The following is a 57,671-nucleotide window of genomic DNA, read 5'->3' on the forward strand; positions in this document are numbered from 1 at the left end:
TTTCCAAACATGTTTCAATGGTTCCCACCTCTCAGCAACGCTGTTTCAATCATAGGAACCATTATAACCCTAAAATATTTCCTGTTTTTCCATCAATCTCTATAATCCAATATCCATACGAATTCTTTCGCTCTTTTATTTGTTCTTCATTCTTACATTCCGAAACTTTTTTCATTCCCTTAATAGGCTGCCAGTATGTAAATCCAGACTCACCTGCATCAGGCTGTTCTTCATTTAAAAATCTGCCAGGTATGCCAAAATAATAATTCGTTACATCTCCTTTTTCATTAGCCTTTGCACCAAAAATAAAATGCCTGTATTGTGTGGAAAAATAATGGGCTCCTGGCGATACTATTGGTAATGATGCCACATTAACTATTTTTTTCCAAACTGCACCTGTTTTATCATAATCGAAAGGGCTGATATCTTCATAAAACTCTGCTACTCTACATGTATGTGCGCATGCATTCAATACAAATCTATTATAAAAATTATTATAATTGTTACTGTGAACATTTTTATTTTCCGTGTTATCTTTTATATTTTCATTTTTTGTTTGTAAGTTTTTTAAATCTTGGTTACTATCTTTTTTTTCTTGGCTGTTGTCTACCTTTTTACTTTCTTCTCCGTTTATATCCTTTTCTGTATTGTTATTAGCTTTTTCTTTGTCCTCATTTAACTTTACCCCTTCTTCCTGTTCTTCATCTTCATTTAATGCTGCTGCTGCTATGTCCTTTTGATCATATTTAAAGGGTTCAGCATCGCTTAATATGGTTCCACGAAGCACAGGGTGCAATGACTCTTTATCATCTACAGTTGAAACTGCTGCTACTATTGCCGCTGAATAATCATGTAATTGATTTCCTTTACCATCAATATTCAATGGCTGAAAACGAAAATAAGTTTCTCCGTTCCCCTGCCGATTTACTAATAATGTGCCTATTACGGTATGTATTGTTCTTTCATTTTTTGTTCCGAAAAAAATCAGTTTATATATATATTCACCTTTATTGTAATATCTTAGATTTTGAACAACACATCTTAAGGCTCCTTTATTATTACCTGTTTCTATTTTTAAATGTCCTTTTACAGGTACTGATTTAGCCGAAAATTCACTGGCTTGCTCTTCTAACATAATAAGAGATCGATTATATTTTACATAGTTCATAACCTATTTTTCCCCCCATCTCCTCTGTACTTTTATTATATTGCACAGTTATATTGATATTTTGTCTATAAATTGGTAATATAGATATATGATTTAGAAAGGAAAAGTATTCTGCTATGTATTTAGATATTATAATTTGTGTAATAATTATATTCACCATGGTTCAAGGTTACCGTCATGGATTTGTTTATACATTTCTTCGTATGGCTGGCTGGCTAATTTCTGTAATCTTAGGATTTATATGCTATCCTAAAGTTACGGAGTTTTTAAAAACCAAAACAAAACTTTACTCAGTAGTGCATGAAAAAATTTCAGATAATTTTTTAGAAAATACTTCATCGGCTGCACCAGATTCCTCTTCAACTGCCATACATAATTTAGAGGATCTACCGTCGGCTATTCATAATATTGTCAACTCCATTACAAATTCTATCACATCGTCTATAAGCGATGGGCTTGCCACTATTATATTTAACATCCTATGCTTTATAATTATAGTAATCGTTATTAAAGCAATTTTATTTTTCATTACCAGCTTATTCTCGAAAAAATCCAACGATGGTATTATGGGAGGTATAGACGGGATTCTTGGTTTAGTCATGGGAGGTATAAAGGGGCTTATAATAGTATTTGTTTTTCTTGCTCTGTTAGTTCCTATTACCAGCCTTTGGGGAAACACAGTCCTTTTGGATTCTCTTGATACTTCTATAATTGCAGATCAATTATATGATAACAACTTAATCTTTGTTATTATGAAGGATTTCTTGTAACTTGTAATAAATAATCAACTAAAGAATTTACTTATTATAAGCAGAAAGGAAACTAGTTTTGTCGAAAAAAAACAACGTTACATTAATAGGTGCCATAGGAATAGGAATTGGCGGAATGGTAGGCGGCGGCATTTTTGCAGTTTTAGGTTTATCCATATCTCTGTCAAAAGGAGGTGCACCCTTAGCTTTTGCCATCGCAGGATTTATCGCACTTATCACTTCATATAGCTATGCTAAGCTATCAGTAGCTTATCCAAGCAGCGGAGGTACAGTAACCTTTATGAATAAAGGCTTCGGAAGAGGTATATTCAGTGGTGGAACAAATAATCTTCTTTGGGTAAGTTATATTATTATGCTTTCACTTTATGCAAGTGCATTTGGTACTTATGCCTATACGCTTTATTCTATAACTGGAAAACATACTTTAGATCAACACATTTATGCGTCAGCTATAATTATTTTGGCTACAATAATAAATTACTACAATGTAAAAATAGTGAGTAAAGTTGAAACTTTGGCAGTCAGTATAAAAATGATAATTCTTCTTATCTTTGTTGCTGCCGGTGTATATGGATTGTTTTTTTCAAATAATCTAAATCAACTTAGTACTGAAAATTGGCCCGATTTTTGGCATTTATGTATTGGAGGAATGGTAATATTCGTTGCGTATGAAGGAATGGAGCTTATTGCTAACGTCTCACCCAATATTGTAAATCCAAAGAAAAATATAATGAGAGCATATATTATTTCAACTGCAATTGTGGTGATTTTATATGTTGTTATTGTAATTGTAACTGTAGGAAGTTTAACTTTTTCAAACATAAAAAATGCCCAAGACTATGTTCTTGCAGAAGCTGCCAAACCTGTTTTAGGTCTCATAGGATTTAAGGTTATAGCAATAGCAGCTTTAATATCTACGTTTTCAGCTATCAATGCCACCATATATGGTGGTTCAAAGGTCAATTACCAGATAGCAGAAGATGATGAACTCCCTCATGAATTTACTAAGATATTTTTAAATCAGCCCATCGGTTTATTTGTAACATCGATTCTTACTTTAATCATAACTAATACGTTGGACTTATCCAGTATTTCAACTTCCGGTAGTGCAGGATTTTTATTGATTTTTATGTTAGTTAACACCGTAGCCTACTTAAAAAGAAAAGAGATTAATAATGTAACTTTTTTATCCGTGATTGGTATTATTTTCTGCGGAATTGCTTTTTTAGGGTTACTCTTTCAACAGTGGTATGCAAATCGCATTGGTGCTATTTTCGCCATATCTATGATAGCAGTAAGTTATATTTGTGAATTTATATTTAAATTAAAAGAAAAAAATAAGAATATAACAAATTAAAATAATTAATTTCATAATAGATATCTTGAAAAAAGTAAGGTACTGTGTTATGATGAAAAGCGATTTGTTCCTGTAGCTCAGCGGATAGAGCGTCGGTTTCCTAAACCGTGCGTCGGAGGTTCGATTCCTCTCAGGAACGCCAAATTATAAGCTGCATTTTTGCTGGTATAATCCAATAAAAATGTGGCTTTTTTTATATCTTTGAATTTATTCTTGTGAATGACATATAATAATGGTACAATAATCACGTAATTATACCATGAAAGGAGCTGAAAATTATGCCTAAAATTATTCCAATTCGAGAACTAAAAAACACTAGTGGAATTTCTCAAATGTGTCAGGAAGCTACAGAGCCTATATACATTACTAAAAACGGTTACGGAGACATGGTTATTATGAGTCAAAAAATGTATGAAGAAAGATTATTTATGCTTGATGTATATAAAAGGTTAAATACAGCTAAAACTCAAATAGAAGAGGGCAATGTGCTGGATGCAGATAGTTCATTAAAAAGTATAAGAGAAAAATATAATGTATAAACTGATAGTTACAAAATCTGCTCATGAAGATTTAGATAATATTATTTCTTATATTGCTCTTCAACTTTCAAATCCAGCGGCAGCTACTAACTTTGTCAATGAAATTGAGAAATGTTATGATAACTTGAAAAGAAATCCGTTAATGTATGAATTATGCTACAACATGTTTTTGGAAAACCAAGGTTATCGTAAAGCTACTATTAAAAATTATGTATTAATTTATAAAGCAGATGAATCATCTAAAGAAGTTATTATTTATCGTTTTTTCTATGGAGGCAGAGATTATTTAAAACTAATATAAATCATTGTTTTTAATTGTAAAAATTACTATGCATTTATTTTGTACTAATTACACAATAATTTTAACGTTTATGAATAGTCTATAAAATACTAAAAAAGGATTTTGGCTACCAAATGGCTACTAAAGACAAAAAAGAGGATTTTGATCCTCTTTTTATTTTCTAAGTATTCATACAGTATAGTCAGCCGTTTTTACTTTCATTAACTATAAATAATTTTTATTCATTATTTCCCAAGCAAAATATTGGAGGCGTAATTAAAGTGCTATTTCCAAGTGAACCGGTTAACTGAGATACTTGATTAGCCCTATTTAATGTTTCATCAGAATACTCTTTCAAAGCCCTTTCTACATATTGATTTAGTGAGATGTTTTCTTTTGCTTCAAATGTTACCAAGTCATTAATTCCATGAATAGTTCCAAAGAATACTCTGTCTTCTGCACTAATATTTATAATACCTACATAGCCTTTGTACTCCAAATAATTTTTCATGATACTTCCCCATTTCTTTTTAAACTATCAATTAAAAGTTTAACCACATACGATTATTATCAATACCTAAAGATTTTACTAATGTTAAATTTTTCTTTTCATTCTATTTTTTCTTTATGTAAAAAATATAGTATTTTTTCTGCATCTTCTTTTTTTATCTTCCATTTTGTAGTATCAGTACGTTGAACAAAACTATAAGATGGTTTTTCTTCTAGAATATAAATATGAATAAAATTATAATTACCTTTTAACGCAATTACAAAATTTCCACTTTTACCATGCTCAAATGGAATATATGGAGCACCTCTATATATTTTTATGTTTTTTAGAATTTTTATTAATTCTTGTTCCTGCTTGTTGTTAATTTTAATTTCTTGTTCACTACCCTCTATAGTAATATTTACTTCATCTTCGTTAACAATATCTAAAGATGCTGGAATAAAAGTATATGCAGACCAAGTTATAAAACCTATGAGCATAATAAAAAAAAGAATCTTGTTTTTTAGAATTTTATAAAATTTCATATTTTTAATTAAAAAGAATTATTTGTATTGTATATTTTTCCTTTTACAAATTCACACTTCATTACGCTAATTAAAATCGCATAAGGTCCAGGATTAGCAGAATGTGGTGTTTTATAAATTTTATTATTATCTTGTTTTACATTAACTATATTGGACTTCTTATTTATAATATTTTTTGATTCGGCATAAACTCCTACTACACTACTCATGTCATATAGTCAATGTTAATAGTATACATAATATTCTTTTCATTTTTCTCCCTTACATAATAGTCTCTCGGAATCTCTAAACCTTGAATTCTTTGATCTTAGATTCCTTTTTTATTAAAATTCCCCACTTTTTTTAAAAAAAAGAATTAATTTTTCGATTTGGAGGAGATTTTTTATGTTATATTACTATTTATTAAATAAGCTTCTACGGGGTCCCTCATTTTATCAGTAATTGTAATCTTTGTTATTCTTTTTTAGGCCGTAGTTATTTTTTATAATTTAAGTTGATAATTTGTATTATATCATGACACAAGCTACCAAGCATGATTCAATGATTTCCACCTTGCAGCAACGCTGTTTCAATCATAGGAATCATTATATCTTAATTTTTATAAAAAAAATGTCTAAATTTGAATTTTTAATAAAGTTATTGTATTTTAGAATTATAATTCTAATTAAAAGTATGTGAGAATGAAATCGGAGAAGAATATTCTAATAGTAAAATTAGGGATAAAAGGGAAGTATTCATCAATAAAAGATTTGAAGTTAAAGTATTAAAAGTAACAAAAAGAAAAATAAATGATTTATCAGATATAACAATGGATTATAAAAAACTTGCCTTAGGAGAATCTAAAGGAAAAGGAAGAAATCCAATTACGCAATAGAATTTTCTTTTAAAATGAAAAATGAGCAACAAGAATATGAACTTTTAAAAGACGAACAAATAAAAGAGCTTCAATTTAGTATTTTCCCTGAAAAATCATGTTATAATTATAAATAAAAAAGTGCATGTACTGTGATGAAATTATAATGAGAATTAATCTATTAAAATAGTTATCGTTTAAATAAGTAAAATAATTACTAAGGAAGAATCAACATCATGAAAACCATTAAAAAATTTATCAGCTATTATAAACCATATCGTTTTTTATTCTACATGGATATGTTCTGTGCTACTGTGGTATCAGCAATCGATCTTGCTTTTCCCTTGATATTCAGCTATCTCACCAAGAATTTTTTTATAAAAAATTCTATCACAGTTATGCAATATATCTGGTTCATTGGATTTGCTTTATTGGGGATTTACGTTATCAAATACTTCTGTCAGCGTTTCATTACATCCTGGGGACATATTATGGGAGCAAGAATGGAAAGCGATATGCGACGTGACCTCTTTTACCATCTTCAGCGCCTATCATTTTCATATTATGATAAAAACAACACAGGTGAAATGATGTCTAAGATAGTTTCTGATCTCTTTGATATTTCTGAGCTTGCACATCACGGCCCTGAAAATATTTTTATTTCTCTTTTAAAAATTATAGGTTCATTTATCATACTATTTACAATCAACCAATCTATGACGTTAATCCTTCTTTGCGTTACATTGTTAATTGTTGTGTTTTCAGTTTTACAAAATCTAAAAATGCGTGCAATATTCTATGATAATCGTGTAAAAATTGCAGGTGTCAACTCAAGTGTACAAAATAACCTATCCGGTATTCGTACTGTTAAATCTTTTGCAAATGAAGAAATGGAAAAGGAAAAATTCGACAAAAGCAATGTGGAATTTCTTAAATCAAAAGTATCAAGCTACAGTATTATGGGAAAATTTATGGCAGGTAATGCTTTCTTTGAAGGACTTTTATATATTGTTGTTCTAGTTGCAGGTGGTATATTTATAAGCAACGGTAAAATCACTGCAACTGATCTTGCGGTTTATGCTCTCTACATCAATATCTATATCAATCCAATAGAAATACTGGTTAACTTTACAGAACAGTTTCAGAAAGGTTATGCAGGCTTTAAGCGTTTTATGAAGGTAATAGAAACACAGCCTGAAATCATTGATCGCCCAAATGCACAACCGATAAAAGATGTCGAAGGTAACATACAATATAAAAATGTCAGCTTCAGTTATGAAGATGACATCAATATACTTCGTAACATAAATATTAATATTCCCGCAGGCAAGACAATCGCCCTTGTGGGCCCTTCCGGCAGTGGCAAAACAACAATTTGTTCTTTGCTGCCACGTTTTTACGATGTCTGCGATGGTCAAATCACAATTGACGGCAAAGATATCAGAGATATTAAACTCGAATCTCTAAGAAACGCCATTGGTGTTGTTCAACAAGATGTATATATGTTTTCGGGCAGTATTAAAGAAAATATAGCATACGGTAAACCTGATGCCACCGATGAAGAAATTATAGAAGCTGCAAAAAGTGCCAATGTTCACGAATTTATCCTTTCACTTGAGAACGGATACGATACTTTTGTGGGTGAACGCGGTGTTCGTCTCTCGGGAGGACAGAAGCAGCGCATATCAATTGCTAGAGTCTTTCTAAAAAATCCTCCTATCCTAATCATGGATGAAGCAACTTCTGCCTTGGATAATGAAAGTGAGCGTTATATTCAAAATTCCCTTGAAAAGCTCTCAAAAAATCGTACTACTATAGTTATTGCACACCGAATCAGTACTATAAGAAATTCTGATGAGATAATCGTATTGACAGATGATGGTATTAAGGAACGAGGTACTCATCAAGCCCTTATTAAAAAAGACGGTATTTATGCACGTTATTATAACATGCAGTTCGAAAATTTAAATTAAACAAATATTTCTGCTACAAAATATATGTAAAAATCATCTTTATATCTTGCATATGATTTTCTGTATGCAAAAAAGTCTGCAATTTTAATTTGCAGACTTTTTTATGTAAATTAGAATTTTTAATTAATATTATATTATCAAACTAACAAAAACGTAAATAATTTGCACATTTTTATATAAACTTGCCATCTTATGCAGTTATATGCCATTTTAGTTATAATTAGAATTTTCTAATTAGTTGTTATTAATAAAAAATCCACTGCTTAAATTTAATAAATCGGCAATGAATTTTTATTTAATCTCTTGTTCAAGGTTATTAAAAAGGTCACTTGCAAAGAAATCTTTTAACGAAATTTCCAAACCATCACAGATTTTTTTAATAGTGACTACCCCCGGGTTTTTACTTTTCGTATTCAGTATACTATATATAGTGGATGGTGAAATACCGGAGATATTTGCTAATCCATTAATTGCAATGTCTTTTTTCTCACATAATTCCACAATTCTATTTGCCACAGCTTCTTTCGCATTCATTTATTTTATTCCTCTCTTTAGTAATATATTCCATATAATTGTATAAATATATGCGATATATCGTGTAGGATATATCGTACATTTGTTGTTTGTATGCTATAATTGGGATATATCCCAAATTCAAAGAAAAGAGGTAATAGAAAATGAGTAGTTTAAAGAGTAAATTAGCAATAAAAAAATTAGCATTACAAAACGGCACCAGCGTTGAAGAAATCATAGATGAGATTAATTTTGCAATTGAAGTTGGTATGAATAACCCTGATAATTCCATACAGCAATATTGGAGAAAAATCCCGCGCAAAGGTACTAAACCAACCCCTGAAGAGTTAATATCATATCTTGCAAAACAAGTTGGAAAATAACTATTATAAAAATGAGGATTTATTCTTTACTTTTCTTGAATTTTTCCTCATTAACAAAGTTTTTTATATAACATATAAAATATACTTCAAAAACAATTATCGTGTCTACTTATATTTTAAAAAATATATATTATATTTACGATTTACAGGTATCTTAAAAAAATAACGTTTTCACAAATATAGAAAACGTTAATATTTAAAATTTATTACTATTATTATATGATTCTTCAGCATCGTTTAATTTTACAAATAAAATCAATAAAATTGCACCCTGAAAAGTTAAATCCTTACATAACTTTGGGGTGCGATTCACGAGCTAAATTATTTTATTTACAAGAAATTAATCCCTTTCTCTTTTACTCTATATTGTATATTTTTTAAAACCACGCCTCGTGTAATAATTTAACAGCCTCTGCAATTTCCTTTTCATTCATTGTTGCATAACCGATTAATATAGTCGGTATCTTTTTAATCTTACTTTTATCAACATAATACTTAGAGATTCCATATACTTTAATTCCCTTTTTTAAAGCAGATTCCACAAGCTCTTCTTCTGTCATACCATTTGATATATTTAACAGTAAATGCAAACCTGCATCTGCTCCCATTATTTTTATTTCACATTTTTGGCTCATTATAGTTTTTATTAGAAACTCTCTTTTTTTCTTATATATGGTTCTCATCTTGTTTAAATGTCGTTCAAAATATCCTTCTTGAATAAATGTGGAAAGTACTTTTTGATCTACTATTGGAACAGGACAAATAATAAATGATAGATATTCTTTGAATCTTTTCAATAAATGTTTAGGTAATACCATATAACTTACTCTTATAGAAGGTGAAAGGGACTTAGAAAACGCACTCATATAGATTACTTTCTCTTGCAAATCCAACCCCTGTAATGACGGTATAGGTTTTCCACTGTATTTAAATTCACTGTCATAGTCATCTTCTATTATATATCTATTGCCTGCTTCATTTGCCCAATTAAGAATTTGAATTCTTCTGTTTATAGACATAATTTCCCCAGACGGAAATTGGTGTGATGGTGTTATACATAAGATATTCGCATTACTCTTTCTTATTTCTTCCGTCATCATTCCCTCTTTATCAATATTTATTTCCTTAAAATTTGCATGGTTACTGCGGAATAATAAATTAAGTTTTTCATATCCTGGATTTTCAATACCAAAAATATTGTCTTTGTCAAATAACTGGATCAATATCTGAATAAGAAATTCTGTACCAGAACTTATTATAATTTGACTTTCTAAGCAATTTACACCTCTGGATTGATGAAGATATTTAGCAATACTTTTTCTTAAATCAATATGCCCTTGTATGTCTCCGGGCAGTATTATCTCTTTATCATATTCATTAATAACTTCTTTAGTAAGTTTTCTCCAGTTACTAAAAGGGAAGGTTTGTAAATCAACCCCATCATAAGAGAAATCATATTTAAGGTTACTCTTATCATCTTTATTTTCTATTTTTCCGATTTCTTTTGGTACATTTAATTTTATAATATTATCAATTTTAGAAACATAAAAGCCTTTTCTTTCTATTGATACAACGTACCCCTCTTCAATTAACTGATCATATGCAGTTTGAATTGTATTTAAACTCAATTTTAAATATGATGATAGCTTTCTTTTTGAAGGTAACTTTGTATTAAAAGGTATTTTCCCTGATTGAATTTCACTTTTTATAAATGAATACAGCTGTTGATAAACGGGGGTTTTACAGTCAGTATCAATGGTAAAAGTAAGCATATCCATAATTTATCTCCTTTTAATCTGGTACCATTAACTTTATATTTTCTGATACTTATTATGATATCAATGCTATATTATAATAACTTTTACAGGGACCTGTCAATAAATAACTTACAAGGAGAAACAAAATGAATACTCAATATGAATTAAATAAAAATTTAGCTCAAATGCTTAAGGGTGGTGTTATTATGGATGTAACAACTCCCAAGCAAGCTCAAATTGCAGAAAAAGCAGGAGCATGTGCGGTAATGGCTTTGGAACGAATTCCTGCTGACATTCGTGCAGCTGGCGGAGTGTCCAGAATGAGTGATCCTAAAATGATAAAAAGCATACAACAGGCAGTATCAATCCCTGTAATGGCAAAAGTACGTATAGGCCATTTTGCCGAAGCACAAATATTACAAGCTATAGAAATTGACTATATTGATGAAAGTGAAGTTTTATCTCCTGCTGATGATACATTTCATATAGATAAGACTAAATTTAAAGTACCTTTTGTATGTGGTGCAAAAGACTTAGGAGAAGCTTTAAGAAGAATAAGCGAAGGTGCATCTATGATTCGAACAAAGGGAGAGCCCGGTACAGGAGATGTTATTCAAGCAGTACGTCATATGAGACTTATTAATCAACAAATAAAACATATTCAAAATTTAAGAGAAGATGAGCTTTTTCAAGCTGCAAAAGATCTTCAAGTCAGCTATGAATTAGCTCAATATGTATATGAAAATGGTAAACTTCCAGTAGTAAACTTTGCTGCCGGTGGAATTGCAACACCTGCTGATGCAGCTTTAATGATGCAGCTTGGCGCTGATGGAGTCTTTGTAGGTTCAGGTATTTTTAAATCGGGTAATCCTGAAAAGAGAGCTCAGTCAATTGTAAAAGCTGTAACAGGCTATACAGATGCTTCTATTTTAGCTCAATTATCAGAAGATTTGGGAGAAGCAATGTTAGGTATTAATGAACAGGAAATTGAATTGTTAATGGCTCAAAGAGGTATATAGGAAGGTGTATACAATGAAAAAAAACATTGGTGTTTTAGCAGTGCAAGGAGCTTTTGCCGAACATATTAATACATTAAAAAAACTAGATATAAATACCATTGAAATAAGGAAAAAATCTGACTTAACTGAGAATCACATAGATGGCATAATTTTACCCGGTGGAGAAAGTACCGTAATGGGCAAATTAATTAATGAGCTTGGAATGTTAAATTCTTTAAAGAAATTTATTCAAGATGGATTACCTGTATTTGGAACTTGTGCCGGATTAATTTTACTTGCTAAAAAAATTACAAATGATGATAATGTTTACATAGGTACAATGGATATTGAAGTAAAAAGAAATGCCTATGGTCGCCAACTTGGAAGTTTTCATACTAATGGACAATTTGCTAAATTAGGTCAAGTACCAATGACTTTTATCAGAGCTCCATATATTGAAAATGTATCAAAAAATGTTGATATACTGGCACAAATTGATAATCATATCGTAGCAGCAAAGCAAAATAATATGATAGTAACCTCTTTTCATCCTGAATTAACATCAGATCTTAATATACATAAATATTTTCTGGATTTGATTTAACTTATTAAAAGCAAGCTTTGTTTTAAGAAAATTGATGTGACACCGATAAGTTAGACTTTGACTTTATAGCGTAGTAGCTTTTTAGCTGCTACGCTGTTTCTTTATGTAGCCAAGAGGTTGAATTTGTAATTTACTCTTTATCTTATACAATTTTATTTATATTTTAATCAATCTATATTTCCTTGGAAATCAAATATTTTTAAGGTTTAGAATTGTATTATTGTATTGTTTAGCATATATATAATATTCTTATGATCTATTCACAATACCCTTTCTCTAAATAATATTTTGCTTTCTTTTTTAATAAATCTTATTTTCATACCAAGTACCCTTCCAAAAAATCTTTAAACAAAAGCCTTTTTCTAATTTTATTATTAATATTTCTTTATTAAGTTTTTCAGTTTTACTATTATTTAGTCCATTTGATATATTACAACTTCTATTTTTAGAATATAGATTCTTATTAAGAAAATGCTTGTATATAATCCAAAGTAAGAATTTATTCAGATACTTCATTGAATTAATATGCTGATTATGTTAACTATTACTGTATTTTTTTCTTTTAGCATAAATCATCAATGTAATTGATTATATAAAGATAAGTTAATCTGAAACTGTAAGATAATATAGAAATGCATATTAAAGGTATACTTGGTTATATTAAAATGTATCCTTGGTTATATTATTTATAATAATGTAGTTTGTGTCTTGTCAGCTGCATTGACATGATATATGCTTTGTGCTATATTTACATTTAAGAATAAGGAGATAAACAAATGAAAGATATAATTGAAAGCATTAAAGAACTTAAAAATAAACGAGATGCAGTAATACTTGCACATTATTATGTAAACGATTCTGTACAAGCAATAGCAGATTATGTTGGTGATTCCTATTATTTAAGTAAATTAGCTGTAGAAACCCCACATGAAACAGTCTTACTTTGTGGAGTTAGGTTTATGGGCGAAAGCGTTAAAATATTAAATCCAAATAAAACTGTAATAATGCCTGATTTATCTGCTGATTGTCCTATGGCTCACATGGTTAATGAAGAAAAGATAAAACAGGTTAAAAACAAATTTGAAGATTTAGCAGTTGTTTGCTATATAAATTCCACTGCTAAAATAAAAGCCCTTTCCAATGTTTGCGTAACTTCTTCTAATGCATTACAAATAGTCAAATCATTACCACAAAAAAATATATTTTTTATTCCGGATAATAATTTAGGAAGATATATTGCTCATTTATTACCCGAAAAGAACTTCATTTTTAATGAAGGATTTTGTCATGTTCATACTAAAATGAATAAAGATAACGTTGGGAAATTAAAAAAATTACATCCTGAAGCAAAAGTTTTAGTTCATCCAGAATGTACAATGGATGTAATTGAACTTGCAGATTACGTAGGAAGCACTTCAGGGATAATTAATTATGCTAAAAAAAATTCCGATAATTCTTTTATTGTCTGTACAGAACATGGAATCAACTATGAATTAAAAAAGGAAAATCCTGAAAAACAATTTTATTTTACAGAAGAAATTCCAACTTGCATTGATATGAAAAAGATTACACTGAAAAACATAGAAGAAGCACTGAAAACTATGGAAAATAAAATTGAATTGGATGAAGATTTAAGAATTAAGGCTGAAAAAGCTTTGAAAAAAATGCATGAACTTGCTGAATAATGAAAGAGAAAAAAAGATGGATAAAACAGATGTAATTATTGTAGGTACCGGAGCTGCTGGTTTATTTTGTGCTCTGAATTTACCTGAAAACTTAACTGTTCGTATGATTACAAAAGATGAAATTGAAAACAGTGATTCTTACTTAGCTCAAGGCGGAATAGCAGCATTAAGAAACTCTGATGATTATGATAACTATTTTGAAGATACTTTAAAAGCCGGACACTATAAAAATAATAAAGTTTCCGTTGAAGTAATGATTAAATCATCGCCTGAAATTATAAACGAATTAATTGAATATGGTGTTGACTTTGACCATACCCAGGATGGTTTATCTTATACTAGAGAAGGTGGTCATTCTCAATATCGAATTCTTCATCATAAGGATATTACAGGTAAAGAAATTACCAGCACATTATTAGAAAGAGTACGAGAAAAAGAAAATGTAAAAATAAGTGAATATACAAAAATGGTGGATATTATTGAGGAAGATAATATTTGCAAAGGTATAATTGTCAAAAATCAACATAAAGAATTAGAAGCTCTTTATGCTAAAATAGTGGTCTTTGCAACAGGCGGTATCGGCGGATTATTTAAACATTCCACAAATTTCAAACATATATCAGGTGATTCTCTAGCCATATCAATTATTCATAATATAAAACTACAAGATATAAATTACATTCAAATTCACCCTACTTCTTTATATTCAAAAGAAATGGGAAGAAGATTTTTAATTTCAGAAGCAGTACGTGGTGAAGGTGCAGTTCTACTTAATGACAAGGGTGAACGTTTTGTAGATGAACTTCAGCCAAGGGATATTGTAGCTTCTGCCATTAAAGAAGAAATGAAAAAAGATAATACAGAATTTGTAAATTTATCTATGAAGCATCTAGATATGCAAACTATAAAAAAAAGATTTCCCAATATTTATAAGCATTGTCTGGAAGTAGGCTATGATCTTACAAAGGAAAGTATTCCCGTTACTCCTGCACAGCATTATTTTATGGGAGGAATAAAGGTAGATTTAGACAGTAAAACTTCTATGGAAAATTTATTTGCTGTAGGTGAAACAAGCTGTAATGGTGTACATGGGCAAAACAGACTTGGCAGCAATTCATTATTGGAAAGTCTTGTATTTTCAAAAAGGGCAGCAAAATATATCAGTAATAATATAAAATCAATAGATTATCCTCAAGTAAAAATTGATTTATCTAAATACGACTATGATAATTTAAAGTCTAAATACAAACAGCTTATTTTAAATGAAATAAAAAGGAAGGATAAGAAATTCTATGAACAATGGTGTAACAATGATAACTAATTTAGATGATTATATTCTGCGGGCTTTAAAAGAAGATATTACAAGTGAGGATATTACAACTAATGCAATAATACGTAATAAAAATAATGCAAAAGCTGATCTGATATGTAAGCAAGATGGTGTAATTGCAGGACTTAACATTTTTAAAAGAGTCTTTGAACTTTTAGATCCTATTTCTGATTTCAAATGTTTTTTTAATGATGGAGATATAGTAAAAAAAGGAGATATTATTGGATTTATTTCAGGTGATGCCAGCTGTATTTTATCAGGAGAAAGAACTGCTTTAAATTATTTACAGCGCATGAGCGGGATCGCTACACTTACTAAGGAATTAGCTGATGAATTAATAGGATATAATACTAAACTTCTTGATACAAGAAAAACTACTCCTAATATGAGACCTTTCGAAAAATATGCAGTAAAAATGGGCGGAGGTTATAATCATAGATATAATTTATCAGATGGTATTTTAATAAAAGATAATCATATTTGCGCAGCAGGTGGTATTAAAGAAGCAATAAAACTAGCAAAAGAGTACGCTCCTTTTGTACGAAAAATTGAGATAGAAGTTGAGGATTTGGAAAGCTTAAATTTAGCTTTAGAGGCAGGAGCTGATATTATTATGCTTGATAATATGGACGATGAAACAATTAAAACATCAGTTGAAAGAATTTCTGGCAGAGCACAAACAGAATGTTCAGGAAACATTACAAAAGGAAGACTTAAAAAAATAGCTGAAATGGGAATAGATTATATTTCAGTGGGCGCACTTACCCACTCTGCACCTATTTTAGATGTATCCTTAAAAAATTTGAAGTTAAGTAATAAATAACAATTTATTTTAAATTGACATTACCCTGTTGCAAAATTATACTTAATATAAGAATGGGGTGAGTTTTTGGAAAATAAATATGAAAATAAAGCAAAAGTATTCAAAGCTTTATCAGACCCAAACAGATTAATGATATTAGACATGCTATCTTCTGAAGAATTATGTGCTTGTAAAATTTTAGAAGAATTTAATATTACACAGCCAACTTTATCTCATCATATGAAAATTCTTTGTGAATCGGGTCTGGTAAATGGTAAAAAAGAAGGAAAATGGATGCATTATACTTTAAATGAGAATAAGTTAAATCAAATTAATAATTTTTTTAAAAAATAATTTTAAATTTTTACCCTTTATAATTTTATATAAAATCTTGTATATTAAAAATTTTTACTATTTAAAATATCCTTACAAGAAAATCATATAATTTTATAAATGGGTTTTTTGTTTCTCATAATATCTTTTACAATGCTAATACGTGATATATTTTGCCATTCTTGTTCGTTGACCATTTATACTTTAAGGTATATAATCTTTATTAATATACTCTTTAAGCTTAAGAAAGGATTACATAAAAATGTTAAAAGAAGCTTTAAGGTCAGTTTGGGCAGAAATTAATTTGAATAATTTAGATTATAATATAAAACAAATTAAAGAAAAAATCGGTTGCAATACTGAAATTATTGGTGTTGTTAAAGCAGATGCCTATGGTCACGGTTCTATTGAAGTTTCAAGAATTTTACTTAAAAATTGTGTTAATACTTTAGCAGTAGCTACCTTAAACGAAGCAATAATACTTAGAAACGAAGGCATTACTAGTACCATTATTACATTAGGAATAACACCTGATATGTACGTTAATACATTATTATCATATGATATAACACCAGTTGTGTCATCATATGACAATGCTTTATTTATTTCAAAGGCGGCCAATAAATTAAATAAAACATGTTCAATTATTATTGCTGTTGACTCCGGAATGGGAAGAATCGGATTTCTGCCTACTGAGGACAGTATTGAACAAATTAAAAATATTAATAATCTTTCTAACATTAAAATAAAAGGAATACTTTCACATTTCTCCACAGCTGATGAAATGAATAAAAATTACGCAAATCATCAACTTTCTGTTTATAATACCTTCTGGGAGAATTTGAAAAATTCGGGAATAGAAATAAATTTTAGAACTATGGGCAACAGTGCTGCTGTCATGGAACTTCCTTTGTCACATTTTGATGCTGTAAGACCGGGAATTATTCTCTATGGTTGTTATCCATCAAATATGGTTGACAAAAATCAGCTTTCTATAAAACCTGTTATGTCTGTAAAATCTAATATTATACATCTTAAAACACTGCCTATGAATTCATCTATAAGTTATGGAAGAAATTTTACTACAAGTAAAGAAAGTCTTATCGGTACCATAAATATAGGTTATGCAGATGGTTATCCTCGTGCTTTAAATGGTAACGGCAGAGTAATTGTAAATGGCGTTTATGCACCAGTCGTAGGGAATATTTGTATGGATCAATGTATGGTTGACGTTACCCATGTTCCCAATGTTAAACTTGGAGATGAAGTAATTATCATGGGAAGCCATAATGATTTAAGTATTTCGGCAGATGAGATTGCTGAAAAAACAAACACAATAAATTATGAAATTTTATGTAGGTTTGGTCAACGATTGCCGAAAATATATATTTAGAAAGGTTAAGCTTTATTATAAATAGTAACTATTTTTTACATAAGATTAACTTTAATAATTACTACAAAAAGTCCTTTTAAGGACTTTTTTTTAATGCAAAAATATACAAAAAATAAAATTGCTAAAAGGTAATCTTTTCTCTGGATGCATTAAAAAAACTTTAAGAATAGCAAGCTAATAAAAGTATCTGTATTATAATGGCTGAATAACATTGTCTTTGTATATTGACATAAATCAAATAAAGCTGTCAATATTATGATAATAAATTGGCAGCTTTATTAAGTTGTAAAATTAGTAAAGCAAGTATTTTTTTAACTTGTACCCCTTCCTTTCATTTTTTAATCGTATTAACATTTTGTTATCTATTAATTATTCTAAAATTATATTTGTAAATTCAATTTTTCCCTCCTGTATCTTAATAGAAAAATTTTTAATATCAGCATACATTTTTTCATTAAGTGATTTTTGAGCATTCGTAGTGTTTATATCTATTTCATAAGTATTTTTGTTAATATTTTTTATAATTGTAATTGGTATTTCTTCACTGGTAAATAATAGTACATTTAACGGTTCGGCCAACGAACTAAAATTAGTATTAATGGTTTCTTTCTCTAAAGCCTCACGAGTCATCTCCCCTTGATAATTATTATAAAATATTTCTTTAAAAACTTTATTTCCCTCATTAATATAATAATCTACTATTGTATCAGACTTTATGTAACCACTATAATTTATAGTTGCATTATTTTGGTCAGTATTACTTAACTTAAAAGTATCTAAATTTTGTTCTATTAAATATATTAACATTTGAAAAGGATCGTTTGCTTGTTTCGTCGATAAATGCATATTTTCAATTAGCTTTGTATCTAGGTTAATGGAATTTTCAAATTCTTTTTTTAAGATAATGTTAGCTAACGAATCTATTTTATAATTAGAGCTGTCTATATTAGAAGTAAATTTAGATAACTCAAATCCTTTTTCAGAAAACTTTTCATTTGATTTTACAAAAATTGTTAAATCTTGATTTTGAGTAATTGATATATAACTTCTATAGTAGGGATTTCTTTTTAAATTAAAATTTGCAAAAGAAGTTTTATCACCAATGCTCTCATTTTCAAATATTTCTCTATTTATTACATTGTATTTAATTGAATCTGCATCTTTAAATTGTTTTATAAAATCTTTTAATGTTTCCTCTTCTGCTGAAATTTCTTGTTTTTCAGGTATGTCAGAACATCCAATCAATAAGCTAAAACAAATAGAAATACATATAAATATAACTAAAATTTTTATTTTTTTCATTTAAAACCCTCTCTTTTCAGATTTTTCATTGCAAAACTTCACCTCTCTTCTTTTTAATTAACATATTTATTGATAAAAACAAAAAAATACTTAAGATAATTTATCTGTAGAAATAATTTTAACAAGCTAGCTTATCAAACATTAATTTTTTTAGCCTTTTAATGATATTATTTATTCATTTCTTAATCTCGTTATCAGTTGAGTACTAATTTAGTTAATAATTACTTGTATGTGTTTATATTAGCATATGAATATATATTTTATTGTCAAAACGAGTCGACAAAAAAATAAACAAAAAAGGCTTGCTATGGCATTTAATCTTACCAAAGCAAGCTTTTGTTTTGTTATTTACAGACTTTTTTCATTGTCTCTTTTTTCACAGTTTTCTTTTTTATATTCTCAAATCTCTTTTTTGTAGTTTCTTTACAGAAATTTATATAACTCCTTTTTAAAAAACTTTTATTAATAGTTTAATACTTATTTAACTATTTTAAAACCATTTTTCAAAGTATATTTTATTGTAATCATATTTTCTCCTGCTTGCAGTTCCATAGAATCACTGCTGTTTAAACAATTTGTAAATTCATACTCTTGCTCATAGCTGTATTCTGCAAATTTTACAGTCTCTCCAATATTTAGGTTTTCTATGGTTTCATAGTCATCACAAACTTTATCGCCATATTCAAATAAATGATGAATAACTAAGGTACATTCTTCTTCAGGAACAATCGGTTCTTCTGCTGCTGGTTCTTCTACTGCCGCCTCTTTATCTTCAGAATCCTCTGTATCTTTATTTTCTATATTTCCTACTTCGCTGTCTTCATTATCTGAATCTTTAATTTGCGGTTCTTCTGTTGCCGCCTCTTTATCTCCAGATTCCTCTGCATCTTTATTTTCTATATTTCCGGCTTCGCTGTCTTCACTATCTGAATCTTTAATTCCCGGTTCTTCTGTTGCCGCCTCTTTATCTCCAGATTCCTCTGTATCTCCATTTTCTATATTTCCGGCTTCGCTGTCCTTATTATCTGAATCTTTAATTCCCGGTTCTTCTGTTGCCGCCTCTTTATCTCCAGATTCCTCTGTATCTCCATTTTCTATATTTCCGGCTTCGCTGTTCTTATTATCTGAATCTTTAATTCCCGGTTCTTCTGCTGCCGCCCCTTTATCCTCGGATTCCTCTGTATCTCCATTTTCTATATTTCCGGCTTCGCTGTCCTTATTATCTGAATCTTTAATTCCCGGTTCTTCTGTTGCCGCCTCTTTATCTCCAGATTCCTCTGTATCTTTATTTTCTATATTTCCAGCTTCGCTGTCTTCATTACCAGAAGAGTTAATTTCTGATTCTCCTGCAGTTGACTGCTCATCTGCAGCTTTACTGTCAGAAATTTTTATATCTGATTCTTTTTCCATATCAGATTCTGATGCAAAAGCGATTACTTGTATATTAAAAGACAACATAAATCCAACTAGTATAATACCAATTATTTTTTTTATCATAATTTTTACTCCTTTTTCTTTATAACATCCTAAGAATTTTTTAATTTTTTTCTTAGTGCTGTACCCAAAATTATTAACCCTACACCAAGGCCATAGAAAATATCTTTTCCAAATCCGCCTGTTATAGGAAGACTTCCTAATGGTATTTTCTCATCTTCTATGGTAATAGGCGACATATTTTGTTCTGTATTTGGATCTTCTATTATTGGTCCCAGTGGGACTTCATTATCATCAATATTTAATTCCTCACTATCATCAGAATCACTTGAGGTACTACCACCGCTGCCTCCACCGCCGCTATGTGAACGTTTCTCATTCTCTACAGTAAAGGTAAGCTCAATATTATCCTTTGTAAAATCACTTGCTTTAATATTCAGGACTTCTCCATTGGTAACATAGCCGGAAGGAGCCGCTGTTTCCTTTATTGTGTAATTTCCCCTTCTGATATTCTCAAATTTAGCTATTGCATTATCTCCTTCTGATATACTGCTTGCCACAATATTTTTATTTTCATCATAAAGTGTAAATTTGGCTCCTTTTAAAGGATTCCCTGCTTTGTCTACTTTAGATATTGAAATATTTCCTTTATATGCAATATTTTTTATTGTTGGAATATCTTTTACAGTATCACTAAAGCCTTTACCTGTAAAATATGAAACCTTTCCGTCTTTATCAACAACTGCCTTTATTACATTATCAGATGTATCTTTTAGATAACCTGTTGGCAATGCAGTTTCTACAATATAATAAGTCCCCATTTCCACATCTTTAAAAGTTACCGAACCGTTTTCCGCACTTTTTGATTTCCCTACTATATTTTTATCACCTAAAGCATCTTTATACAAGGTAAACTCTGCATCTCCCAGTGCATTTCCCAGTTCATCAGTCTTTAAAATCTGAATGGCTCTTAATAGAACCTTATTTGTAATTTCCACATCGACAGTTGCTTCTGTTAATGTATTTAGTTCAATTATTTTACTTGCAGAAGAATCATCAATTTCATATCCGATAGGTGCTGTAATTTCTACAAGCTTGTATTTACCTGATTTTAAACGCTTAAAAGTGATTTTTCCATCTTTATCTGTAACCTTTTTATATTTAAAAGTTTCAATTGAATCATCTGCTCCTGAAAGTTCATATAATTCAAATACTGCTCCTTGAAGAACTTTCCCTGTAACACCTTCTGCTTTCTTTGTTAAATTGATTTTTCCTGCTAAATTGGCCCATGCACCACCATCTGCATATTCAATTTTAACGCTTTCGTCTTTTGTAACAATCTCTGTTTTAACACCTTCTAAAGAAGCACTGTTATTTATCTCTGTTACAGTATCACTTGTGATTCTCGTTACCAGTTTAATTCTGTAAGAGCCATTTGTTTCCGGAAGTTTTATACGCAGTGTTTTGTTTTCGTAAGTAATTCCTTCCTGCACAATTGCCTGGTCAACTTCAGAATCCTTCGTCTCGTTTCCACCTGCATCCAGCTTCATTTTCCACATGCTAATAGCGTAATTATCTCCGTCCATTTTCGGCTCAAGATAATCCTCAAGCTTATCAATAACATAAACTTTGTCTAAACCATCCTTAACAGGCAGATTAATAGAATTTTTGTTTACATCAATTGTCCATACTGCATCACCTGTATATTTTCCTGAGCCATCTTTATCCAATGCCCCTGATTTGGATATAATATTATTTTTTATATAAACAGCTTCCCAATCACTTTGAGTATTAACAACAGTGCTTCCGCTTATTCCTGCCGTATTTCTTACAGTTATTCCCTTATTCTCTGCAAACAATTTATCTGCACCTTCGTCTGAAAGTTTAGTCTTTATGAGTATCACATATTTATCGCTTATCTTATTAAATTCAAATTTAATAACCTGCTCATCTTCATTTTTATTACTAACCTCTACATGTTTAATAAGCGCACTTACTTCTGTATCTGTAAGCTTATTTCCTTCTTTTTCAATTGTTGCTTTTCCATTGCCAAGGTTTACTTTACCGCCTTTATAAATTTCATAAAAATCATCTCCGTCAACTTTCCAGTATTTTGGAAGTGTATCTTCTATAATTCCGTTATCAATATCTAAAGAATTATGATTTACATAAAGTCTCCATGTGATTGTACGATCCACGTAATTATATGAGCCCTCATATTCTTTATCAAGCACACAACTATAATGATATTCAGATGCACCGGCATATAATCTATCATTGCTGTCTCCATAATGCAGGCAAGCATAATTGGTCATTTTATACTGCTGAGATTTACTGTTTATTCCATAAGCCTTTTTATCTGTATATTTAGTTTTTAAGTGTATTTTTTCAGTACTTGTTACATCTCCTAAATATATTTCTAAAATCTGAACTTCAATGGAAGAATCTAATTCTTTTGTAGTTACTTTATACTGCCCTTTTGCTGTAAATGAATCACTTTCATTGAGTGCATTTGCTGTTACCCCTTCTATGTTAAGAGTCCCATCAATATATCTTTGATTATAATTTACATTATCATACTTATATTTTTCAAATCCTGAACCATCTAGTAAAGTTTTTATATCACTTCCTTTATTACTAACAAAACTTACTTCGTCTGTATTATATGCAAAAATCTCAACAACTGTAGAGTTTTTAATTTCCTTACCGGCTTTATCTATTTCTATTTTCCAAGGCATTTCATTCTTTTTAAAATCATAATTACCATCAGTACTCTTTTTTATAAAGCCTGTGGATATATATGCCGATCTGTCTCCTGTTCCTATATCACTTGCTCCGCTGCCGCCTCCGGTAATGCTGGAGCCAACATCATTCCATGTAATATTTGCTTTATTTTTAACGTTTGCCTGAACCGTATCATCAAGCTTTGTATTTATCTTTATGACAACTTTTTTGTTTATATCTCCCAAATAAATCTTAACAGTCTGCCCTACTAAAGTATAATACTGTGGCTTTGTATTATCAGTTGTCAATTCTTTATCATCTATTGTAATGCCATTAAAAGTCATCCCAGAAGAAAGCGGTATATCTGTAACCACAACATCCTTTAATGTTGCCGAACTTTTATTTACAGTAATAGTCCAATCCACAGAGTGATTGTCTTCCTTATACTTGCCTTCCTTTGAAATTAATTCAGGCGTTACTTTTACTATAGCTGAAGCACTTGTAGTTGTGCTTGCATCTGATAAAACTGCCACGTTATTAACTTCAATGGGATTATTATTATTTTTAGCTAAATCATTAATCTTTGTTTTATATGTTATAGTTTGGACACCTGTGATGTCATTGTCAAATGTATATTTAATTGTTTTTGTACTGTCATCAAATTGAAAATTACTGGCTTTAAAGGCAGATGGACTAATTGTAAATGAATCCTTTATAAAAGATACCTTATCAGAAATAACATCTTCAAATACATATCCATCATACGTTTTATCTTCTTTACTAGGTGTAGCCTTTACAGTCCATAAAATCTCGCCATTTGCTATATCTGCTTCACCTTTTTTTTCTAAAGAAATATATTCCGGTTCAATCTCGGGTTTAACTTTAATAGTAAAAGTCTTTCCAAAAATAGTCATTACAACTTTATCTTCTGTAGTCTCAACTTTTTTTTCATCAAAAGTAAGTCCTGCTGAAAACCAGCCGCCTCTTCCGAAATAATCCTCATTTTCAAGTGCATCTGTAAACGTCAATGTAGCTATATTTTCAGAAACAGTTACGTTACCCAAAACGACGCTGCTGCCATCTGCTATTTTCATTATTATTTCTGTAGTATTGAGTTTAGAAAAAGTCAAATACTTAGGTAATACAACTTGTAAATAATCTCCCTCTTTTATATCCCATCTATCGTCAGGAATACTGAAATCCACTCTCATAGTCATATCTTTAGTGGGATCAATAACATCTCCTTCACCGACTTGGGCACCATCATTGGTAATCTTTACAGTCATATCCGATAAAGTTACCTTATTGCCGCTTACACTTTCTACATGTAAATCACTTATACTTCCTGCAAATGCCGCAGTTGACATTGTCATAAGAAATATCATTGTAATAAGTATAAAACCAATACATTTTCTTAATCTTAATTTCATAATACTTTATAACTCCTTCAATTTACCTTGAAATTACTTTTTTATCTTATATTTAAAACCATTTTATCCTTAGCAAATCAACTAACACACACACATTCTGAATAAAACAGGTTTATTGTTAAAGTTAAAACCGAAATAATATATTTATGTATTATATATTTTATATTCCATAGGTCACAAAATAGTCACAAAATCATTTTTTATAAATAATTTTTTATTGTAAAAATCAAATATCAATATTATAATTAGTAAAAAAATACACATGTAAAAAACGAGGAGTCGTTGTAGATGAAAAAGTTTTCAACTTTGCTTATAATTTTAGGCATTATATTAGTTTTAACGCCGATTATTGGGAATACCTATATAAAAATCAAACAGCAGAAAATGGCCGAAACATATTTAAAGGAACTTGGAGAAAGTGAGCCTATTTGCGAATTATCAACTCCGCAAGCACTTGATATTAAAGAGAATCCGAACTATCAAGAAAATAACGATGGAAAAAATATTCAAAATACTGTTTCGGATGTAATAGGAAAAATAACTATTCCTGCTATATCTTCAGATTTACTTCTCTTAGAAGGTTCTGATTCTAAGCACCTTAAATATGGTGCAGGGCATATAATAGGAACTGCATTACCCGGTGAAAAAGGTAACTGCTGTATTGCCGGTCACAGGAATTATACATTTGGAACATATTTTAACAGGATTGATGAATTAAAAAACGGTGATATTATAGAAATTTCGTATAATAACACCGTTTATAAATATGAAGTTTTTGATAATTTTGTTGTCCTTCCAACTGAAATATCAGTATTAGCAGGAACAAAGGAATCCAGTATAGTAACCTTAATTACCTGCCACCCTAAAGGATCTAATTCTCATAGGCTCATCATAAAAGGCTCACTTATACAAAATCAATAATATGAAATGATAGGATTAAATCAAACTTAATCTTTCAATAAAACTGCCATCTTACTTTATAAGTTCCACAGGATCTAAGATTTCTATTTGCTCATAAAACTCTAAAGAATTCATTTGATAGTGATTTCTCAATCTTTGTTTTATTCTGTTTAGGACAGCATTTATATTTTTTCTTGTTAAATTAGCCAGCATAATTAAAAATTGCTTATTACTATATTGAGTTACAACATCATCTTTTCGTAGTGAAGCTAAAATTATATCTTTTATCTTTTCTATAATTTCAGGTTCAATTCTGGTTTCATAATTATTTGGGTTGACCTCTATTGTTAACAACACAATAAAAATAGAGTTATTAAGCCTTGCCATTGCTCTTGCCTGCAATCTATATATCTTTTTGAACATTTCATAATTGCAAAGTAATGCACCACCAAGTTCTTCAGCTTCCTTTAAATCTTTATTAATAACTGATATATCCTTTTCAAAATCAAGCTCTCTATTCATCATATCGTAATACAGTTTATTAATTTCTTGTGATGGCTTTATGCCCAATTCCTTTTGAAATAGATTATAGACTACTTCGTAATGTTCAATCGCTTTTTTTTGATTTTTATTACTTAATAATGCTTTTATTAATAAGATATGATTCGTTTCATCAAAAGGATCTATAGTACAAGCATTTCTGCATACTTCTTCTATGTCTTTATAATCATTATGCTCCTTAAGTAAATAACAAAGTTCTTTTGCTGCATCCATATACATTCTCTGATAATACACTTCGAGTGGTATTACAAAGCCTTTATATGCAGATTGGGGTAAAAAATTACCCTTATAAATAGAAAGTGCTTTTTTATAAAGGTTAATTTTTTCTTCTTTGGTTAAATTAGCACTCTTAGCTTTATTGCAGTATTCTTCAAAAACGTCTATATCAAAAATACATGAAAAATCAGGATTCCACACATATGTCCCATGTCTATATATAATATAATCGCTGGCAGGTAAATCCAAACTATTCTTTAATAATTTTCGTAATCTGTAAACAAGATTTTTAAGAGCATTTGCAGGATCTTCAATATCATCTTCTCTCCACAAAATATTGATTAGCTTTTCTGTGGAAATATCTTTATTTCTATTTACTAGCATATATTCGAGTAAATCCCATATTTTCTTAGCTCGTACTTTATCACCAGAAAGTACATTTCCGTTATATCTTAAGACAAAATCACTTAACATTTGAATATGTAGAATATTTTCTTTACTTACCATATATGTATCATCACTGTTTATATTATCTTCATATTTCAATAACATAAAATATTCACCCTCTTTTGCATTTTATATAATTTGACTTATCATTATCTTCTTTGTTTTGTGATTTTATATATTTCTTTTTCCCCTCAATTGTATCAATTAAACTATAAAATTATTAATACCTAAAAATTTATTAAAAATACTGTCAATTATTATAAAATACAAATGTGCCTTTACCTTCATCTTTGCTGCAATATAAAGCCGTATCGGCGGCTTCATATAATTCATCATATGTGGTTCCATCTTTTTTATATATTGCTATACCTACACTATTTGAAATTCTTAACATGCCACATTTTCTGCTAAATGCATCATCAAAAACTCTACTTAAAGCCTTAGCTTTATCTGCAACAAGTTGTGTATCTGTAATATTTTTTATTAGAATCATAAACTCATCTCCACCGATTCTGCCAATAATATCATCAGAACGGAACATACCTTTCATTTTTTCTGCCAAAAATGAAATGATTGCATCTCCTTGCCTATGTCCTAGCGTATCATTAATACACTTAAAATTATCTATATCTATAATTAAAAGTGCATGAGTTCCATTTTTTCCTTCTCCTTTTAAATAATCATCTATTAAATTATGCGTAGTCTGTTTATTATAGACTCCCGTACCTGAATCTTTATTTACTTTTGCTTTTAAACTTTCTATTTCCTTCTTCTCTTGGGTAATATCTATCATTTTGCCTACTATTCTCAATAATTTTTTTTCATTATCAAAAATACCTGTTGCTTTAACCCTAATCCATAGATATATTCCTTCAAAATTTTTTATTCTAAATTCAGTCTCATAATATTTTGTTCCTTTTTGAATGGTTTCAATAAGGTATAAAAATTTATGTATATCTTCTTTATAGATTTTATTTGAGTTTTTTATTGCTTCAATGTAATTGTGTGAAACAGGAGCGTATCCAAATTTTTCTTTAAAATTTGAAGTATGAAAAGCTGATTTTGTAATCATATCATATTCAAAAATTATACTACCTGATTGCTCTGTTATAATTCTATATCTTTCATTATTAATGGCCTGCTGTCTATTACTACTCTCAATTTGGCGTCTTATTTTATTGTAAATAATAATAAGATAAATTATCATAACCATAAAAAGCAATAGCATATAAATAATTAGTTTATTGACTCCATTTTGGATATTTTCAAGATTTCCCTCTATAACATGTGCAGGTATAATTACAATAAAATAATCCTCAGTCATTTTTAAAGGGGTATAACTGATATAGTTGCTTCTTCCATTTATATCAGATATTTTAATTCCCGATTTCCGCTTTTTCATTGAATCTTTTATTTCATATATTAGATTTTCTTCTATTTTCCCTTTTCTTTGTAAATAATCTATAAAATTATAGTTTTTAGCATCTTCATTTTCATTATAAGAAACTGAAATTATACTACCATCTTTATTCGCTACAAAATAATATTTTCCCTCATATAATAAAGTATTTTTAACTTTTTTATCAAAATAAGGATCTTTAATAAATGCTACAATAATTCCCTTTTTTTCACCATTATTAAATATGGGAGCTGTTAAAATATAGACCTTTTCACCCCCTATATCATCTGTAAATATTTTATATTCTCTTTTGCTCGCATTTATTGTACTTTTAAAATATTCTTTATTGCTAACATCGTTTGGTTTATTGTTTTCTATATCATCATGAATACTATATGACAAGCCATTTTCTAAGATAAGGCTCATATTATCAAAGCCTTTTAATTTACTTTCTTTTTTTAAAATATTAATTATTTGCTGCACATCAAAAAAAGGTACATTTTCTATCTCTATGGAAATAGATTCTATATTTTGAAAATTACCTTTTAATTTACTGTCAACTATCATCGCTCCATTGTTCGATATTTCTTTTACTCTTGTGATAGTTGTATTTAAAACTTCTTTATCCAGGTGTTTATAGTAAGATACACATATAATTAAAATCGCAATCAAGCAAGCAAATATGAAAAAATACCGTTTTATAATTTTATTCACGGTATGGTTAGATTTTACCTTCAAGGCAATTCCTCCCTATACAATTTGTTACAAGATGCATACTATATAAAAGCTTAATAATAAGTTTATTCTTTTTATTCTTTAAAGTCAATTAATACCTCTGTATCAAAATAACTAATTTCCAACAGAATCCAACATTTTTCAACAATTATTCATACATTAATATTATAATTTACTATTTCTTAAACTATAATACGCTTTATGCTTTCACCTATTTAAGAACGATAAAATTAAAATATTATAAATAAGCTCTTATATTGTAAATTGTAATTAAACGATAAACAATTATAAAATACTTGTTTTGATTTATTTTGACTTAGATTATAAAACTTGATAAAATATTTCAGAATGGGAGGTATGTAATGATAATTAACTTATTAAAAGAACAAACAGATACGATTATGGATATATGGCTGACATCAACTATAAAGGCTCATTATTTTATTCCTGAAAAATATTGGAAATCAAATTATGAAACAGTAAAAAATGAATATATACCTAACTCTAAAACATATGTATTCGAAGATGCTGATGGTATTATAAAAGGCTTTATAAGTATTATACCAAATTCTATATCAAATGAACCTAACGACTCTTCATGTAAAAGTGGTATGATCGGAGCACTATTTGTCTCGCCTGAATATCAAGGAAATGGTGTTGGAGGCGAGCTTTTAAATTTCTGTAAAAAGAATTACGATTATCTTTCGTTAAAGGTTTATTCTGAGAATAAAAGAGCAGTTGATTTTTATGAAAATTATGGATTTATTATAAAGTCAGAACAAACAGATGAAGAAACAGAACAACAAGAGTACATTATGAACTGGAGCGACGATCAGGATTGGTACGATTTAATCAGCACTATTCAATGTTAATAATAGGAAAATGTACGTATTAAATATAAAAACAAGCAAAAAAATGATACAATCCCACTTAAGTAGACATATGAAATAATTAAATTTCATTTATCTATGGAGGTGGGATTTTATAATATACTATAACGTTTCAAAATCAACTGACTATAAAGATATTTCAATATTATCATTATTTGTAAGTAATCCGCTTACTAATGTAAAATATTCAGGGAGCTTTTCTTCTTCACACCAAACCAATTCAATGCCTAATAACTTACTGCATGTCTTACCCACATTTCCCCCTAAAGATTCTATGGAATATCTCATTTTATCTGGATAGATACATGGATTACCATTTAATTTTTCACAATTCTCACATAAATTACAGCTTCCGGCGGATAAGCTTATACTACCATTATATTTTTTTTCGGCATCATATAATTTTTTGCTCAGCAGCTGCTTTTCTTTATCTAAAACCTCTTTCATGACCTTCTCCACATTCTCCTTTGATGTTGTTGAAGATAAGGTTTTTTCATCAAATATAATTTTGGAAGCTATAATACAGAGATATTTATATTGTTTCCAATATTCTTCCACTGAAAATTCATAAGGAGGACAACACCATGCTTTATTATAATTATTACACTCCTTACATTTTTCCATAAAATATGGAATATCCACATAATTATTCAGATAATCTTCTACGGATATTATTTTTTTTAATTTATCTGTTTTGTACATTCTTTCTCCATTCAAATTGTATCAATTAATCCATACTTTAATTTAACACGTTCAATTTTTTCTATCATTGGTTTTGCAAATATGAATAGAAAGAATACAGTTGACACTGTATGAATTAAATTAAATACTAAAGCCGCACTATAAACAAGTATAGCAGTTTCTACATTGGGACTTGGAGTAAACATAAGTATAGTCCAAATATCTACAATACCGCCAAAGATAAAAAATGTAGCAAAGGCTCCATAAATACAAAGAAATATTTTATTTGGTGTTAGAAAACCTTTATGAAAAATCAATCCGGCAAATAATCCCACAATACCAAAAGCAAACATCTGCCATGGAGTCCAAGGACCTTGTCCAAACAAAAAATTTGAGATAAAGCCTGTCATTGATCCTACTAAAAATCCTACATGACCCCCAAGGCAAGCTCCTGAAATTATCACAATAGCAATCACCGGTTTAAATTGCGGTGTCATAAAAAATACAGCCCGGCCGCATACTCCTATGACAATAAGCACCGATATAACAATTATTTCTCTGGTCTTCGGTTTTCTTTTCTCAAAGAGTACATAAAACGGAATCATAGCATAACAAATTATAAGCATGCTTACAATATAATATTTACGATCATCTAAAAGATAAATGCCTAAAAGAATAGTAGCAGGCATACATATCAAATATAAAAAAATGGAAAGTAAACTCCTTGTATTTATAAATTTACTTTTATTATCACATTTGTTTACATTTACTTTACCAGATTTTCTTTGCATAAGTAAACCACATCCTTTATTGTAACAACATTTTTAAAAATATGCCGTGACATTCTGTTTGCCGCAGTAGTATAAAAACTATTTCCCGAGAAAAATTTATCAGGAGTATTAGTTGTTATAATATTACCATTGAAAAACAAAGAACATTGATCACCATACTTAGCACAAAATTCAATATCATGGGATACTATGATAATGGTAACATTTTTTTCTAAAAGCTTCTTAAGAATCAAGGCAAATTTTTGTTTAAAAAAATTATCCATCCCTTTCGTTGGTTCATCTAAAAGTAAAATTTCCGGATCTAAAAGCAAAACTTTACCGAGAGCAGCTCTTTGCTGCTCACCTCCGCTTAAATCATAAGGATGCATTTCTAATAAATCTTCTATTTCTAAAAGATCTGCAATTTCGTTAACTCTCTCTTCTTTTTCTTTTAAAGGCAAATACTCACCTTCATCATTTTTACTTTTATGTAAAATCTCTAAAAGATCTAAGCGTACTGTCTTTTCCACAAAAAGAGACTGAGGATTTTGAGGAAGAACTCCAAATATGCCTTTAAATAACTCTTTTATTTTATATTGGTTTGAATTCTTACCTTTTATTATAATTTTACCTCGATAAGGTATATTTATTCCGCTTATTAATGATAATGCCGTAGTCTTGCCTGTCCCATTTCCCCCTACTATGCAGTAGAGTTGTCCAGGAAAGACTTCCATAGTTAAATCCTTTATCACATCCGGTTCATTTTTATCGTATTTAAACCATACATCCTTAATTTTAATAACAGGTTTTATTTTTTCATGAGGCTTTATTTCACTTTTTTCTAAAGCCTTTATTTTAAGTATCTTATCTTCAAAAACATTACTAAGCCAATTACGACCTTCTTTTACTGTAATTGGACATTTTAATTTATTGAATTTTATGGAATCTGCTACTGAATACTCTTCATTTATTACATCTGCATAAACTTGTATTGGTGTTGGCATAGCCAAAAACATGGGATGATTCATCTTTGCAAGTTTTTCGCTGGCAGCCTTAGGAGTATCATCAATAATAATTTCACCTTTATCCATTACAATTGTACGGTCAGACATTGGAAGGACTTCCTCTAGTCTATGTTCTGTTATAATTATTGTCGTTCCCAGCTGTGTATTAATTTTTTTAATTGTTTCTAAGAAATCAACCGCTGAAATAGGATCAAGTTGTGATGTTGGCTCATCCAAAATAAGAACGTCTGGCTGCATTGCCATAATGGCAGCTAAATTCAAAAGCTGCTTCTGCCCTCCTGAAAGCTCTTTTACATTTTTCATAAACCAATTTTGAATACCAAAGAAACTAGCCATTTCTGCAATTCTTAGTCTTATGGTTTTTGTGTCATAACCTAAACTTTCAAGACCAAATGCAAGCTCATGCCAAACTTTATCTGTTACAATTTGATTATCAGGATTTTGAAGAACATATCCAATTTTGGAGGCTTGCTGTCTCTGCTCAACTTCTGCTAAAGGTCTTCCGTAAAATAAAATTTCACCGCTTTTCTCTCCATGAGGAGCTAATACTGATTTTAAATTTCTAAGTAATGTGGTTTTGCCGCAACCGGATTTTCCACAAATAGTTATAAACTGACCATCATCAATCGTAAGGTTCACATCACGCAATGCAAAAGCTTCGTTTAATGGATATGTAAAGTTAAAATTATTTATTATAAACACTGACATCTAAATCACCACTTTTTTTATTTCTTTTTAAGATATATATTTCTATCATATTTAATATTATAGGTAAAAAACAAATTAAAAAATATGCAATAAAAACAATTACACTTATTATAGTTATATGACTTGTTTTAATTAAAGGGAAAAAAATAATACTGTTTTCACCTAATAAGATTCCTGAAATTACTAAAATAATTAACATAATCAAAACTACTGAAACGACTGTATCTCTACTGTCAAATCTGTATATTGAAAAACTTGTTCGTCCTCTAAGTCCATAACCTCTTGATCTCATAGAATCTGCTGTTTCTATGCTGTTTTCCAATGACCAGGTTATCATTATGGAAAAAATCTTTATTCCGTAATACATTCTTTCCAAAAAAGTTCCGCTGCTTATATCTCTACCGATACATTTTTGTGCATTATATACTATCTTTAATTGTTCTTTGAATCTGGGAATAAATCGTAAAACCATAGAAAATATTAATGATAACGCAGGTATAATTTTTCCAAACAAATAAATAAATTTGTCAGAGGTCATAACTTCATTATAACAAGAAAACCAAAGAATAATAACCGCAAACATAATTCCTGTAAAAATACCATATACAATAGATTCCATAGTAATCGGATTATCACGAAAATAGAAAAGTATGGTCATACCTCTATGATTAAAAAGGGGATTGATAATAGATACCAAAACCATCATAGGAAGCAAAAAAATCAAATTAAATCTTACTGCCTTTTTTCCATTCAAAAATACTGAATATGTAAACGCCCCTATAATTGCTGTACATAAAAAAATTGGGTGCATAATAAACATCCCCAATAAAATAACTGTACAAAAATATATAAAATTAATTATTGGATGGTAAGTTCCAAACGTATCATTCATATAATATAACTCACCTTCTATTCTTTTGTATTTTGTTTAGTCCAATCGCCGCCAATATCTCTGCCTAGATCACAAGTATATATCCATTCAATTTCATCACCGTCTTTTAAGATATAGTTACTGCATCCATAATTGGGGAACCAGTCATTCACCTTGTACATCCAACCGGAAAGCTCACCGCAGTCAAACTCATATATATTATTTATACCTTCTATATAATTGCTGTTAAAGATAGGTGTGGAAACGAATTCCATATGAATTCCATTGTCTTTTGTTTGTTTCAATAATACATCAAAAACACTGTCTCCTTCAGAAAACTGTACCTTCTTATTTTCACTTATAATTCCATCTTCAGGCACAAGATCTAATTTTGTCTCGTCTAAATCTTCTATATTATCGAGTATTGTTTTGCACGTTATGGAGAAAGTACAATAATGTTCTTCTTTTTTATTTTTTGCTTGTACATTATCCTTATTTTCCTGCTGTTCTTTTAAATCATTTTTACTAATATCAGATGATTCTTGACTGTTATTTATTATATTATCTACTGCATCTTTTGTCACTGCTGCATCAGATACTGTAATTTCCGATTCTACTGAAATGCCGGATTCAGAAGCTTTATGTATTTTAATATCTTCTTTATCTTTTGCTTCATTACTGCAAGCTGCCGTAAAAAAAACTAATACTGTTAACAACAATATTATAATTATTTTTATTTTTTTTAAATATTTATTTATCATCAATTCTGATCCTCTAATGTACAAAATAAATATACATATCTATTTTGTAATCTCTACGGTTTTTGTTTCATCTTTCCACTCAACTTCAGCCTTTAAACTTTGTGCTATAAATCTTATGGGAACCATTGTTCTGCCACTGATTATGCTTGCCGGCACATCTAAGAAATATTCCGTACCATTTACATATGCTGTCTCACTGCCTATATAAAGCTCAATTTCATTGTTTTCTAATGCTGCGGTTACCTTTTTTTCCGCAGAGTCCCAATTTACTTCTGCTCCAAGTTCTTGAAAAATACCTCTCATAGGAACTAAAACTCTATTATTTAAATTTACCGGAGGCTGATCAAAATTAATATTTTTTCCATTTAAAAGCACTTTAATTTCATTTGAAGAAGGTAAAGTTTCTTTTGAAGAATTCAATTTAACATCTGACATATCGTAAAGAGAATTTGAGTTATGAAGATATCTTTCATATGCAACTAAAGCATATAAACTCTGCTCCGTAGCCATTTGATTTACTTTATCGCTCAAAATATGTTTGAAACCTCCGTTTTCTGCTTCATATTTAATAAGTTCTGAAACATTATCTGAGGCATCTATACCTAAAGCTGATTTTGCTACAATTATTTGTGCTAAACTTTCTGAATTACTTTTGCCTATTGTATCAATTACATTAATTGCCCTGGAAATAGCCTCTTTAACATTGTCTTGATCTTTGTATTTAGCAAGGGCCTGAATAACCATAGCCGTTAGATCGCTATCCACAACATTTCCTGTTAAAGCAAAGCCTCCTTTTACTCCATTATCAGCTGTTATTTCTCTGCTTAAAATATAATCAATCATAGTTTGTCTTGAATTTTGCGTTGAAACATCCTTCAATTCAGGAATATTATATTCATGTGAATCAAATGCAATCAACGCAAATATTGGTCCATTAATACCTTGTTTTTTAACATTCTCAAAATCAGATAATTTCTCTAACAAATTATATCCACCAACATCTGTAACATCTTTTCCAATAGCTGTAAGTGCTAATATAACCCTTGAATATTCTGTGTATTTTGTCTTTGTTAGTTCTCCATTATTTTGCTGAAGTTCTTTTATAATGCTATTATAATAGTCCTCATAATAGCTTTCAGGTACGTTATAACCAGAACGAGCCAATCCAATAATAGCCCATTCTCCTCCAATTGATCCTAAAGAAGGATTTTTTACATTTTCTAAGCTGTATTTTGCCGTTTCTGTAATTATATTTGAAACATCTGTTTTAGCCATAGCAAAGGATGTTATTTGCGTTACCGACAACACTAAAATAATAATTAAACTGATAATTTTTTTATTTGTAAACAATATACTTTACCTCTTTCTTTAAAGTCCCAAAGAATTATAATCTTGAGTAAAACCATAACCTAAAACTTCTTTTACATCTGCAATAGTCAAAAATGCTTCTTTATCTACTTTATATACTACTTTACGTAAATTGGCAATTTGCTTTGGCATTACAACAACAAATAACATTTCTCTATCATTCATTGTATACATACCTTTTGCTTTAATGCCTGTTACTCCTCTTCCAAGCTCTTTTATAATAGCTTCTGAAAGTTCCTGACTCTTATTAGAAATAATAAAGGCTGCCTTTGCAAAATGCATCCCTGAAAGCCAAAAATTTATCATATAAGAACTTATAATCATAGCAATTATAGCATACATACCTTTGTGTGCACCAAAGACAAAAAATCCGCTTAAAATTATAATGCCGTCAATAATTCTAATTAATGTAGCAATTGGATAACTTGGGAACTTAAATTTTAAAATAGTGGCAAGAGTATCACTTCCTCCTGTTGTGGCAGAAATACGAAGTACAATACCAATACCAGATCCCATAAATGCACCTCCAAATACTGCCCCTAAAATTAAATCATCCCCTATTTCAAATAAATTTGGAATGTATTGACAATACCAAAGTGCAACTGAAAGCCAAATAACCGCAATTAATGAACGCTGTGCAAAAGCGAATCCTCTCTGCTTAATAATAATAATAAAAAGTGGTATATTAAAAATAATATTTGTAGCGTAAAGAGGTACTCCATGACCAAAAAAATAGCCTGTTACTTCTTTTATTACAATAGCCAGACCTGTAAGACCCCCAATAACCATACCTAAGGGTTCTAAAAACCATATAAGTCCTAAGGCAAGCATTGTTACACCAATTAAAATTTGCATTAATTGGCCAAAATTTACACCTAATAAACTTTTCATTCTCTCATCACTTTCATTTTAAATTTACTATTTATTTATAACTAATGATTAATTTGTACATATTTCGTATATATTTTGTAAATAATATATTAATAAAAAAATCAATCATTCCCCACCTTATCTACATAAAATTATCACATTCATTTTTTATAATAAATACATAAAGTAAAGCAATATTTAATTTCAGATTAAATTATTTGCACGCTTTCCTTCTTTTTAAAGATACACACACACTTGATAAAAACCCTTAGATTTTTCTAAGGGTTTTTATTATCATAGACCCATTTTTTTATCCTTGAAAAAGATTCTTCGCTTATTATATGTTCAATTCGGCAGGCATCTTTCGCTGCAACTTCTTCATCTACACCTAAAGCCTCTGCTAAGAATTCTGTTATAAGTTCGTGCCTTTCATAAATTTGTGTGGCTTTAGCTAAGCCTTTTTCTGTGAGAACGATGTTTCCTCCATCTTCCATGATGAGGTATCCACCTTTTTTCAAAATACTCATAGCTCTGCTAATACTTGCCTTCGTATATTGCAGCTCATTTGCAATATCAATAGAACGCACACTGCCGTTTTTCTTTTTCAGCATTAATATTGTCTCTAAATAATTTTCGCCCGATTCTTGAATTTTCATAATGCTCCCTTCTACTCGAAAATAATAGTATATTCCCCAGGTTCAGTATTAAAAATTTGGATTAATTCCTTTATTGATTTTTTTGCTTTATTATCTGCTTCAATAAGTAATCCTTTATCAACAGCTTCTTTTTCCATCTTATCTGTTTCCTTTTCTACAAATGATGTATAGTCTTTTATTTTTAATGGATTAAAAACATAACTAGTCTCATCAAATAATTGCAGGCTTGAATTGTCTATCTCATGTGAAACAATTTTTGCCTTAGGAAGAGATATTGTAATCTTATAGTCTTTTATTGATACCTTTACATCCTTCATATCAATTCCTGCTTTAATTTCTCCATCATAAGAAACCAGAAAAGTTTTCTTTGTAAAAGGTACTTCCCATCCATAAAAATCATTTACATCCTCAAATTTCCCCATATTAGTATAGGCATAATCTACAGTTGCCAATTCACTTATCGTAGTTAGTTTTTCTGAAATCAAATCAGAAGTTATGGCTGCTTCATGTCCTCTACTGCCTTTCCAAAATGCTCCTGCTGCAAAAAAAACTCCTGCAACTGCTACGACTATTACTATTAATATTACTGCTTTTTTCATTTCCATTCCTCTTCGTAACTTCATTATTCAATTTTTATCTATTATTAAAAATTATTATAACATGTCTTAATCTTAGTAACCATTATAACATGACACAAGTTATCAAGCATGTTTCAATGATTTCCTCCTTACAGCAACGCTGTCTCAATCATAGAAATCATTATAACATGACACAAGCTATCCAAGCATGTTTCAATGGTTCCATCCTCTCAGCAACGCTGTTTTAATCTTAGGAACCATTATAACATGACACAACCTGTCCTAGCATGTTTCAATGGTTCCATCCTCTCAGCAACGCTGTTTTAATCTTAGGAACCATTATAACATATTCCTACCCTATTTAGAAAGTTTTTAAAATTCTATCCACTCAGCAACGCTGTTTTAATCTTAGGAACCATTATAACATATTCCTAAACTATTTTAAAATAGTTTAAAAATCTATTGACAAAATAAGTTAGCAGTGATAAACTATTTCTATAAGTTAGCAAGAGCTAACTATCTTTTGGTTGATTAGTTAGTTATTACTAACTAAAATTTGACATTTAGGTTAGTAATAACTAACTAATAAGGAGGAAGGTATTATGATGCCATTAACATTTCTGAAAGCAGGCGAGCAATCTACAATAAAAAGAATTCTAGATGTTAACGATACTAAAAAATTTCTTGAAAGCCTCGGTTTTGTAGTAGGAAGTACAGTTACCGTTGTTTCAAAAATTGGTGATAATATGATTCTTAATATAAAGGACAGCAGAATAGCCTTAGATAAAGATATGGCAAGAAAAATTGTGATTTAATGAAAATGGAGGTTTCATATGTATACATTAAAATCAATTCCCATAGGAGAAACTGTTAAAGTAATCAGACTTGATGGTCAAGGTGCATTAAAGCGAAAAATAATGGATATGGGTATTACTAAAGGAATAAAAATTTCAGTAAAAAAAATTGCTCCTTTAGGTGATCCTATCGAAATCACAGTACGAGGATATGAATTATCTATCAGAAAAGCTGATGCAGAAAAAATAATAGTGGAGAGGTGTTAACATGAAGATTAAAATTGCTCTAGCCGGGAATCCTAACTGTGGTAAAACTACAATGTTTAACGAGATGACAGGAAGTTCGCAGTATGTGGGAAACTGGCCGGGTGTAACAGTAGAAAAAAAAGAAGGAAAACTAAAAAATAACAAAGAAATAGAGATAATCGACCTTCCAGGAATATATTCTCTTTCTCCTTATACTTTAGAAGAAACTATTACAAGGGATTATTTAGTTAAAGAACGTCCTGATGTAATCATCAATATTATTGATGCTACTAATATTGAAAGAAATTTATATTTAACTACACAGCTTTTAGAAACAGGAATACCTGTTATATTGGCTGTGAATATGATAGATGTAATAAATAAAAGAGGCGATCAAATAAATCTTGAAGTTCTCAGCAATGAGCTTGGATGCACTGCTGTTGCCACTTCAGCGGTGAAAGGGATAGGTTTAGAGGAACTTATTTCTAAAGCATTGGATACTGCTAAAAAAGAAAATACAAAAAAAGTCAGTCCTATGTTCATGTCAGAAGCATACGGCAGACTTTCTGAAGAAGAAGAAGAACAGATTATAAGTAATCGTTATGAACTTGTACAGCAAATTGTAGAAAAAGCTGTTGTTAAGAAAAATTTCAATAAAATAGATACTACTTCAGATAAGATAGATAAAGTGCTCACTAACAGATGGCTTGCATTACCTATATTCTTTGTAATACTTTGGGCAATTTACTATGTTTCTATTGTCTCAGTAGGTGATGCAACTATCGGTTGGGTTGAAAATTTATTTGCATTGCTGCAAGAAGGTGCACATTCATTGTTTTCAGGTTTAGGAGCTTCGGCTTGGGCTATGGATTTAATTGAAAACGGAATTATTGGAAGTATTGGTGCAATTTTCATATATGTACCGCAGTTAATGATTCTATTCTTCTTCCTATCACTTTTGGAAGACAGTGGTTACATGGCACGTGTAGCATTTATTATGGATAGACTTTTCCGTAAGTTTGGTCTATCAGGGAAATCATTTATTCCTATGCTCATAGGAACAGGTTGTTCAATTCCTGGTATTATGGCCAGTCGTACAATTGAAAATGAAAGAGATCGAAAAATGACAATTATGCTTACTCCTTTTATTCCATGCGGAGCTAAGCTACCTGTATTTGCCATGTTTATCTCTCTTTTATTTGCAGATCATACATGGATAGGTCCAACTATTTACCTGATTGCAATAGCAGCAGTAATTTTTTCCGGTATTATATTAAAAAAGACAAAATTGTTTGCAGGAGATCCAGCTCCTTTCGTAATGGAGCTTCCAACATATAAGTTGCCTAGACTAAAAGGTGTTGTAATTCATATGTGGGATAAAGCAAAATCATTTATTAAAAAAGCTGGTACTATAATCTTTGCCGCATGTGCTATTTTATGGCTGTTACAAAACTTCAGTTTCAGCGGATATGTTGGTCCTGATGCAATTGATCAAAGTATTTTAGCACAATTCGGTAATGCTGTTAAATGGATCTTTATTCCTCTTGGCTTTGGAGATTCTTGGGCTGCACCAGTTGCTGCAATAACAGGACTTATAGCAAAAGAAGTCGTAGTTGCAACTTTTGCATCAGTTGGTTCAACGGTTCCTATTGTATTTAGTCAAGTAACCGGATTTGGGTTTATGCTCTTTACTCTATTTGCAGCTCCTTGTTTCGCAGCTATAGGTGCAATGAAAAGAGAATTTGGAAACTGGAAATGGACTTTCTTTGCAATAGGCTATCAAACAGGTCTTGCATATGTTATGGCTTTATTGGTAAACTTAATTGGTGGATTAATCTTTAAAGGAACAGATGTTGTTAAGAAAGTTTCTCTTGATATAGGATTAATGGAACAGGCCTCAGAAGGTGATGTTGTAAGCTTCAATATTGTATATGCTATATTTATTGCAATAATAGTAATTGGCTTGATAATAGGAATAGCAAGTAAAATAAGAAGTTCAAAAGATTATGCTTCAGTATCAAAAGCAGTAGCTTCAGAATCAGTGGCCTCCGAAGAAAATTAATGTTTAAAAGGGGTATTTAATATGATTAATTATATAATCGGTATAATCATTGTAATTGCAGTGGTTTTAGCAATACGCTCTATTTCTAAAAGCAGTAAAAATAAGGGGTGTTCCGGAGGATGCACAGGTTGCTCCCATGGCTCCACCTGCGAGGCTTTTAAGTCACTTGAAGCATTAGAAAAAGATATTCAAAATAATAACATTCAAAACAATAAATAACCTAAAATATAACCTTTAAATTAAACAACCTTCTATAAATTTAATATAAAATCTAAAGAAGCTGTGTACTAATTGTTTGGTGCACAGCTTCTTTGTTTATACCATAATTTTTTATTATTTTTATTTATTCTTTATTTATAATTAATCCTACCAAATCAGCATCAATCAGATTTAATAAATCATCTACCCTAACATCCATTTGAAGCCCTACTTTTCCGGCACTGACCACAATATTTTCAAAATTTGCAGCACTTTCATCGATTGCAGTTTTAAATTGCTTTTTCATACCCACGGGAGAACATCCCCCTTTGATATACCCGGTTACTTTAGTAATATCTCTTGCTAAAATCATTTCTATCTTCTTTTCGCCAAAATGTTTTGCTGCTTTCTTTAAATCTAATTCACAATCTACAGGAATAACACATACATAATGTTCCTTGCTTGAACCTTGTAAAACTAATGTTTTAAATACTCTTTTAGGATCCATTCCTGTAGCTTTCGCAACAGATAGACCGTCCAAAAACCCTTGTGGTGCCTCATATTCTTTAATATTGTATTTGATTTTATTTACTTCAAGTAATCTAACTGCATTAGTTTTAATACCAGCCATATTTACATATCCTTTCACTACAAAAAATCTTTATCTGTTTTTTATTGTATCATAAATTTTAATAATAGGATAATTAAGGATTAAAATATATCTAATTTTTAGATTTTAATTAATATGAAATTATTGTTTTGGAATAAAAAAATACTCTCCTGTATATGGATTTAAAAAAGCTTCCTCTACCTCTCCATCTACTGTTAAAATCCAATGATAAGAATTTATACCTTTTGAACTACTAGGATAGATAGCATCTGATCCATCAGCTTTTATTATTTTTATAATTCCTTGCTCAGATGCTTTATTCACGATTTTTTTATATGCTTCATTATAAGGAACTTTTTTAGGTATAAAAATTGATGCATTTACAAATGAGATTATAATACTAACCGTAATAGCAAAAAAAACAAGTATCCATTTACTATATTCCATATTTGAATATATACTTCGTATTAAAATGAAAAATAAAATTAATGTTAAAATCAAAAAAACAAATGCCGTAAAATAATCGCCACTTACATTACCAAATAAATAAACATTCCTGATTTCTAAACATAAAGTAAATAGAGCTACAATAAATAAACAAATAGAAGGTATAGTAATAATCTTATTTTTCCACATAAAATATTCCTCATTTCAATTATAAATTTTTTAATAGTTTAAGGGAAATAACATAATAGATATTTTCATCTTATAATACACGATATCAGATTCAATTTTAAAATTCTATACATTACATAAAATTAATTCAATGTCAATTCTAAGATAATAAAAAGAGGAAATTAAGAAATTAAGGATTTCTATTTGAACAGTTTAAAATTTAATAATCTAAATTTTGCTATTCTAATGTGCTTTTTTAAATTCTGTCAATATAATTTTATATAAAAATTCACATACTATCTTTACCTAGAATTTTGAAAGGAGTCAATTTTATGGATGAAAATATTATGAAAGTCGCATCAATTTCTGATAAAGCAGTAGAAAGTATAAATAGTCTTCAATCTAAGCTTAAAACTGAAGATGGTAAGGATGTAATTCTAATAGCATATGAAAAGCGTTAAAAACTATCAATACAAAGGAAGTTTATTATTAAATATATTATTATAGACATATCTGCAAATAAAGGCTATCACACTTGTGTCAGCCTTTATTTTAAGAGTTTATGTAATAATGGTTCCTAAGATTATTATTCTATTAGCAAAAATGTCTTGACAGTTTAATATTACAATTGTAGTATTAAACTGTAATAAAAAATAGGAGTTAATAAAAATGAAAAGATTACCATCATCACAACTTGAAATTATGCTGGCTATATGGCAATTCGGTAAAGCTATAACACGTAAGGAGCTTCACAAATTATTAGAGGATAAAAATTGGAAAATTACTACACTTAATACTTTACTCAATAGACTGGTACAAAACGAATTTTTAGAAATAAGCCATCAAGGTAAAGAATATGTTTATTATCCAAGAATTATGAAGGAGGATTACCTCTCTTATGAAAGCAAATATATTTTATCTTCCTTGTATGAAAATTCTATGAAAAATTTTTTTGCATCCATGTGCAATGCTCGTGATATTTCAACAAATGAACTCTCAGAGCTACAGCAATATCTAGAAAAATTAAAGGGTGGTGATTCTAATGATTAATTACTTTTTTGAAACAATATTAATAGGTGGAATAGTATCTATTCTCATAGCATCTGTATATATTCTCACACCCTTATTAGATAAACTTTATCTGAGTACATGGCGTCTTGGAGTATGGAAAATTTGTATTACTTTTTCAATTTTACCAATAGGCTTAATTATTGGATTTTTACCTTCTTTATGGAATGATGGATCTAATAACTTACATATTGCCACACCAATAAATTTATCTCTATCTAATTCTGTAGAAAATAATATTATTAAGGAAAGCTTTATTCAAAATTCTTTTGATATAGGATTTCTGTTTTTTATTATTTGGTTTTTAGGGGTATGCTCGTTTACTATATATTATATAATCCAATATTATCGTTTTTTAATAAATTTGAAGAATAACTGTATTTTACTCTCTGACGACATTATAAAAAGTATTCGACTAGATTGTTTACCTGAAAAAGTACAGAAAAAACCATTAAAGATATATCAAAATTCTCTTGTTCTTACTCCTATGATTGTTGGAATAATTAATCCTAGAATTATTATTCCTAAAAGAAATTATGATAAAGAAACACTTACTATTATCATTGAGCATGAAACTATTCATTTTTTAAGAAAAGATTTATGGTGGAAGCTATTATGTATCTTTTCAAAAATTCTCCATTGGTATAACCCGTTAATCTATATTATGTCACACTCTCTTGATCAGGATATTGAACTGTGCTGTGATTTGCAAGTATTAAAAAATAAAAAAGCAACATACCGCAATGTGTACAGTGATGTTATTCTAAAGGAAATTATATATGCCACACATCAAAGAAACGCAATCTTTGCATGCATGGGTAATACGGAAAAATCAATGAAAAAGAGGTTTAAAAATATTTTTACCTCAAAAGTAAAAAGAGGTAGAAATTGTATAGTTTTGAGCATTCTAATTCTTTTCATAATGAGTATCGTTGTATTTTCTGAATCACTTCCTCAAAAGCCTTCTGAAGGCGCAAAGTTTGAAGCTCAAATTGAAAGTCTAATTCAGCAAAAAGAGCAAATAAATAAAGAAAAAAGAGGCAATTCATCTATGGATTCTTATTATGTACCAAATTATAAAGAGGTAATAGACAAATATACAAATGATGACGGTATTGTAGACACAAATGCTGTTTATGAAGAATTAGGTATTCCTTTATCCTCTGGTAAAAATTTTGATATAAGGGAAAAAGAGATTTCCTATGCTTTATCAGATTCCGGGTACGTAGGATTACATATTCTTATAAATGGCGATATTGGTGCATATTTTAATGAAAAAGGTGCACTCTGGGAATTAAAAAAAGGACAAGAAATAGTATGGAAATTATGGGCTGACTCAAAATACTATGGAAAAAATTCAGGCTTAATTTGGGGTTATGTTAAAGACGGAGAATATTTTGACATTGAAACACTAAAATCTGCCGATTTAAACTCTGAAGAAAAAAAGTTATCCTTTAAGATCCCTGAAGATGGTTCATACTATTTTTATTTACTTTGTACTGGAGATGGTGTAGTAATAAAAGGACTAGCCCTTTCGTCCATCCATTAATGATATTTGAAGTTTTTAGGAGACTGTTTTATACAACAGCCTCTTTTTTTATAAAGGGAAAAAACGATTAAGAAAACGAATCCAGATGAACTGTGTTATCGTTATTCATCAATTTTGCAGCAATGTTGATTTCAGACACAATTTTCTCAATTATTACTTTGTCTCTATGATTCATATATAGGCACAACCTTCCCAATTTCTAATATAGATTGCTTACTAATAGGAAGTGTCACAATATCTATTTCCGTCTTTAACTTTTCCTCTAAAGATAGTTTCAATCCAGAAAGTATAATCAAAGATGTAAATGGTGACATGAATTCTACTAATAAATCAATATCACTATTTTCATTATTTCTTTCGTCTGCATATGATCCAAATAACTCTATCCTCTTAACTGGAAATTGCGGCGCCACTGCTTCTACAGATTTTTTTATGTCATTAATAGTTATCATATTTCACACCTCCATTCTTATATTTCTATTATATACAGCTTAAAGTTTAGACGTCAATGGTTTGAATTACAATTATTAAAGGCTATTTTATACATATACTCGTTCTTTGTTTTTTCATCTCACCTTTAACATGCCTATTCAATAGGACAAAAATTAATATGTCTATCAAACTCCCGTTGATTTAATTTTAATAGAATAGGGGAAAACTCTTTCTGTTTTATATATTTTCATATAATCATCTAAATGCGAGGTTTGCAAAGATTCCTACAAGTGTCCATGAAAGATATGAAAACTGCATTAGATAATTTCCTATTCCATAAGGCAATGAAGCTATGGGAATTAATGGGTAAAAAAAGAATTGTGCTCCGATAACAGCAAAAACAACAACAGGGATAAAATAAACCCATTTATTATTCCCCTTCGTAAATCTTGGATTAATCATAGTTCCTACACATATTCCAACTAAAAAATAAACTATATATAATACTAAGTATACGTATGATCCTGCACCCACAAGCTGTGCATTCAGCCAAGCCCCTATTATCATAAGTATTAATATAAGCAGCACTCTGCCGCATATTTTTAGCGTTGCTTCCATAGACTTTCTCCTTATTTACTTATTTTTTAGTTATTATAAAAAACCTCTTTTAAGGCTCTTTTATCTCTTTTAATTCTTATTGCTTCGTAATTATTATGTTTAATTATACCAGATTTCTTACTATTTTTATATAAGAATTGTTTTTTCCAATATAAGAATGATATAATAATATAAGTTATTTATTAATTAAACTTATTACTATTTTAAGTTATCATAATAGTAATTTTATAATATACAAATGAAAATAATTTAGGAGTGTAAAATATGATTTCAAAAAAAATGGTTAGCTACGTAGAAAGCAGCTCAATAATAAGGGCTATGTTTGAAGAAGGAAAACGTTTATCTGATATACACGGAGCTGAAAATGTATATGATTTCAGCCTTGGAAATCCAAATACACAGCCTCCTCAAGCGGTAAAAGAAGCAATTCTTGATATTTTAAACAGTGAATCTCCTACCTTTGTACACGGTTATATGAATAACTCAGGTTATGAGGACGTTAGAGATTCCATTGCTAAATCTATTAACAATAAATTTAATACTGATTTTAATGAAAAAAATATTATCATGACTGTAGGTGCTGCCGGAGGTATAAATGTAATTCTAAAAACCCTCTTAGACCCAGGTGATGAAGTAATAGCCTTTGCACCCTTCTTTGGGGAATATAGAAGTTATACTTCAAATTTTGATGGTAATTTAATAGTAGTCTCTCCAAATACAAAAGATTTTCAGCCAAATTTAGAAGAGTTTAAAAACAAAATAACTGCAAAAACAAAAGCTGTTATAATTAATTCACCAAATAACCCTACAGGAGTTATATACTCAGAAAAAACAATTATAGATATGGCAAACATTTTAAGAGAAAAACAGCTTGAATTTGGTGCAGATATTTATATTATTGCTGACGAACCATACAGAGAACTTGCTTATGATGGAATAAATGTGCCATATGTAACAAAATATTACGATAACACTATTGTGGGGTATTCTTACAGTAAATCTCTTTCTCTACCAGGAGAAAGAATCGGATATTTAGTTATTCCAAATAAAGTTGCTGATTTTGAAAATGTAGTTTCTGCTGCTAATGTGGCAAATCGTATCCTAGGGTTTGTAAATGCACCTTCACTTATACAGCGTGCGGTTGCAAAATGTGTAGATGCCGAAGTAGACATAGACTCTTATAATAAAAACAGAGAAGCTTTATATAACGGATTAGTATCTTTAGGTTATGAATGTATAAAACCTGAGGGAGCATTTTACCTTTTCTTAAAATCTCCTGTGGAAGATGATAAGTTATTTTGTGAAATGGCAAAAAAATATAATATTCTCATGGTACCCGGTACTTCTTTTGCTTGCCCCGGTTATGTAAGAATAGCTTATTGTGTAGCATATGATACTATTATAAATTCTCTACCAAACTTTAAAGAATTAATATCTGAGGTTAAAGATAAATAATCATTAAAATAATGTTTAGCATTTAAAAGAGACTGCTTTTAAACAGTCTCTTTTATTATATTTTTAATAAGTCTATTCACTTTCATTACCATTTCTTATATTCCTTCTAAGCCCTGATGGTTCTAAAGATATTTTCTCATTATTTACAAGCCTTGAAATGCCTACGGGTTCTATGTCTTTTTTACCCGAACAAACTTCACAAGTACACTCCGATGAATAATCTTCCGGCTCATTATATGTTGTTATTACTCCTTCGAAATTTCTTAAAATCACTTTATTCTCGGCACTCGAAATAACATAATTTGGCATAACGGGAATTTTTCCTCCTCCGCCAGGTGCATCTATTACAAAAGTAGGAACTGCAAAACCTGATGTATGTCCTCTCAGCCCTTCTATTATCTCTATACCTTTTGAAACTTTAGTCCTGAAATGTTTTATACCCATTGAAAGATCGCACTGATAAATATAATACGGTCTAACTCTTATCTTTACAAGTTCATGCATTAATTTTTTCATAACATGAACACAATCATTAATGCCTCTTAGAAGAACAGTTTGATTTCCTAAAGGAATTCCGGCATTAGCAAGCATTTCACATGCTTTTTTTGATTCAAAAGTGATCTCATTAGGATGATTGAAATGTGTATTTAACCATATAGGATGATACTTTTTTAACATGGAGACAAGTTTTGGGGTAATCCTTTGGGGCATAACAACGGGCACTCTGCTTCCTAATCTTATTATCTCAACATGTTTTATGGCTCTTAATCTTTTAATTATCTTTTCAAGTTTCTCATCAGAGATTAAAAGTGCATCTCCTCCTGATATAAGAACATCTCGGATTTCAGGAGTTTTGGCTATATATTTTATAGCCTTATCAATTTGCTCCATAGGAAGTGAATTGTCACTTTGACCTGCAAATCTCCTTCTAGTACAGTGCCTGCAATACATTGCACATTGATCTGTAACTAAAAGAAGAACTCTGTCAGGGTATCTATGTGTAAGTCCTGGAACCGGTGAATCTGCTTCTTCATGTAAAGGATCTTCAATATCAAAGCTATCTCTCATAATTTCTAAGGAACTTGGTATCGCTTGTTTTCTTATAGGATCATTTGGATCTTCAGGATTTATAAGAGAAAGATAATATGGTGTTATTGCCATTCGTAATGTGTTAAGGCATTTTTTTATTCCACTCTCTTCTTCTGGGGTAAGATCTATATGTTTTTTTAAATCTTCAACAGTTTCTATTCTGTTTTGCATTTGCCACGACCAACTATTCCAATCTTCTGGATCAATATTTTTAAAAAAATTATTATTAATTAAATCTATTTTTTTTAAGTTTAATTGAGTACTCATAAAACCTCCTATTCAGTTTTTATTTAAAAATTAACTTATTCTATAAATTTATAAAGCTTTAAACCAAACACTCATATCTTCAATTTTCCCGCCTATTTGGGTATTACTTTTAAGTCTTCCCGCATAAGTATATCCGCCTTTTGCAAAAGTAATAGTCATTCCGTAGGATGCTGAGCGAGCAATTGTATATGCTGTTTTTATATTGATTTTTTTCATTTCTTTTTCCATATTACTTAGTAAAAAATTTGCAAAATTATAGCCTCTATACTCCGGTAATACTGCAAAATCTGTCATTTCAACATTTTCATCTTTTAAACTCATCTCACATGAGGAAAGAGCCAGCAATTTATTTCCTCTAAAGATACCATAATATATAACATTGGTTTTCATCGTTTCTATGATATATTCCGGTTCTGTTATAGGGAAAGGATAGGAATCGAACACTTTAGAATATAATTCAGCCATTTTGTTAACATCTGAAAGATTTGCTTTTCTAAACGAAAATTCTTCAGAAAAATGGTATTTATTTATATCAAATATTTCTTTTGATTCAGCAATATCTAAAACTTTTTTGTTTAATTCTTTATCTACTTCACTTTGCCTTTTTTTGTCCATGTATTTTGCCATAAACAAGCAATCTTCTTTTCCCTTAAAATAACCCAAAACCTCAGCTTCTTTAGCATATCCATCTTTTATAAAATCCTCTGATACGGATTTTGGAACTTTTGCAATTATTTTTGTATATCCATGTTTATCTGCCATTAAATCAAGTTTTATTAAAATATCAGGCATATCTTCTTTTGCAAGATGCATAAGATAGATTCTATTATTTTCAGATCCATATTGTATTTCAGAATTGTCTATATTAGTTATACTATCGTACATAATTTCCCCCTTTTGTAAATATTCTTCAATCTGACAACTTTATTATATCATAAAAGTTGTCAGATGTAAAATTTTTATGATATTAATTTTAAATTAAGCCTTACGTATTTTTAATTAATATTCTCAAATATACTTTTATATATGTTCTGGCTTACATATCTTGACAGTACATGCTTTTATGATAAAATGAGATTAATATTGTAATATGAAAGAGGGATAATTGTTGAGTACAATAAAGAACAAGACACCGAGGTATATCAAAATTGCACTTGATATAGCAAGAAGAATCGATAATCTTGAATTTAAAGAAGGTGCAAAGCTAAGAGGAAGATCCACTTTGGCAAGTGAATATAATGTATCACCGGAAACAATAAGAAGATCTGCTTCGCTTCTTGAAGACATGGGTGTTGTTATAATAACCCAAAAAAGCGGCATATTTATTAAATCTATTAAAAAAGCTAGAATTTTTTTAGAAAAATTTAATGAAAAAAATAATCTTGATGAAACAAGAAATGCTATAAAGCAATTACGAATTGAAAAAGAAAATATTGAAAAAAAAATAGATGAGAACATAGATACTTTACTTGAATATTTTATGCAGCAAAAAAAAATAAATCTTGGATCAAGTTATGAAATACCAGTACCTATACAAAGTAATATAATTAAAAAAACTATAAACGAACTTCAATTTTGGCATAATACAGGGGCAACTATAACAGCTATTAAAAGAGATTATGAGCTCTTTATTTCACCTGGGCCTTATTTTGAATTTATAGAAGGAGATATAATTTGTTTTATATGTACAGCAGAAAATTATTATAAAGTAGAAGATTTCGTAAATAAAAAAGCTGAAATATTAAGCTGATATTTAATAAACCGGCAATTAATGCCGGTTTTATTTTTTATTTAATAATTTCATTTAAAAACTGGAGGCAACTTTATTATAAATTTCTTCACATAATTTTTCTGATTCTGTATAAATTGCCTGACCTCTTTTCTTAAAATCTTCTGCCATATTTAAATCTTTTATACTGGGAATATTGATTAACACATTTAACCATGCACCTTTTACACAGGATAATAGATTTAATGCAGCAACTCCCAAATCACTTACGGCACTTTTATTTGATTTTCCAATCAGCTTATATGTTAATTTTAACCCTTCCAGTCCCTGCTGCATAGCTTCAAGAGGAACCTCAGTAGCTCCTATCGTAGTTTTAATTATAGCATTACTTCTTAATACTTTTTCTTTGATTGTATCTTTAGGCATTTTATAAGCAGAGGAAAGCAAATTAAATGCGTCCTTATCTTTATCAATACCTAAAATTAAATCTTCTAATAACTTCTCAGCCTTTATTTTAACATCTAAGCAAAGTGGTTCAAATTCTTTATATTTTTCTTTCCCTATTGTTAAATTTATCACCATAAGAGAAAGTGCAATACCTTGTGCCCCTGCAAGTGCACTGGCAGCACCGCCTCCAGGAGCTGGCTCTGATGAAGCTAATAATTCATTATACTTTCTTATGTTAAGATCTGCTAATTTCATATTTCATTCCATTTCTACCAACTTTGTAACAGCTTTTATCTATACATAGGCTATAGTTTCTATTTCTACTAATACATCCTTTGGCAGTCTTGCTACTTCCACTGCTGATCTTGAAGGCAATACTCCTTCTTTAAAATATTTTGCATAAATACCATTCATAGCTGCAAAATCATCCATATTTTTAATAAATACGGTAGTTTTTAAAACTTTGTCCAGAGAACTTCCAGCTTCTTCTAAAATTGCTTTTACATTTTTAAAAACTTGTTCTGTCTGTTCTTCTATTGTTTTTCCCACGATTTCACCTGAAGATGGATTAATTGGAATTTGACCTGATGTAAATAGTAAATTACCAAATATATTTCCCTGTGAATATGGACCAATTGCTGCCGGAGCTTCCTTTGTTGAAACAATTTTTCTCATATTTTTATCTCCTTTTCATTTTTTAGATACTAATATTTTATCAATATTAACATTTGATAAACATAAATATTTTTATTTGCATCTTTTATTAAAATTTCTTCCCATATTTTCTTTTAATATTTTTTCTGTCATTATAATTTCTTCTTCCGTCATGGCTTTTTTAGGCAATATAAAGGCTTGCTGAATATTTACGTATAATAAGAAATATTTTTTTGTTTCATAACCTTTATAAAATAAATCCCATTTATATTCACTGTTTCTATTTTCTTTGCCGCCTTTAATTTGAATCTTATTTTCATCAATTATATATTGCCTTTTAATATGAAAAGAAACTTTATCTGTTCTTAACACTCTACGAATCATAAGTTCTTGAATAATAAATATCAAAATAATAAAGAAAATCATTATCACATAAAAATAAAAATACCAATCCGGCATATCTAATTTTCCGGATGCTCTTCCTATCATCATAACAAGTGCTAAAACAAATATAAAAACATAAGCAAAGATTGTCCATCTTTTTCTGAAAAACAAGGTAAAATTGCTGAGTGCTTTATAATCTTCTTTCTTTATTTCGAAATCAAGTTTTATTTTATTATTTTCTATCATTTATAGTAATCCCCTTACCTTTTTCCTCTATTAATTTTATTTTTTTAGCTCTAGCCATATGTTTTATCTTCCACTCCATTTTCATGGCCTCTTCCTTCGTATCAAATGACTCACTGTAAACTAGAGTAACAGGTCTTCGTCCTCTTGTATATTTTGCACCTTTACCGTCATTATGAGCTTTTATTCTTGACTGTAAATCATTTGTCCAGCCTCCATATAATGTTCCGTCTTTACAGCGTAATAAATATACATAATTTAATTTTTGAGAAGTTTTTTTCATCTTAATATGTTAAATCCTTTATATCGTATAGTTTACTTCATCATCTATTTTTAAATTTTTCAAACCACGTATAATTATAAGCAGCCATATGTTAATAATTATCCAAAAGATTATACTCAATACTGCAATAATCTCAAAATTAAAACTAACTGAAATAGCTAAAATGATACATAAAATACTATATAGTACCGTAAAAATACGAATATTTTTAATATATTCATTCGCCGCTATAGTAAGCTCTAATCTTTCTAATATTCTAACAGCTCCTGATAATATATAAAAAATCATTATAAAATCTGAAATTATTCCTAGTTCTATTATAATCAAATTGAAAATTAATGCTATACCTTCATAAGAAATTAACTTAATAAAGAATATAATAAATTCTATAATAATGCTCATATAGCAAAAAGCCACAGCATTTTTTAACTCTTTTATATTTTCATATTTATATAACATTTGTTTTATTCCATTTAATACTATTAATAAACCTATAAAATTAGGGAGAAGCTGAATAGAACCTAAATTTATATGAAACATTGTCAAAAATAATCCCCAAAAGATTTTACTATATCCCTCTCCCATTTATATTGATCCTCTTTCTTTTAAATACTTTATTAATTTTATAAAATCACATTCAAGATTATATGTATTTCTTTCAATATTATAAATTCTTAATTCATATGTATTACCAAAATCATCTTCATAAGCAATTACTGGCTTAATATCATACATTGTATAATAGGACATAGTATCTAATTTATCTTTAAATCTTGATTTTACATCGATTGTATCAAATTTTTCATACTGTATATTATTTACTTTATCAAACTTATTACCATCTATCGTTAATTCAATTAATTCATTGGTCTCTTTAAATAAAGGACTATTAACAGAAAGTAATTTCAAATTTTTTTCAACAATATATTTTTCTTCTGAAATATGTGAACCTTCACTTGAAGTGCTCCCACTATAATCATTTGTCAAAAGCTGTGTAGAATTTGTTTTTTTTGAGAATAAAAGTCTTCCAAGCTGTACATTCATACTAGTGCCGTCACTAAACATTACTTCTGCATTATTTAATTCTAATATACTATTATCATTAAATATATCTTCTCTAGACAGTAAATTTACATAAACCGTTCTGATACTATAAGTTCCACACCTTTCACCTATTACATTATTTTCATTATTATTGTAGCTAAACACAAATGATGAATTAGGTTTATCTTCTGAAGCCCAAAAGTCAAGCTCTGGAGCTTCTAAAAATGTAACGTTTGTTACTTTGGCTTTATCATCAATATTTGTTATATACCGAATTATAAACTGAGTATCTTCATAATGATTTTCATCATTAACATCTTCCTGTACTTCATATTCACAATAAGTTTTTAAAAAAACAGGCTCATCTAATCTAAGACAAAAAATAAAGCCCAAACATATAAATGCTGTGAATATAATGCAAGTAATACATATCTTGAAGATTTTAAAATTTAACTCCATAAAATATCCTTAATCCTATTTTAATAATTATTCCTTATAGAAAATAATACAAATTACTTCTTTAACTTTAAAAATATTAATGCCATTTAATTATAATATATATATATATTTAATTGTCAATCTTTTTAATTCTCATTATCTTACCTAAAGCAATTACAAATATAAATAAAAATATGGTAAATAGAGCGCCCATTTTAGCTGAACCTTGCAATGATACATCTGAATAAGCTTCACTTGCAACAAAGAGTGCAACGGTTAAACCTAAACCACCTATTAGTCCTGTTAAAAAAACATCCTTTGCCCGCATACCTTCAGGAAGTTTAAATTTTAACAAAACAGCATGACAAGTAAATAAGGAAATTCCAATAGTTTTTCCTATAACTAAAGAAGCAAATACAATCCATGTTAATTTAGAAATCTGTGAGAGTTCAACCCCTGCATTTGAAATCCCAAAGAATATCAAGCCATAATCAACAAGTGGAGATATTTGATGTTCAAATTTGTTTAAAGTTGTATGAATTGGTGCATCATTAACTCCATGCATATCAATTAATTCTGTAGATACTCCTTTCTTAGGCAAAAAAGGAACAATAAATACTAAAGACAATGCTGGGTGCAAGTGTGCAGCATACATACCAATCCATACAATTGTCCCTGCACCAAAGATATATGGTACATAACTCTTAACTCTCTTTCTATTTAAGGTCCAAGCTATTAACATTCCCACAACTATTAACAATAACCATAAGGGTTTCACCGGCTCAGTTGGATCTGAATAGAAAACTGCGATAATAATAAGGCCAATGGCATCATCGGCAACTGCTAAAAGTAATAAGAAGCTTACTGCCGGATGTTTTTTGCCAAAAACAATTCTTGCTAATAGCCACGCAAGAGCTATATCTGTGGCTGTACATATACCCCATCCATTAATATATTCATCACTGCCAAAAAAATAGTTCAAAATAAAAAATGTAAAAATAGGACCAATAACTCCACCGGCTGTAGCCATTAACGGAGTTACAGCTTTTCTAATAGGATTTAAAGCCCCACCTCTTGATAAACTGTTTAGAATTTCAACTCCTGCTATTGCAAAGAAAAAAACCATAAAAATATCATTTATTAAAAAATGAAAATCAATATTAAAAAAAATTGGTGTATGAATAAAATGATGATACGATTCAATTGATACATTTGTCCATATCAATGATATTATCACTCCTAAAATCAACGGGATAGAATACTCTCTGCATCGTTCCAATACCATAAATGTCCTCCAACGTAATACTATTATTTTATTTTCTCTATTTTAATAATTAGAATATACTATATCAAAAATTTAATTTAGTTTCAATTTATAATAATTAAATTTGGAAAAAAATGAATGATATTTAAATATTCCTTCATATATATAGTATAATAATTAGTTTAAAAAAATTTTAAAAAAGATTTGTTTAAATTTGTTCTTTTTTAAATTATGTGATATTATTTTTATTGGAGTGTAAATTATTAAATAATTTTTTATAATTTTTTTTATTTTATAATTTAACTTTAGATTAACCTTAGTTTTATATTTTCCCCATATAATAAAAAAAAACAGTATTTTGTGAAAAAAAAAACATATCACAAGAAAGGAGACTCAAATTTTGTCAATATTAAAAAAACATTTACAGGGAATTCATGTTGACCACAGAAAAAATACAATGAACCATGCTATTGAGACTATGCCTACACCGGATATAGTTTATATTAGTATGTCTCAACATATTGGCGCTCCCTGTGAGCCATTAGTCTCTGTGGGAGATCATGTAAAAATTGGGCAGCCTATCGGCAATTCGGAGGCTTTTATCAGTGCTCCTGTTCATTCCAGTGTTTCGGGAAAAGTTACTAATATTGAAGAAGTCATGTCATCACTTGGAACAATGGATAAGACCATAATTATTAAAACAGATAAAAAACAAGAACTATGGGAAGACATTAAAATACCAACAGCTGAAACAAAAGAAGAATTTATTAAGGCTATTAGGGATAGTGGCTTGGTTGGTTTAGGCGGTGCTGCATTTCCAACTCACGTAAAATATAACCCTAGAAATTTGGATGAAGTAGATACCTTAATAGTAAATGGTGCCGAATGTGAGCCATATATTACTTCAGACTACAGAACAATGCTTGAACATACTCAAGATATTGTAAATGGTATTTTACTAATCATGAAGCATTTGGAGCTTAAACAGTGTTATATAGGAATTGAGGAAAATAAACCTGAGGCTATTGAAAGATTAAATTCATTTTTGTCTACATTTCCTAATATAAAAGTTATAACTTTAGATTCAAGATATCCTCAAGGAGCTGAACGTGTATTAATTTATGAAACAACAGGTAAAGTTTTACCTCCGGGAAAACTTCCTGCTGATATAGGAGTTATTGTATCAAATATAACTTCCATAGCCTTTTTAGCTAAATATTTTAGAACAGGTGTACCACTTATTTCAAAAGTGGTTACGGTTGACGGAGATGCTGTCTCTACTCCAAAGAATGTCAGAGTTCCTATTGGGACAAAGATTTATGAAGTAATTAATTTTTGTGGAGGATATAAAAAACCTCCTAAAAAAATAATTTTCGGCGGACCAATGATGGGTAGAGCAATTTACGACGATGGTAAACCAATAATAAAAAATAACAATGCAATTTTGGCTTTTGACGAAGATCAAGCATTAATTCCTAATGAAACTGCTTGTATTAACTGTGGGCGTTGTGTACAAGCTTGTCCGTTAAATTTAATGCCTACTGCTATTGATAAAGCATATAAAAGAAATGATATTGATGCTTTAAAGAACCTTAATGTTGCAATTTGCATGGAATGTGGATGCTGTTCCTATGTTTGTCCTGCAAAAAAACAATTAAGTTTAGTAAACAAACTATCAAAAGCACTTGTTAAGGAGGCGGGAAAATAAAATGAAAAACTATAAATATGATAATCTTATTGTAGCATCTTCGCCTCATTTGGTTGATAGTATAACTACTTCAAAAATAATGGCAATGGTTATTATCGCGTTGATGCCTGCCTTTGCCGTATCTATTTGGGTATTCGGTGCAAGAGCAATATTTTTAACAGGAATATGTATCATCGCATGTGTGGTTTTTGAGTATTTGTTTAATAAAATAACTAAAAAACCTTCTACTATTGGTGATTTTAGTGCTGTAGTAACAGGTATTTTAGTAGCATTTAATGTCCCTGTAAATTTTCCATACTGGATGGCTATTATAGGTTGTTTTGTGGCTATTATTATTGCAAAACAACTGTTTGGAGGAATTGGACAAAATTTTGT

General features: G+C 29.5%; 57 protein-coding genes and 1 tRNA gene (1 of these 58 only partly in view). 26 read left to right on the top strand and 32 right to left on the bottom strand.

The genetic code is table 11. The annotated features are described in order from the left end of the window. Nucleotides 1–61: 61 nt before the first annotated feature. Entirely contained in the window at nucleotides 62–1,168 is a 1,107-nt protein-coding gene (locus tag K292_RS0113730) for a DUF7922 domain-containing protein (RefSeq protein ID WP_027400313.1), read from the bottom strand. A 116-nt stretch (nucleotides 1,169–1,284) separates the two neighbouring features. On the opposite strand from K292_RS0113730, the gene K292_RS0113735 reads away from it, so the two are divergent. From K292_RS0113735 to K292_RS0113755, 5 genes are all read left to right on the top strand, one after another. After that, on the top strand, nucleotides 1,285–1,938 hold the full coding sequence (locus K292_RS0113735; RefSeq protein WP_027400314.1) for a CvpA family protein: 654 nt from the start codon (nucleotides 1,285–1,287) through the stop codon (nucleotides 1,936–1,938). Between the two features lie 58 nt (nucleotides 1,939–1,996). Beyond that, complete coding sequence (locus K292_RS0113740) at nucleotides 1,997–3,295, top strand: APC family permease (RefSeq protein WP_027400315.1); 1,299 nt, start codon at nucleotides 1,997–1,999, stop codon at nucleotides 3,293–3,295. A gap of 66 nt (nucleotides 3,296–3,361) precedes the next feature. After that, nucleotides 3,362–3,437 (top strand) — tRNA-Arg (locus K292_RS0113745). 136 nt (nucleotides 3,438–3,573) lie between these two features. Further along, entirely contained in the window at nucleotides 3,574–3,834 is a 261-nt protein-coding gene (locus tag K292_RS0113750; protein WP_027400316.1) for a type II toxin-antitoxin system Phd/YefM family antitoxin, read from the top strand. Next, complete coding sequence (locus tag K292_RS0113755) at nucleotides 3,827–4,135, top strand: type II toxin-antitoxin system RelE/ParE family toxin (RefSeq protein WP_027400317.1); 309 nt, start codon at nucleotides 3,827–3,829, stop codon at nucleotides 4,133–4,135. The genes K292_RS0113750 and K292_RS0113755 overlap by 8 nt, the downstream gene beginning before the upstream one ends. A gap of 217 nt (nucleotides 4,136–4,352) precedes the next feature. Here K292_RS0113755 and K292_RS18985 read toward each other — a convergent pair whose 3' ends face one another. Together K292_RS18985 and K292_RS0113765 are read right to left on the bottom strand one after the other, a co-directional pair. Then, complete coding sequence (locus tag K292_RS18985; RefSeq protein ID WP_051280772.1) at nucleotides 4,353–4,625, bottom strand: hypothetical protein; 273 nt, start codon at nucleotides 4,623–4,625, stop codon at nucleotides 4,353–4,355. A gap of 98 nt (nucleotides 4,626–4,723) precedes the next feature. Continuing rightward, nucleotides 4,724–5,104, bottom strand: a complete 381-nt coding sequence (locus tag K292_RS0113765) for a hypothetical protein (RefSeq protein WP_027400318.1) — start codon at nucleotides 5,102–5,104, stop codon at nucleotides 4,724–4,726. Nucleotides 5,105–6,301: 1,197 nt separating this feature from the next. Here K292_RS0113765 and K292_RS0113780 point away from each other — a divergent pair. Further along, nucleotides 6,302–7,975, top strand: a complete 1,674-nt coding sequence (locus K292_RS0113780) for an ABC transporter ATP-binding protein (RefSeq protein ID WP_330365004.1) — start codon at nucleotides 6,302–6,304, stop codon at nucleotides 7,973–7,975. 291 nt (nucleotides 7,976–8,266) lie between these two features. On the opposite strand, the gene K292_RS0113785 is transcribed toward K292_RS0113780, so the two are convergent. Further along, entirely contained in the window at nucleotides 8,267–8,509 is a 243-nt protein-coding gene (locus K292_RS0113785; RefSeq protein WP_027400321.1) for a helix-turn-helix domain-containing protein, read from the bottom strand. Nucleotides 8,510–8,652: 143 nt separating this feature from the next. Here K292_RS0113785 and K292_RS0113790 point away from each other — a divergent pair, with 143 nt between their 5' ends. Then, on the top strand, nucleotides 8,653–8,871 hold the full coding sequence (locus K292_RS0113790) for a hypothetical protein (protein WP_027400322.1): 219 nt from the start codon (nucleotides 8,653–8,655) through the stop codon (nucleotides 8,869–8,871). Between the two features lie 377 nt (nucleotides 8,872–9,248). Here K292_RS0113790 and pdxR read toward each other — a convergent pair whose 3' ends face one another. Next, nucleotides 9,249–10,649 (bottom strand): MocR-like pyridoxine biosynthesis transcription factor PdxR, encoded by a 1,401-nt coding sequence (gene pdxR / locus K292_RS0113795; protein WP_027400323.1) that lies wholly within the window; start codon nucleotides 10,647–10,649, stop codon nucleotides 9,249–9,251. Between the two features lie 125 nt (nucleotides 10,650–10,774). Between pdxR and pdxS the strand changes: the two genes are divergently transcribed. From pdxS to alr, 7 genes are all read left to right on the top strand, one after another. Continuing rightward, nucleotides 10,775–11,647, top strand: a complete 873-nt coding sequence (gene pdxS, locus K292_RS0113800) for a pyridoxal 5'-phosphate synthase lyase subunit PdxS (protein ID WP_027400324.1) — start codon at nucleotides 10,775–10,777, stop codon at nucleotides 11,645–11,647. Nucleotides 11,648–11,660: 13 nt separating this feature from the next. Further along, nucleotides 11,661–12,230 carry a pyridoxal 5'-phosphate synthase glutaminase subunit PdxT gene (gene pdxT / locus K292_RS0113805; protein WP_027400325.1) on the top strand — a complete coding sequence of 190 codons (570 nt, stop codon included), beginning with the start codon at nucleotides 11,661–11,663 and terminating at the stop codon, nucleotides 12,228–12,230. A 776-nt stretch (nucleotides 12,231–13,006) separates the two neighbouring features. After that, nucleotides 13,007–13,915 (top strand): quinolinate synthase NadA, encoded by a 909-nt coding sequence (gene nadA / locus K292_RS0113810; protein WP_027400326.1) that lies wholly within the window; start codon nucleotides 13,007–13,009, stop codon nucleotides 13,913–13,915. Between the two features lie 16 nt (nucleotides 13,916–13,931). Further along, nucleotides 13,932–15,236, top strand: a complete 1,305-nt coding sequence (locus tag K292_RS0113815; protein ID WP_027400327.1) for an L-aspartate oxidase — start codon at nucleotides 13,932–13,934, stop codon at nucleotides 15,234–15,236. Beyond that, nucleotides 15,208–16,068 (top strand): carboxylating nicotinate-nucleotide diphosphorylase, encoded by an 861-nt coding sequence (gene nadC, locus K292_RS0113820; protein WP_245570872.1) that lies wholly within the window; start codon nucleotides 15,208–15,210, stop codon nucleotides 16,066–16,068. Before K292_RS0113815 ends, nadC begins: the two co-directional genes overlap by 29 nt. A 66-nt stretch (nucleotides 16,069–16,134) precedes the next feature. Continuing rightward, a complete protein-coding gene (locus K292_RS0113825; protein WP_027400329.1) occupies nucleotides 16,135–16,401 on the top strand; it encodes an ArsR/SmtB family transcription factor in 267 nt (88 codons plus the stop codon). A 241-nt stretch (nucleotides 16,402–16,642) separates the two neighbouring features. After that, on the top strand, nucleotides 16,643–17,773 hold the full coding sequence (gene alr / locus K292_RS0113830) for an alanine racemase (RefSeq protein WP_027400330.1): 1,131 nt from the start codon (nucleotides 16,643–16,645) through the stop codon (nucleotides 17,771–17,773). Nucleotides 17,774–18,142: 369 nt separating this feature from the next. Here alr and K292_RS0113835 read toward each other — a convergent pair whose 3' ends face one another. The 3 genes from K292_RS0113835 to K292_RS0113845 form a co-directional block, all read right to left on the bottom strand. Further along, entirely contained in the window at nucleotides 18,143–19,075 is a 933-nt protein-coding gene (locus tag K292_RS0113835) for a hypothetical protein (protein ID WP_027400331.1), read from the bottom strand. A 477-nt stretch (nucleotides 19,076–19,552) separates the two neighbouring features. After that, entirely contained in the window at nucleotides 19,553–20,572 is a 1,020-nt protein-coding gene (locus K292_RS0113840; protein WP_027400332.1) for a putative sodium/potassium/calcium exchanger, read from the bottom strand. A 29-nt stretch (nucleotides 20,573–20,601) separates the two neighbouring features. After that, a complete protein-coding gene (locus K292_RS0113845; protein WP_027400333.1) occupies nucleotides 20,602–24,663 on the bottom strand; it encodes a SpaA isopeptide-forming pilin-related protein in 4,062 nt (1,353 codons plus the stop codon). 288 nt (nucleotides 24,664–24,951) lie between these two features. On the opposite strand from K292_RS0113845, the gene K292_RS0113850 reads away from it, so the two are divergent. After that, on the top strand, nucleotides 24,952–25,584 hold the full coding sequence (locus K292_RS0113850; protein ID WP_027400334.1) for a class D sortase: 633 nt from the start codon (nucleotides 24,952–24,954) through the stop codon (nucleotides 25,582–25,584). Between the two features lie 51 nt (nucleotides 25,585–25,635). Here the strand turns inward: K292_RS0113850 and K292_RS0113855 are convergent, their stop codons facing one another. After that, nucleotides 25,636–26,892 carry an AfsR/SARP family transcriptional regulator gene (locus K292_RS0113855; protein WP_027400335.1) on the bottom strand — a complete coding sequence of 419 codons (1,257 nt, stop codon included), beginning with the start codon at nucleotides 26,890–26,892 and terminating at the stop codon, nucleotides 25,636–25,638. Between the two features lie 145 nt (nucleotides 26,893–27,037). Beyond that, nucleotides 27,038–28,924: a sensor domain-containing diguanylate cyclase gene (locus tag K292_RS0113860; RefSeq protein WP_027400336.1), complete on the bottom strand. Its 1,887-nt coding sequence runs from the start codon at nucleotides 28,922–28,924 to the stop codon at nucleotides 27,038–27,040. A gap of 359 nt (nucleotides 28,925–29,283) precedes the next feature. Between K292_RS0113860 and K292_RS17305 the strand changes: the two genes are divergently transcribed. Continuing rightward, nucleotides 29,284–29,793 carry an N-acetyltransferase gene (locus K292_RS17305; RefSeq protein WP_051280774.1) on the top strand — a complete coding sequence of 170 codons (510 nt, stop codon included), beginning with the start codon at nucleotides 29,284–29,286 and terminating at the stop codon, nucleotides 29,791–29,793. Between the two features lie 144 nt (nucleotides 29,794–29,937). On the opposite strand, the gene K292_RS0113870 is transcribed toward K292_RS17305, so the two are convergent. The 9 genes from K292_RS0113870 to K292_RS0113910 all read right to left on the bottom strand — a co-directional run bounded on the left by K292_RS0113870 (nucleotide 29,938) and on the right by K292_RS0113910 (nucleotide 38,120). Beyond that, nucleotides 29,938–30,513, bottom strand: coding sequence for a DUF2284 domain-containing protein (locus K292_RS0113870; protein WP_037373232.1), 576 nt, complete (start codon nucleotides 30,511–30,513; stop codon nucleotides 29,938–29,940). A gap of 11 nt (nucleotides 30,514–30,524) precedes the next feature. Continuing rightward, on the bottom strand, nucleotides 30,525–31,283 hold the full coding sequence (locus K292_RS0113875) for an ECF transporter S component (RefSeq protein ID WP_156900546.1): 759 nt from the start codon (nucleotides 31,281–31,283) through the stop codon (nucleotides 30,525–30,527). Then, a complete protein-coding gene (locus tag K292_RS0113880) occupies nucleotides 31,259–32,995 on the bottom strand; it encodes an ABC transporter ATP-binding protein (RefSeq protein WP_027400339.1) in 1,737 nt (578 codons plus the stop codon). Before K292_RS0113880 ends, K292_RS0113875 begins: the two co-directional genes overlap by 25 nt. Beyond that, a complete protein-coding gene (locus K292_RS0113885) occupies nucleotides 32,973–33,887 on the bottom strand; it encodes an energy-coupling factor transporter transmembrane component T (RefSeq protein ID WP_027400340.1) in 915 nt (304 codons plus the stop codon). Before K292_RS0113885 ends, K292_RS0113880 begins: the two co-directional genes overlap by 23 nt. A gap of 17 nt (nucleotides 33,888–33,904) precedes the next feature. Beyond that, nucleotides 33,905–34,627: a DUF4430 domain-containing protein gene (locus tag K292_RS18070; protein ID WP_051280777.1), complete on the bottom strand. Its 723-nt coding sequence runs from the start codon at nucleotides 34,625–34,627 to the stop codon at nucleotides 33,905–33,907. 39 nt (nucleotides 34,628–34,666) lie between these two features. Then, nucleotides 34,667–35,977 (bottom strand): stalk domain-containing protein, encoded by a 1,311-nt coding sequence (locus K292_RS0113895; RefSeq protein ID WP_027400341.1) that lies wholly within the window; start codon nucleotides 35,975–35,977, stop codon nucleotides 34,667–34,669. An 18-nt stretch (nucleotides 35,978–35,995) separates the two neighbouring features. Next, nucleotides 35,996–36,886 carry a YitT family protein gene (locus K292_RS0113900; protein WP_027400342.1) on the bottom strand — a complete coding sequence of 297 codons (891 nt, stop codon included), beginning with the start codon at nucleotides 36,884–36,886 and terminating at the stop codon, nucleotides 35,996–35,998. A 257-nt stretch (nucleotides 36,887–37,143) separates the two neighbouring features. Then, nucleotides 37,144–37,521 carry a metal-dependent transcriptional regulator gene (locus tag K292_RS0113905; protein ID WP_037373233.1) on the bottom strand — a complete coding sequence of 126 codons (378 nt, stop codon included), beginning with the start codon at nucleotides 37,519–37,521 and terminating at the stop codon, nucleotides 37,144–37,146. 11 nt (nucleotides 37,522–37,532) lie between these two features. Further along, nucleotides 37,533–38,120, bottom strand: a complete 588-nt coding sequence (locus K292_RS0113910) for a DUF4230 domain-containing protein (protein ID WP_169515467.1) — start codon at nucleotides 38,118–38,120, stop codon at nucleotides 37,533–37,535. Between the two features lie 581 nt (nucleotides 38,121–38,701). Between K292_RS0113910 and K292_RS0113915 the strand changes: the two genes are divergently transcribed. The 4 genes from K292_RS0113915 to K292_RS17320 are packed head-to-tail and all read left to right on the top strand — an operon-like array spanning nucleotide 38,702 to nucleotide 41,420. Beyond that, the gene (locus K292_RS0113915; RefSeq protein WP_027400345.1) at nucleotides 38,702–38,914 is read left to right on the top strand and encodes a FeoA family protein; all 213 of its coding nucleotides are present in this window, start codon (nucleotides 38,702–38,704) and stop codon (nucleotides 38,912–38,914) included. An 18-nt stretch (nucleotides 38,915–38,932) separates the two neighbouring features. Then, nucleotides 38,933–39,160, top strand: a complete 228-nt coding sequence (locus K292_RS0113920; protein WP_027400346.1) for a FeoA family protein — start codon at nucleotides 38,933–38,935, stop codon at nucleotides 39,158–39,160. 1 nt (nucleotide 39,161) lies between these two features. After that, nucleotides 39,162–41,201 carry a ferrous iron transporter B gene (gene feoB / locus K292_RS17315; RefSeq protein WP_051280779.1) on the top strand — a complete coding sequence of 680 codons (2,040 nt, stop codon included), beginning with the start codon at nucleotides 39,162–39,164 and terminating at the stop codon, nucleotides 41,199–41,201. Between the two features lie 21 nt (nucleotides 41,202–41,222). Continuing rightward, nucleotides 41,223–41,420, top strand: coding sequence for a FeoB-associated Cys-rich membrane protein (locus K292_RS17320; protein ID WP_037373237.1), 198 nt, complete (start codon nucleotides 41,223–41,225; stop codon nucleotides 41,418–41,420). Nucleotides 41,421–41,544: 124 nt separating this feature from the next. Here K292_RS17320 and ybaK read toward each other — a convergent pair whose 3' ends face one another. Together ybaK and K292_RS0113940 are read right to left on the bottom strand one after the other, a co-directional pair. After that, complete coding sequence (gene ybaK / locus K292_RS0113935; RefSeq protein WP_027400347.1) at nucleotides 41,545–42,030, bottom strand: Cys-tRNA(Pro) deacylase; 486 nt, start codon at nucleotides 42,028–42,030, stop codon at nucleotides 41,545–41,547. 120 nt (nucleotides 42,031–42,150) lie between these two features. Beyond that, nucleotides 42,151–42,645, bottom strand: coding sequence for a hypothetical protein (locus K292_RS0113940; protein WP_027400348.1), 495 nt, complete (start codon nucleotides 42,643–42,645; stop codon nucleotides 42,151–42,153). Nucleotides 42,646–43,293: 648 nt separating this feature from the next. Between K292_RS0113940 and K292_RS0113950 the strand changes: the two genes are divergently transcribed. Together K292_RS0113950 and K292_RS0113955 are read left to right on the top strand one after the other, a co-directional pair. After that, nucleotides 43,294–43,674, top strand: a complete 381-nt coding sequence (locus K292_RS0113950; RefSeq protein ID WP_037373238.1) for a BlaI/MecI/CopY family transcriptional regulator — start codon at nucleotides 43,294–43,296, stop codon at nucleotides 43,672–43,674. Further along, nucleotides 43,667–45,241 carry a M56 family metallopeptidase gene (locus tag K292_RS0113955; protein WP_027400350.1) on the top strand — a complete coding sequence of 525 codons (1,575 nt, stop codon included), beginning with the start codon at nucleotides 43,667–43,669 and terminating at the stop codon, nucleotides 45,239–45,241. The genes K292_RS0113950 and K292_RS0113955 overlap by 8 nt, the downstream gene beginning before the upstream one ends. A gap of 164 nt (nucleotides 45,242–45,405) precedes the next feature. On the opposite strand, the gene K292_RS0113960 is transcribed toward K292_RS0113955, so the two are convergent. Together K292_RS0113960 and K292_RS0113965 are read right to left on the bottom strand one after the other, a co-directional pair. Next, nucleotides 45,406–45,693, bottom strand: a complete 288-nt coding sequence (locus K292_RS0113960) for a nucleotidyltransferase family protein (RefSeq protein WP_037373240.1) — start codon at nucleotides 45,691–45,693, stop codon at nucleotides 45,406–45,408. Between the two features lie 235 nt (nucleotides 45,694–45,928). Continuing rightward, a complete protein-coding gene (locus K292_RS0113965) occupies nucleotides 45,929–46,291 on the bottom strand; it encodes a hypothetical protein (RefSeq protein WP_027400352.1) in 363 nt (120 codons plus the stop codon). A 264-nt stretch (nucleotides 46,292–46,555) separates the two neighbouring features. Here K292_RS0113965 and K292_RS0113970 point away from each other — a divergent pair, with 264 nt between their 5' ends. Next, nucleotides 46,556–47,746: a pyridoxal phosphate-dependent aminotransferase gene (locus K292_RS0113970; protein ID WP_027400353.1), complete on the top strand. Its 1,191-nt coding sequence runs from the start codon at nucleotides 46,556–46,558 to the stop codon at nucleotides 47,744–47,746. 72 nt (nucleotides 47,747–47,818) lie between these two features. On the opposite strand, the gene kamA is transcribed toward K292_RS0113970, so the two are convergent. After that, nucleotides 47,819–49,102, bottom strand: coding sequence for a lysine 2,3-aminomutase (kamA, locus tag K292_RS0113975; RefSeq protein ID WP_156900547.1), 1,284 nt, complete (start codon nucleotides 49,100–49,102; stop codon nucleotides 47,819–47,821). 48 nt (nucleotides 49,103–49,150) lie between these two features. After that, the gene (gene ablB / locus K292_RS0113980) at nucleotides 49,151–49,987 is read right to left on the bottom strand and encodes a putative beta-lysine N-acetyltransferase (RefSeq protein WP_027400355.1); all 837 of its coding nucleotides are present in this window, start codon (nucleotides 49,985–49,987) and stop codon (nucleotides 49,151–49,153) included. 223 nt (nucleotides 49,988–50,210) lie between these two features. Here ablB and K292_RS0113985 point away from each other — a divergent pair, with 223 nt between their 5' ends. Further along, nucleotides 50,211–50,852, top strand: a complete 642-nt coding sequence (locus tag K292_RS0113985) for a TrkA C-terminal domain-containing protein (protein WP_245570873.1) — start codon at nucleotides 50,211–50,213, stop codon at nucleotides 50,850–50,852. A gap of 54 nt (nucleotides 50,853–50,906) precedes the next feature. Here the strand turns inward: K292_RS0113985 and K292_RS0113990 are convergent, their stop codons facing one another. The 7 genes from K292_RS0113990 to K292_RS0114020 all read right to left on the bottom strand — a co-directional run bounded on the left by K292_RS0113990 (nucleotide 50,907) and on the right by K292_RS0114020 (nucleotide 55,609). Beyond that, the gene (locus K292_RS0113990; protein ID WP_027400357.1) at nucleotides 50,907–51,533 is read right to left on the bottom strand and encodes a cyclodeaminase/cyclohydrolase family protein; all 627 of its coding nucleotides are present in this window, start codon (nucleotides 51,531–51,533) and stop codon (nucleotides 50,907–50,909) included. A 39-nt stretch (nucleotides 51,534–51,572) separates the two neighbouring features. Further along, complete coding sequence (locus tag K292_RS0113995) at nucleotides 51,573–51,953, bottom strand: RidA family protein (RefSeq protein ID WP_027400358.1); 381 nt, start codon at nucleotides 51,951–51,953, stop codon at nucleotides 51,573–51,575. A gap of 72 nt (nucleotides 51,954–52,025) precedes the next feature. Then, on the bottom strand, nucleotides 52,026–52,562 hold the full coding sequence (locus K292_RS0114000) for a YcxB family protein (RefSeq protein ID WP_027400359.1): 537 nt from the start codon (nucleotides 52,560–52,562) through the stop codon (nucleotides 52,026–52,028). Beyond that, nucleotides 52,549–52,842, bottom strand: coding sequence for a GIY-YIG nuclease family protein (locus K292_RS0114005; protein WP_027400360.1), 294 nt, complete (start codon nucleotides 52,840–52,842; stop codon nucleotides 52,549–52,551). The genes K292_RS0114000 and K292_RS0114005 overlap by 14 nt, the downstream gene beginning before the upstream one ends. 18 nt (nucleotides 52,843–52,860) lie before the next feature. Further along, nucleotides 52,861–53,427, bottom strand: coding sequence for a hypothetical protein (locus K292_RS0114010; RefSeq protein WP_027400361.1), 567 nt, complete (start codon nucleotides 53,425–53,427; stop codon nucleotides 52,861–52,863). Then, complete coding sequence (locus K292_RS0114015; protein ID WP_027400362.1) at nucleotides 53,428–54,345, bottom strand: hypothetical protein; 918 nt, start codon at nucleotides 54,343–54,345, stop codon at nucleotides 53,428–53,430. Nucleotides 54,346–54,454: 109 nt separating this feature from the next. Beyond that, nucleotides 54,455–55,609, bottom strand: coding sequence for a Na+/H+ antiporter NhaA (locus K292_RS0114020; RefSeq protein ID WP_027400363.1), 1,155 nt, complete (start codon nucleotides 55,607–55,609; stop codon nucleotides 54,455–54,457). A 379-nt stretch (nucleotides 55,610–55,988) separates the two neighbouring features. Between K292_RS0114020 and rsxC the strand changes: the two genes are divergently transcribed. Next, entirely contained in the window at nucleotides 55,989–57,296 is a 1,308-nt protein-coding gene (gene rsxC, locus K292_RS0114025; RefSeq protein ID WP_027400364.1) for an electron transport complex subunit RsxC, read from the top strand. 1 nt (nucleotide 57,297) lies between these two features. Further along, nucleotides 57,298–57,671: the start of an RnfABCDGE type electron transport complex subunit D gene (locus K292_RS0114030; protein ID WP_027400365.1), read on the top strand. Its footprint extends 586 nt past the window's final position; only the first 374 of its 960 coding nucleotides appear in the window; the start codon lies at nucleotides 57,298–57,300; its stop codon lies off the right edge, out of view.

The organism is Anaerovorax odorimutans DSM 5092, assembly GCF_000426305.1.
Classification (GTDB): domain Bacteria; phylum Bacillota; class Clostridia; order Peptostreptococcales; family Anaerovoracaceae; genus Anaerovorax; species Anaerovorax odorimutans.

Bases quoted from the DNA above. Each gene is read 5' to 3' on its own strand.
- K292_RS0113995 (WP_027400358.1), bottom strand. From the start codon at position 51,953: ATGAGAAAAATTGTTTCAACAAAGGAAGCTCCGGCAGCAATTGGTCCA.
- ybaK (WP_027400347.1), bottom strand. From the start codon at position 42,030: ATGGCTGGTATTAAAACTAATGCAGTTAGATTACTTGAAGTAAATAAA.
- pdxT (WP_027400325.1), top strand. From the start codon at position 11,661: ATGAAAAAAAACATTGGTGTTTTAGCAGTGCAAGGAGCTTTTGCCGAA.
- K292_RS0113750 (WP_027400316.1), top strand. From the start codon at position 3,574: ATGCCTAAAATTATTCCAATTCGAGAACTAAAAAACACTAGTGGAATT.
- ablB (WP_027400355.1), bottom strand. From the start codon at position 49,987: ATGTACGATAGTATAACTAATATAGACAATTCTGAAATACAATATGGA.
- pdxS (WP_027400324.1), top strand. From the start codon at position 10,775: ATGAATACTCAATATGAATTAAATAAAAATTTAGCTCAAATGCTTAAG.
- K292_RS0113960 (WP_037373240.1), bottom strand. From the start codon at position 45,693: ATGATAACTATTAATGACATAAAAAAATCTGTAGAAGCAGTGGCGCCG.
- K292_RS0113785 (WP_027400321.1), bottom strand. From the start codon at position 8,509: ATGAATGCGAAAGAAGCTGTGGCAAATAGAATTGTGGAATTATGTGAG.
- K292_RS18985 (WP_051280772.1), bottom strand. From the start codon at position 4,625: ATGAAAAATTATTTGGAGTACAAAGGCTATGTAGGTATTATAAATATT.
- K292_RS0113840 (WP_027400332.1), bottom strand. From the start codon at position 20,572: ATGATAAAAAAAATAATTGGTATTATACTAGTTGGATTTATGTTGTCT.
- feoB (WP_051280779.1), top strand. From the start codon at position 39,162: ATGAAGATTAAAATTGCTCTAGCCGGGAATCCTAACTGTGGTAAAACT.
- K292_RS0113965 (WP_027400352.1), bottom strand. From the start codon at position 46,291: ATGGAAGCAACGCTAAAAATATGCGGCAGAGTGCTGCTTATATTAATA.
- K292_RS0114020 (WP_027400363.1), bottom strand. From the start codon at position 55,609: ATGGTATTGGAACGATGCAGAGAGTATTCTATCCCGTTGATTTTAGGA.
- K292_RS0114015 (WP_027400362.1), bottom strand. From the start codon at position 54,345: ATGGAGTTAAATTTTAAAATCTTCAAGATATGTATTACTTGCATTATA.
- K292_RS0113955 (WP_027400350.1), top strand. From the start codon at position 43,667: ATGATTAATTACTTTTTTGAAACAATATTAATAGGTGGAATAGTATCT.
- K292_RS0113910 (WP_169515467.1), bottom strand. From the start codon at position 38,120: ATGAAAAAAGCAGTAATATTAATAGTAATAGTCGTAGCAGTTGCAGGA.
- K292_RS0114005 (WP_027400360.1), bottom strand. From the start codon at position 52,842: ATGAAAAAAACTTCTCAAAAATTAAATTATGTATATTTATTACGCTGT.
- K292_RS0113780 (WP_330365004.1), top strand. From the start codon at position 6,302: ATGTTCTGTGCTACTGTGGTATCAGCAATCGATCTTGCTTTTCCCTTG.
- K292_RS0113885 (WP_027400340.1), bottom strand. From the start codon at position 33,887: ATGAATGATACGTTTGGAACTTACCATCCAATAATTAATTTTATATAT.
- K292_RS0113735 (WP_027400314.1), top strand. From the start codon at position 1,285: ATGTATTTAGATATTATAATTTGTGTAATAATTATATTCACCATGGTT.
- pdxR (WP_027400323.1), bottom strand. From the start codon at position 10,649: ATGGATATGCTTACTTTTACCATTGATACTGACTGTAAAACCCCCGTT.
- nadC (WP_245570872.1), top strand. From the start codon at position 15,208: ATGAACAATGGTGTAACAATGATAACTAATTTAGATGATTATATTCTG.
- K292_RS0113850 (WP_027400334.1), top strand. From the start codon at position 24,952: ATGAAAAAGTTTTCAACTTTGCTTATAATTTTAGGCATTATATTAGTT.
- K292_RS0113755 (WP_027400317.1), top strand. From the start codon at position 3,827: ATGTATAAACTGATAGTTACAAAATCTGCTCATGAAGATTTAGATAAT.
- K292_RS18070 (WP_051280777.1), bottom strand. From the start codon at position 34,627: ATGATAAATAAATATTTAAAAAAAATAAAAATAATTATAATATTGTTG.
- K292_RS0113835 (WP_027400331.1), bottom strand. From the start codon at position 19,075: ATGAAAAAAATAAAAATTTTAGTTATATTTATATGTATTTCTATTTGT.
- K292_RS0113870 (WP_037373232.1), bottom strand. From the start codon at position 30,513: ATGTACAAAACAGATAAATTAAAAAAAATAATATCCGTAGAAGATTAT.
- K292_RS0113875 (WP_156900546.1), bottom strand. From the start codon at position 31,283: ATGCAAAGAAAATCTGGTAAAGTAAATGTAAACAAATGTGATAATAAA.
- K292_RS0113790 (WP_027400322.1), top strand. From the start codon at position 8,653: ATGAGTAGTTTAAAGAGTAAATTAGCAATAAAAAAATTAGCATTACAA.
- K292_RS0113970 (WP_027400353.1), top strand. From the start codon at position 46,556: ATGATTTCAAAAAAAATGGTTAGCTACGTAGAAAGCAGCTCAATAATA.
- K292_RS0114010 (WP_027400361.1), bottom strand. From the start codon at position 53,427: ATGGGAGAGGGATATAGTAAAATCTTTTGGGGATTATTTTTGACAATG.
- K292_RS0113880 (WP_027400339.1), bottom strand. From the start codon at position 32,995: ATGTCAGTGTTTATAATAAATAATTTTAACTTTACATATCCATTAAAC.
- K292_RS0113765 (WP_027400318.1), bottom strand. From the start codon at position 5,104: ATGCTCATAGGTTTTATAACTTGGTCTGCATATACTTTTATTCCAGCA.
- K292_RS0113950 (WP_037373238.1), top strand. From the start codon at position 43,294: ATGAAAAGATTACCATCATCACAACTTGAAATTATGCTGGCTATATGG.
- K292_RS17305 (WP_051280774.1), top strand. From the start codon at position 29,284: ATGATAATTAACTTATTAAAAGAACAAACAGATACGATTATGGATATA.
- K292_RS17320 (WP_037373237.1), top strand. From the start codon at position 41,223: ATGATTAATTATATAATCGGTATAATCATTGTAATTGCAGTGGTTTTA.
- nadA (WP_027400326.1), top strand. From the start codon at position 13,007: ATGAAAGATATAATTGAAAGCATTAAAGAACTTAAAAATAAACGAGAT.
- K292_RS0113730 (WP_027400313.1), bottom strand. From the start codon at position 1,168: ATGAACTATGTAAAATATAATCGATCTCTTATTATGTTAGAAGAGCAA.
- K292_RS0113905 (WP_037373233.1), bottom strand. From the start codon at position 37,521: ATGAAAATTCAAGAATCGGGCGAAAATTATTTAGAGACAATATTAATG.
- K292_RS0113900 (WP_027400342.1), bottom strand. From the start codon at position 36,886: ATGAAAAGTTTATTAGGTGTAAATTTTGGCCAATTAATGCAAATTTTA.
- K292_RS0113815 (WP_027400327.1), top strand. From the start codon at position 13,932: ATGGATAAAACAGATGTAATTATTGTAGGTACCGGAGCTGCTGGTTTA.
- alr (WP_027400330.1), top strand. From the start codon at position 16,643: ATGTTAAAAGAAGCTTTAAGGTCAGTTTGGGCAGAAATTAATTTGAAT.
- K292_RS0113915 (WP_027400345.1), top strand. From the start codon at position 38,702: ATGATGCCATTAACATTTCTGAAAGCAGGCGAGCAATCTACAATAAAA.
- K292_RS0113855 (WP_027400335.1), bottom strand. From the start codon at position 26,892: ATGTTATTGAAATATGAAGATAATATAAACAGTGATGATACATATATG.
- K292_RS0113920 (WP_027400346.1), top strand. From the start codon at position 38,933: ATGTATACATTAAAATCAATTCCCATAGGAGAAACTGTTAAAGTAATC.
- K292_RS0113940 (WP_027400348.1), bottom strand. From the start codon at position 42,645: ATGTGGAAAAATAAGATTATTACTATACCTTCTATTTGTTTATTTATT.
- K292_RS0113845 (WP_027400333.1), bottom strand. From the start codon at position 24,663: ATGAAATTAAGATTAAGAAAATGTATTGGTTTTATACTTATTACAATG.
- K292_RS0113990 (WP_027400357.1), bottom strand. From the start codon at position 51,533: ATGAAATTAGCAGATCTTAACATAAGAAAGTATAATGAATTATTAGCT.
- kamA (WP_156900547.1), bottom strand. From the start codon at position 49,102: ATGAGTACTCAATTAAACTTAAAAAAAATAGATTTAATTAATAATAAT.
- K292_RS0114000 (WP_027400359.1), bottom strand. From the start codon at position 52,562: ATGATAGAAAATAATAAAATAAAACTTGATTTCGAAATAAAGAAAGAA.